Origin of the sequence: Saccharomonospora sp. NB11 (assembly GCF_015910535.1) — a bacterium.
Taxonomy (GTDB): domain Bacteria; phylum Actinomycetota; class Actinomycetes; order Mycobacteriales; family Pseudonocardiaceae; genus Saccharomonospora.
Window position 1 is genome coordinate 227394 of sequence record NZ_JACBJG010000005.1, and the last position, 55961, is coordinate 283354.

At 71.0% G+C, this 55961-nt stretch carries 57 protein-coding genes (2 of these 57 cut by a window edge); 27 read left to right on the top strand and 30 right to left on the bottom strand.

Annotation, left to right across the window (positions count from 1 at the left end; all coding sequences use genetic code 11):
• A protein-coding gene (locus tag JAV51_RS09650) for an SRPBCC family protein (RefSeq protein WP_197320333.1) crosses the window boundary here: on the top strand, positions 1 to 115 show its 3' end. It extends 320 nt beyond the left edge of the window; the window shows 115 of its 435 coding nt (coding positions 321–435); its start codon lies beyond the left edge, outside the window; its stop codon occupies positions 113 to 115.
• A gap of 5 nt (positions 116 to 120) precedes the next feature.
• Positions 121 to 1176 (top strand): NAD-dependent epimerase/dehydratase family protein, encoded by a 1056-nt coding sequence (locus JAV51_RS09655; RefSeq protein ID WP_197320488.1) that lies wholly within the window; start codon positions 121 to 123, stop codon positions 1174 to 1176.
• Positions 1177 to 1201: 25 nt separating this feature from the next.
• Here JAV51_RS09655 and JAV51_RS09660 read toward each other — a convergent pair whose 3' ends face one another.
• Positions 1202 to 2365: a site-2 protease family protein gene (locus tag JAV51_RS09660; RefSeq protein WP_197320334.1), complete on the bottom strand. Its 1164-nt coding sequence runs from the start codon at positions 2363 to 2365 to the stop codon at positions 1202 to 1204.
• Positions 2366 to 2451: 86 nt separating this feature from the next.
• On the opposite strand from JAV51_RS09660, the gene JAV51_RS09665 reads away from it, so the two are divergent.
• Positions 2452 to 2658 (top strand): Rho termination factor, encoded by a 207-nt coding sequence (locus JAV51_RS09665; protein ID WP_197320335.1) that lies wholly within the window; start codon positions 2452 to 2454, stop codon positions 2656 to 2658.
• Between the two features lie 63 nt (positions 2659 to 2721).
• On the opposite strand, the gene JAV51_RS09670 is transcribed toward JAV51_RS09665, so the two are convergent.
• The 3 genes from JAV51_RS09670 to JAV51_RS09680 all read right to left on the bottom strand — a co-directional run bounded on the left by JAV51_RS09670 (position 2722) and on the right by JAV51_RS09680 (position 4892).
• Positions 2722 to 3114 (bottom strand): hypothetical protein, encoded by a 393-nt coding sequence (locus JAV51_RS09670; RefSeq protein WP_197320336.1) that lies wholly within the window; start codon positions 3112 to 3114, stop codon positions 2722 to 2724.
• 65 nt (positions 3115 to 3179) lie between these two features.
• Positions 3180 to 3494 carry a DUF2795 domain-containing protein gene (locus JAV51_RS09675; RefSeq protein WP_197320337.1) on the bottom strand — a complete coding sequence of 105 codons (315 nt, stop codon included), beginning with the start codon at positions 3492 to 3494 and terminating at the stop codon, positions 3180 to 3182.
• A gap of 66 nt (positions 3495 to 3560) precedes the next feature.
• Entirely contained in the window at positions 3561 to 4892 is a 1332-nt protein-coding gene (locus JAV51_RS09680; protein ID WP_197320338.1) for a PLP-dependent aminotransferase family protein, read from the bottom strand.
• A gap of 69 nt (positions 4893 to 4961) precedes the next feature.
• Here JAV51_RS09680 and JAV51_RS09685 point away from each other — a divergent pair, with 69 nt between their 5' ends.
• The 3 genes from JAV51_RS09685 to JAV51_RS09695 all read left to right on the top strand — a co-directional run bounded on the left by JAV51_RS09685 (position 4962) and on the right by JAV51_RS09695 (position 7726).
• Positions 4962 to 5780, top strand: coding sequence for an alpha/beta fold hydrolase (locus JAV51_RS09685; RefSeq protein WP_197320339.1), 819 nt, complete (start codon positions 4962 to 4964; stop codon positions 5778 to 5780).
• Between the two features lie 229 nt (positions 5781 to 6009).
• Positions 6010 to 6606 (top strand): hypothetical protein, encoded by a 597-nt coding sequence (locus JAV51_RS09690; protein WP_197320340.1) that lies wholly within the window; start codon positions 6010 to 6012, stop codon positions 6604 to 6606.
• A 70-nt stretch (positions 6607 to 6676) separates the two neighbouring features.
• Positions 6677 to 7726: an iron-containing redox enzyme family protein gene (locus tag JAV51_RS09695; protein ID WP_307845821.1), complete on the top strand. Its 1050-nt coding sequence runs from the start codon at positions 6677 to 6679 to the stop codon at positions 7724 to 7726.
• A gap of 18 nt (positions 7727 to 7744) precedes the next feature.
• Here JAV51_RS09695 and JAV51_RS09700 read toward each other — a convergent pair whose 3' ends face one another.
• Genes JAV51_RS09700 through JAV51_RS09720 form a run of 5 tightly spaced genes read right to left on the bottom strand, consistent with a single transcriptional unit; the run spans position 7745 to position 9577 of the window.
• Positions 7745 to 8002, bottom strand: coding sequence for a CDGSH iron-sulfur domain-containing protein (locus JAV51_RS09700; protein WP_374059004.1), 258 nt, complete (start codon positions 8000 to 8002; stop codon positions 7745 to 7747).
• A complete protein-coding gene (locus tag JAV51_RS09705) occupies positions 7974 to 8630 on the bottom strand; it encodes a HemK2/MTQ2 family protein methyltransferase (RefSeq protein ID WP_197320341.1) in 657 nt (218 codons plus the stop codon). The genes JAV51_RS09700 and JAV51_RS09705 overlap by 29 nt, the downstream gene beginning before the upstream one ends.
• Before the next feature lie 4 nt (positions 8631 to 8634).
• Positions 8635 to 8898, bottom strand: a complete 264-nt coding sequence (locus JAV51_RS09710; protein WP_197320342.1) for a DUF4235 domain-containing protein — start codon at positions 8896 to 8898, stop codon at positions 8635 to 8637.
• Positions 8895 to 9167 carry a DUF3618 domain-containing protein gene (locus JAV51_RS09715; RefSeq protein WP_197320343.1) on the bottom strand — a complete coding sequence of 91 codons (273 nt, stop codon included), beginning with the start codon at positions 9165 to 9167 and terminating at the stop codon, positions 8895 to 8897. The genes JAV51_RS09710 and JAV51_RS09715 overlap by 4 nt, the downstream gene beginning before the upstream one ends.
• A complete protein-coding gene (locus tag JAV51_RS09720; RefSeq protein WP_197320344.1) occupies positions 9164 to 9577 on the bottom strand; it encodes a phage holin family protein in 414 nt (137 codons plus the stop codon). Before JAV51_RS09720 ends, JAV51_RS09715 begins: the two co-directional genes overlap by 4 nt.
• Before the next feature lie 188 nt (positions 9578 to 9765).
• On the opposite strand from JAV51_RS09720, the gene JAV51_RS09725 reads away from it, so the two are divergent.
• From JAV51_RS09725 to JAV51_RS09740, 4 genes are all read left to right on the top strand, one after another.
• Complete coding sequence (locus JAV51_RS09725; protein ID WP_197320345.1) at positions 9766 to 10209, top strand: ATP-binding protein; 444 nt, start codon at positions 9766 to 9768, stop codon at positions 10207 to 10209.
• A gap of 56 nt (positions 10210 to 10265) precedes the next feature.
• Positions 10266 to 10694 (top strand): DUF4383 domain-containing protein, encoded by a 429-nt coding sequence (locus JAV51_RS09730; protein ID WP_197320346.1) that lies wholly within the window; start codon positions 10266 to 10268, stop codon positions 10692 to 10694.
• A gap of 96 nt (positions 10695 to 10790) precedes the next feature.
• On the top strand, positions 10791 to 11735 hold the full coding sequence (locus JAV51_RS09735; RefSeq protein ID WP_197320347.1) for a glycosyltransferase: 945 nt from the start codon (positions 10791 to 10793) through the stop codon (positions 11733 to 11735).
• A 14-nt stretch (positions 11736 to 11749) separates the two neighbouring features.
• Positions 11750 to 12961, top strand: coding sequence for a glycosyltransferase (locus JAV51_RS09740; protein ID WP_197320348.1), 1212 nt, complete (start codon positions 11750 to 11752; stop codon positions 12959 to 12961).
• Positions 12962 to 13003: 42 nt separating this feature from the next.
• On the opposite strand, the gene JAV51_RS09745 is transcribed toward JAV51_RS09740, so the two are convergent.
• The 4 genes from JAV51_RS09745 to JAV51_RS09760 form a co-directional block, all read right to left on the bottom strand.
• Positions 13004 to 15532, bottom strand: coding sequence for an ATP-dependent Clp protease ATP-binding subunit (locus tag JAV51_RS09745; RefSeq protein ID WP_197320349.1), 2529 nt, complete (start codon positions 15530 to 15532; stop codon positions 13004 to 13006).
• 67 nt (positions 15533 to 15599) lie between these two features.
• On the bottom strand, positions 15600 to 16490 hold the full coding sequence (locus JAV51_RS09750) for a glycosyltransferase family 2 protein (protein WP_197320350.1): 891 nt from the start codon (positions 16488 to 16490) through the stop codon (positions 15600 to 15602).
• Positions 16487 to 17317, bottom strand: coding sequence for a glycosyltransferase family 2 protein (locus tag JAV51_RS09755; RefSeq protein WP_197320351.1), 831 nt, complete (start codon positions 17315 to 17317; stop codon positions 16487 to 16489). Before JAV51_RS09755 ends, JAV51_RS09750 begins: the two co-directional genes overlap by 4 nt.
• Positions 17314 to 18171, bottom strand: coding sequence for a polysaccharide pyruvyl transferase family protein (locus JAV51_RS09760; RefSeq protein ID WP_197320352.1), 858 nt, complete (start codon positions 18169 to 18171; stop codon positions 17314 to 17316). The genes JAV51_RS09755 and JAV51_RS09760 overlap by 4 nt, the downstream gene beginning before the upstream one ends.
• Positions 18172 to 18233: 62 nt before the next feature.
• On the opposite strand from JAV51_RS09760, the gene JAV51_RS09765 reads away from it, so the two are divergent.
• The 9 genes from JAV51_RS09765 (at position 18234) to JAV51_RS09805 (ending at position 28434) form a co-directional block, all read left to right on the top strand.
• On the top strand, positions 18234 to 19250 hold the full coding sequence (locus tag JAV51_RS09765; protein WP_197320353.1) for a UDP-glucuronic acid decarboxylase family protein: 1017 nt from the start codon (positions 18234 to 18236) through the stop codon (positions 19248 to 19250).
• A gap of 110 nt (positions 19251 to 19360) precedes the next feature.
• Complete coding sequence (locus JAV51_RS09770; RefSeq protein WP_197320354.1) at positions 19361 to 21001, top strand: carbamoyltransferase C-terminal domain-containing protein; 1641 nt, start codon at positions 19361 to 19363, stop codon at positions 20999 to 21001.
• Complete coding sequence (locus tag JAV51_RS09775; RefSeq protein ID WP_197320355.1) at positions 20998 to 22476, top strand: HAD-IIIA family hydrolase; 1479 nt, start codon at positions 20998 to 21000, stop codon at positions 22474 to 22476. The genes JAV51_RS09770 and JAV51_RS09775 overlap by 4 nt, the downstream gene beginning before the upstream one ends.
• Entirely contained in the window at positions 22473 to 23582 is a 1110-nt protein-coding gene (locus JAV51_RS09780; protein WP_197320356.1) for a glycosyltransferase family 9 protein, read from the top strand. Before JAV51_RS09775 ends, JAV51_RS09780 begins: the two co-directional genes overlap by 4 nt.
• Entirely contained in the window at positions 23579 to 24142 is a 564-nt protein-coding gene (locus tag JAV51_RS09785; RefSeq protein ID WP_197320357.1) for an SIS domain-containing protein, read from the top strand. The genes JAV51_RS09780 and JAV51_RS09785 overlap by 4 nt, the downstream gene beginning before the upstream one ends.
• On the top strand, positions 24139 to 25506 hold the full coding sequence (rfaE2, locus tag JAV51_RS09790; protein WP_197320358.1) for a D-glycero-beta-D-manno-heptose 1-phosphate adenylyltransferase: 1368 nt from the start codon (positions 24139 to 24141) through the stop codon (positions 25504 to 25506). The genes JAV51_RS09785 and rfaE2 overlap by 4 nt, the downstream gene beginning before the upstream one ends.
• A gap of 17 nt (positions 25507 to 25523) precedes the next feature.
• A complete protein-coding gene (locus JAV51_RS09795) occupies positions 25524 to 26201 on the top strand; it encodes an SDR family oxidoreductase (RefSeq protein WP_197320359.1) in 678 nt (225 codons plus the stop codon).
• Positions 26192 to 27193: a glycosyltransferase family 9 protein gene (locus tag JAV51_RS09800; RefSeq protein WP_197320360.1), complete on the top strand. Its 1002-nt coding sequence runs from the start codon at positions 26192 to 26194 to the stop codon at positions 27191 to 27193. Before JAV51_RS09795 ends, JAV51_RS09800 begins: the two co-directional genes overlap by 10 nt.
• Positions 27130 to 28434, top strand: a complete 1305-nt coding sequence (locus JAV51_RS09805; RefSeq protein ID WP_197320361.1) for a UDP-glucose/GDP-mannose dehydrogenase family protein — start codon at positions 27130 to 27132, stop codon at positions 28432 to 28434. The genes JAV51_RS09800 and JAV51_RS09805 overlap by 64 nt, the downstream gene beginning before the upstream one ends.
• 136 nt (positions 28435 to 28570) lie before the next feature.
• Here the strand turns inward: JAV51_RS09805 and JAV51_RS09810 are convergent, their stop codons facing one another.
• The gene (locus JAV51_RS09810; RefSeq protein WP_197320362.1) at positions 28571 to 28987 is read right to left on the bottom strand and encodes a CBS domain-containing protein; all 417 of its coding nucleotides are present in this window, start codon (positions 28985 to 28987) and stop codon (positions 28571 to 28573) included.
• Between the two features lie 217 nt (positions 28988 to 29204).
• Here JAV51_RS09810 and JAV51_RS09815 point away from each other — a divergent pair, with 217 nt between their 5' ends.
• From JAV51_RS09815 to JAV51_RS09825, 3 genes are all read left to right on the top strand, one after another.
• On the top strand, positions 29205 to 29636 hold the full coding sequence (locus tag JAV51_RS09815; protein WP_307845828.1) for an anti-sigma factor antagonist: 432 nt from the start codon (positions 29205 to 29207) through the stop codon (positions 29634 to 29636).
• A 106-nt stretch (positions 29637 to 29742) separates the two neighbouring features.
• Positions 29743 to 30642: a hypothetical protein gene (locus JAV51_RS09820; RefSeq protein ID WP_197320364.1), complete on the top strand. Its 900-nt coding sequence runs from the start codon at positions 29743 to 29745 to the stop codon at positions 30640 to 30642.
• Between the two features lie 116 nt (positions 30643 to 30758).
• Positions 30759 to 31283 carry a helix-turn-helix domain-containing protein gene (locus JAV51_RS09825; protein ID WP_197320365.1) on the top strand — a complete coding sequence of 175 codons (525 nt, stop codon included), beginning with the start codon at positions 30759 to 30761 and terminating at the stop codon, positions 31281 to 31283.
• A gap of 194 nt (positions 31284 to 31477) precedes the next feature.
• Here JAV51_RS09825 and JAV51_RS09830 read toward each other — a convergent pair whose 3' ends face one another.
• The 15 genes from JAV51_RS09830 to JAV51_RS09900 all read right to left on the bottom strand — a co-directional run bounded on the left by JAV51_RS09830 (position 31478) and on the right by JAV51_RS09900 (position 50895).
• Positions 31478 to 32335: a sugar phosphate isomerase/epimerase gene (locus tag JAV51_RS09830; RefSeq protein ID WP_197320366.1), complete on the bottom strand. Its 858-nt coding sequence runs from the start codon at positions 32333 to 32335 to the stop codon at positions 31478 to 31480.
• On the bottom strand, positions 32332 to 33354 hold the full coding sequence (locus JAV51_RS09835) for a sugar phosphate isomerase/epimerase (RefSeq protein WP_197320367.1): 1023 nt from the start codon (positions 33352 to 33354) through the stop codon (positions 32332 to 32334). Before JAV51_RS09835 ends, JAV51_RS09830 begins: the two co-directional genes overlap by 4 nt.
• Positions 33351 to 34751, bottom strand: a complete 1401-nt coding sequence (locus tag JAV51_RS09840; protein ID WP_197320368.1) for an alkaline phosphatase family protein — start codon at positions 34749 to 34751, stop codon at positions 33351 to 33353. Before JAV51_RS09840 ends, JAV51_RS09835 begins: the two co-directional genes overlap by 4 nt.
• The gene (gene eboE, locus JAV51_RS09845; RefSeq protein WP_197320369.1) at positions 34748 to 35848 is read right to left on the bottom strand and encodes a metabolite traffic protein EboE; all 1101 of its coding nucleotides are present in this window, start codon (positions 35846 to 35848) and stop codon (positions 34748 to 34750) included. Before eboE ends, JAV51_RS09840 begins: the two co-directional genes overlap by 4 nt.
• 3 nt (positions 35849 to 35851) lie before the next feature.
• A complete protein-coding gene (locus tag JAV51_RS09850; protein WP_197320370.1) occupies positions 35852 to 36715 on the bottom strand; it encodes a TatD family hydrolase in 864 nt (287 codons plus the stop codon).
• Positions 36712 to 38139: an EboA domain-containing protein gene (locus JAV51_RS09855; protein WP_197320371.1), complete on the bottom strand. Its 1428-nt coding sequence runs from the start codon at positions 38137 to 38139 to the stop codon at positions 36712 to 36714. The genes JAV51_RS09850 and JAV51_RS09855 overlap by 4 nt, the downstream gene beginning before the upstream one ends.
• Entirely contained in the window at positions 38136 to 38999 is an 864-nt protein-coding gene (locus tag JAV51_RS09860; protein WP_197320372.1) for an SCO3242 family prenyltransferase, read from the bottom strand. Before JAV51_RS09860 ends, JAV51_RS09855 begins: the two co-directional genes overlap by 4 nt.
• On the bottom strand, positions 38996 to 40144 hold the full coding sequence (locus JAV51_RS09865; RefSeq protein ID WP_197320373.1) for an inositol-3-phosphate synthase: 1149 nt from the start codon (positions 40142 to 40144) through the stop codon (positions 38996 to 38998). Before JAV51_RS09865 ends, JAV51_RS09860 begins: the two co-directional genes overlap by 4 nt.
• Before the next feature lie 159 nt (positions 40145 to 40303).
• Positions 40304 to 44275 carry a ThuA domain-containing protein gene (locus JAV51_RS09870; protein WP_197320374.1) on the bottom strand — a complete coding sequence of 1324 codons (3972 nt, stop codon included), beginning with the start codon at positions 44273 to 44275 and terminating at the stop codon, positions 40304 to 40306.
• 43 nt (positions 44276 to 44318) lie between these two features.
• Positions 44319 to 45431 carry a Gfo/Idh/MocA family protein gene (locus tag JAV51_RS09875; RefSeq protein WP_197320491.1) on the bottom strand — a complete coding sequence of 371 codons (1113 nt, stop codon included), beginning with the start codon at positions 45429 to 45431 and terminating at the stop codon, positions 44319 to 44321.
• A 265-nt stretch (positions 45432 to 45696) separates the two neighbouring features.
• Positions 45697 to 47175 (bottom strand): glycosyltransferase family 39 protein, encoded by a 1479-nt coding sequence (locus JAV51_RS09880; protein WP_197320375.1) that lies wholly within the window; start codon positions 47173 to 47175, stop codon positions 45697 to 45699.
• A gap of 169 nt (positions 47176 to 47344) precedes the next feature.
• Positions 47345 to 48742, bottom strand: a complete 1398-nt coding sequence (gene lpdA / locus JAV51_RS09885) for a dihydrolipoyl dehydrogenase (protein WP_197320376.1) — start codon at positions 48740 to 48742, stop codon at positions 47345 to 47347.
• 8 nt (positions 48743 to 48750) lie between these two features.
• Positions 48751 to 49413 (bottom strand): 1-acyl-sn-glycerol-3-phosphate acyltransferase, encoded by a 663-nt coding sequence (locus JAV51_RS09890; protein WP_197320377.1) that lies wholly within the window; start codon positions 49411 to 49413, stop codon positions 48751 to 48753.
• 98 nt (positions 49414 to 49511) lie between these two features.
• Positions 49512 to 49919, bottom strand: coding sequence for a nitroreductase family deazaflavin-dependent oxidoreductase (locus JAV51_RS09895; protein ID WP_197320378.1), 408 nt, complete (start codon positions 49917 to 49919; stop codon positions 49512 to 49514).
• A 4-nt stretch (positions 49920 to 49923) separates the two neighbouring features.
• The gene (locus tag JAV51_RS09900) at positions 49924 to 50895 is read right to left on the bottom strand and encodes a threonine/serine dehydratase (protein ID WP_197320379.1); all 972 of its coding nucleotides are present in this window, start codon (positions 50893 to 50895) and stop codon (positions 49924 to 49926) included.
• 317 nt (positions 50896 to 51212) lie between these two features.
• Between JAV51_RS09900 and JAV51_RS09905 the strand changes: the two genes are divergently transcribed.
• The 4 genes from JAV51_RS09905 to soxR all read left to right on the top strand — a co-directional run bounded on the left by JAV51_RS09905 (position 51213) and on the right by soxR (position 53185).
• Positions 51213 to 51527 carry a YbaB/EbfC family nucleoid-associated protein gene (locus JAV51_RS09905; protein WP_197320492.1) on the top strand — a complete coding sequence of 105 codons (315 nt, stop codon included), beginning with the start codon at positions 51213 to 51215 and terminating at the stop codon, positions 51525 to 51527.
• A 57-nt stretch (positions 51528 to 51584) separates the two neighbouring features.
• Positions 51585 to 52034: a type VII secretion target gene (locus JAV51_RS09910; protein ID WP_197320380.1), complete on the top strand. Its 450-nt coding sequence runs from the start codon at positions 51585 to 51587 to the stop codon at positions 52032 to 52034.
• A 21-nt stretch (positions 52035 to 52055) separates the two neighbouring features.
• Positions 52056 to 52613: a hypothetical protein gene (locus tag JAV51_RS09915; protein WP_197320381.1), complete on the top strand. Its 558-nt coding sequence runs from the start codon at positions 52056 to 52058 to the stop codon at positions 52611 to 52613.
• A gap of 110 nt (positions 52614 to 52723) precedes the next feature.
• Complete coding sequence (gene soxR / locus JAV51_RS09920; protein WP_197320382.1) at positions 52724 to 53185, top strand: redox-sensitive transcriptional activator SoxR; 462 nt, start codon at positions 52724 to 52726, stop codon at positions 53183 to 53185.
• A gap of 27 nt (positions 53186 to 53212) precedes the next feature.
• On the opposite strand, the gene JAV51_RS09925 is transcribed toward soxR, so the two are convergent.
• Positions 53213 to 53794 carry a TetR/AcrR family transcriptional regulator gene (locus tag JAV51_RS09925; RefSeq protein WP_197320383.1) on the bottom strand — a complete coding sequence of 194 codons (582 nt, stop codon included), beginning with the start codon at positions 53792 to 53794 and terminating at the stop codon, positions 53213 to 53215.
• 185 nt (positions 53795 to 53979) lie between these two features.
• Between JAV51_RS09925 and JAV51_RS09930 the strand changes: the two genes are divergently transcribed.
• Positions 53980 to 55961: the 5' portion of an MMPL family transporter gene (locus tag JAV51_RS09930; protein WP_197320384.1), read on the top strand. 202 nt of this gene lie beyond the right edge of the window; 1982 of the gene's 2184 nt are visible here — the first part of the coding sequence; the start codon lies at positions 53980 to 53982; the stop codon falls past the right edge of the window.

The following is a 55961-nucleotide window of genomic DNA, read 5'->3' on the forward strand; positions in this document are numbered from 1 at the left end:
ACCGGCACCGGAGACGTTGGGCGGGGAGCGCAGCGCCGACGTCGACAGCCGGATCGAGCAGGCACTCGACCGGTTGGCCTCGCTCGTGCAGGACCGCACCGAGCCGACCCCGTGACCGGTATGCGCGTCGTGGTGACCGGCGCGACCGGCAACCTCGGCACCAGCGTGGTGGAGGCGCTCGGAGCCGTCCCGGAGGTCGACTCGATCGTCGGTGTCGCCCGGCGCAAGCCCCGCTGGTCGCACCCGACGTTGACGATCGAGCAGCTCGACCTCGGCACCGCCGACGACGCCGAACTCGACTCGGCGTTCGCCGACGCCGACGCGGTCGTGCACCTCGCGTGGCTCTTCCAGCCCACCCGGGACCCGGCGACCACCTGGCGCGCCAACGTCCTCGGCAGTCTCCGGGTCTTCGAGGCCGTCGCCCGGTGCGCGGTGCCCGCACTCGTGCACTCGTCGTCGGTCGGGGCCTACTCGCCGGGGCCGAAGGACCACGCGGTCACGGAGGACTGGCCCACCCACGGCTGGCCCGGCGCGGCCTATCCGAGGGAGAAGGCGTACCTGGAGCGGGCGCTCGACGCTTTCGAGGCCGAGCACCCGTCGATCCGCGTGGTGCGGTTGCGACCGGGTTTCGTCTTCCGGCGAGAGACGGCGTCGCAACAACGACGGTTGTTCCTCGGGCCGTTCGTGCCGACGTCCCTGGTGCGCCCCGGGGTGATCCCGGTCGTGCCGACCACGCCGTCGTTGCGCATGCAGGTGGTGCACTCCGCCGACGCCGGGCGCGCGTTCGCGCTCGCCGCGACCCGAGACGTGCGGGGCGCGTTCAACATCGCCGCCGACGAGGTCGTGGACGGTGCCACCGTGGCGCGGTTGCTCGACGCCCGCCCGGTCACCGTGCCGTCCCGCCTGCTGCGAGCGGTCGTGGCGGCGGCCTGGACCCTGCGCTTGGTGCCCGCCTCACCGGGGCTGCTCGACGCGGTGCTGCGGTTGCCGTTGATGGACACCACGCGGGCGCGCACGGAACTCGGCTGGACGCCACGGCACACGGCCGACGAGGCACTCACCGAGTTCCTCACCGGGCTGCGCGAGCGAGCCGGTGAGGCCACGCCGCCGCTCGCCCCGTCGGTCCCCGGTGGCCGACTCGGCGAGCTGGCCACCGGGGTCGGCCGACGTCCCTGACGCCGGTCACCTCCCGGGCGGCACGTCACTTCCCGGGCGGCGGGACGGAGCGGGCCTCGCCTCTCCCGGCGACGAGGCTGCGCAGCGCCACGGCTCGGCTCACGTCGGTGGGCGTCACGATCCCGGCGAGGCGATCACCGTCGAACACCAGCGCGCGGCCGTCCGGCGCCTGCCCCAGCTCGGGCAGCAGGTCGACGAGCGGCGTGTCCGGGGTGACCGTCGGGACCTCGCGCACCGGACAGGCCACGTCGTGGACACGCGTGGTGCCCCGCTCGGAGAGCGGCACCGAGCGCAGGCGGTTCAGCGTGACGAGGCCCTCCACGTGTCCGCGCGCGTCGACCACAGGAAACGCCGAGTGTCGCCGCACGAGCACGACGTCGTGGAGGAAGTCGTCGACGGTGAGCGTCGCGTCGGTGGTGTCGGGGTCGGCGGTCATCACGTCGGCCACCGGCACGTCCTCCAGGGTGCTGCCGAGGCGTGCCTGACGTTCCTCGGCCCCGGCGACGGTGACGACGAACAGGCCGACCAGTACCCACCACAGGCCACCGCCGATGCCCACGAACAGCAACTGCCACACGCCCGCCAGGATCAGCAGCACGCCGAAGCCCCGTCCGGCGCGAGCACTCCACAGCGAGGCCACGTGACGGTCGCCCTTCCATGCCCACAATCCCGCCCGCAGGATTCGGCCCCCGTCCAACGGAGCGGCGGGGATGAGGTTGAACACGGCGAGCACCCCGTTGAACAGCGCGAGGTAGAGCGCCACCATCACCATGAGGAACGGCGCGTCCACGGTCACGAGCAGCCAGGCCAGCGCGCCGAAGAGCGCGCCGCACAGCACGCTCACCAACGGCCCCGCCGCCGCGACCCGCAGGTCCGCCCCCGGCGTGCGGGCCTCGCCACGAAGGCGGGCGATTCCGCCCAGCAACCACAGGGTGATGTCGTCGACGTCGATGCCCTGCCGCCGCGCCACGACGGCGTGCGCGAGTTCGTGCGCCAACAGCGACGCCAGGAACAGCAACGCCGCCACCACGGCCGCCAGCACGTAGACGCCGTCGGGGTAGCCGGGTGCCAGAACCGGCCAGTTCCGGAAGCCGAGTGCCACCACGAGGACGAGCAGGATGCCGAGCACGCTCCAGTGCGCGCCGACGCGGATACCGGCGATCGTGCCGAGCCGCAACGTCGAGGACATGTGACACCTCCACCAGCCTCCGAATGGGTTAACGCCGTCCCCGGTGGGCTACCCGCATGCCGTAGCCGGCAGACCGGAGGAAGACCATGCCGCAGCGGAACGACCTGCACGACCGAACCTGGGGTGAGCTGACCGAGACGGCCCACGAGGAGGGCATCCCGTTCGTCGCGCACATGAGCCAGGGCGAGCTGATCGAGGCGATCGAGCAGCAACGCGAGGCGAACTCTCACCAGCCACCGTCGCCGCGGCAGCCGAGCGACGAGGTGGACACCGACGGTGAGCCGACGAGGTGAGCCGATCACACGCGTGGGCGGTCCGGATCGACCGCCCGCGCCGCCGTGTGCGGGGCGTGCCGCTCAGTCGCTGACCATGAGGTCACTGCTGGCGGACTGCGCCGCCTGGATCTCCCGGCTCAGGGCCGTCCCCATCCGGTGCGCCCGAGCCAGCGCGGACGCGACCTCGAAGATCGACTCGGCGACCTCCCCGTACGCACGCGGGTCCTGTCCCCCGACACGACCGCACCAGAGGCACTGTTCGAGCCAGGTGGCCATCTCGGGAAGACAGCGGGAGAGGTTGTCGACGAGCAGCTTCAACGAGCCCAGCACCTCGTGCATCTCCCCGGGACTCGCGAGGATGTCGCCGTCGACGGGGTTCGAGGTACGCAGCGACAATGCCCTGACCGCGTCCTCCGCGCGGGCGGCGAGCCGTGCGGGCGAGTTCTCCGCTTCGCCACTGCCGGATAGCTCCATGATCGCCTTACTCTCGTCGAGTCGTTCGCTGAACAGCTACCCGTGGGCCGACCCGGACAAACGGCTCAACTGCCCCGGTTCTCGCCGAGTTCCTCGACGATCGGATGGGGCTCGACCTCCGTGGCCTGCTCGGACAGGCCGGGCTTGGTGTGCTGACGCCGACGCTGCACGCGATCACGGATGTCCGCCGGCGTCACGAACGACACGGCTCGCTCGACCTCGCCCAGTCCGGCGTACGTCTCGTCGGGCATCCCCTTCAGTTCCCGCAGGGTGTCGGCGTCGGCCCCGGCCCGCTCCGCGCAGCGCACCAGCTCCGCGCGGTCGGCGGGGAAGTCAGCCTCGGCGAGCGCCGCGTGCAGGCGTCGTGTGGTCGTTGGCATGTCGTCACCTCCACGGCGCGGCTACCCCCGGGCCGGGGAGGTGAAACGGTCACACGGACCGGCGGGTCAGTCGCCGAGCTCGTCCTCCGGGGCCGCACGCGCGAGCCGCGCCAGCACACCCACCGCGCTTTCCACTGTAGACGGATCGGGTCCCGCGAAGGCCAGCCGCACCGCGCAGGGGGCGTACGCGGTTCCCACGGCGAAGGAACCCGAGGGACTCACCGCGATGCCCCGGCGCGCTGCCGCGGCGACGAACGTGTCGGCGCGCCACGGCTGCGGCAGTTCCCACCAGCAGTGGTAGGCGGCGGGATCACCCCGCAGAGCGAACCCTTCGAGTCCACTGCGGACGATCTGTGACTTGTGCGCGGCGTCGAGACGTTTGCGTTGCTGCACCGTGGCCACGGTGCCGTCCTCGATCCAGTGGGTGGCGGCGACGAGGGCGAAACCGGGCGCAGTCCACCCTCCGGAGCGCAGCGCACACGCCACCGGTCCCGACAACTCCCGGGGAGCGACGAGGAACCCGAGCGTCAAGCCCGGCGAGAATCGCTTCGACAGACTGTCCACAAGGATCGTGCGGTCCGGCGCGTAGGCGGCCAGCGGCACCTCGTCGCGAAGGAAGGCGTAGATGGTGTCCTCCACCGCGCTGATGCCGAGCGCGTTCATCACCTCGGCCAGCTCCTGCCGACGTGACTCCGGCATCGTCGTCCCGAGCGGGTTGTGCAGCGTCGGTTGGACGTAGAGCGCACCGGGGCGGGCCTCGCGGACGGCCTCGGGTACGAGCCCGTGCTCGTCGACGGGCAAGGGCACGAGCGTCACGCCGAGTCTCGCGGCGATGCTCTTCACCACGGGATACGTGAGGGTCTCGACGCCGAGTCGCCCGCCGACGTCGACGAGGGCGGACACCGCCGCCGCGATGGCCTGCCGACCGTTGCCCGCGAACATCACCGCGTCCGGGTCGGGCGTCCAGCCCTCACGGGCGAGCACCGTTGCCGCGGCGGAGCGCGCCGCCGCGGTTCCGGCCACCCCCGTGGGCCGCAGGGCCTCGGTGAGCACGTCGGGCCGCGACAGCCGGTCGAACCCCGCACGCAACTCGTCCGCCGAGTCCGGCAGGCCAGGAGGCAGCGCGATGTTCAGTTCGAGGTCCACCCGGGCCGCTCCCGGCTCGGCGAGCGCGGGTTCGGGGCGGGTCCGCATCGCGCGCACGTAGGTTCCTCGGCCGACCTCGCCGATGACGAGTCCCCGGCGAGTGAGCTCCTGGTAGACCCGCGCTGCCGTGGACACCGCGATGCCGTGGTCGCGAGCGAAGCGGCGTTGGGTGGGAAGGCGTTCACCGGAACGCAGGCGGCCGGCACGGATGTCGGCGGCCACGCGGTCGGCGAGCGCACGGTAGTCACGCATGGCGGGCATTATTGCACCGAGGTCAATGTTTTCATTGAACCGAGGCAATGCACTCGATAGCGTCGGGGCGTGACCTCGATATCACTCCCCGGACTGGCACTCGACTACGACGATGTCGGCCACGGTGACGTCGTGGTCCTCCTGCACGGCCACCCCTTCGATCGCTCGCTGTGGCGCCCCCAGGTGCAGCGACTCGCCGCCGAGGGTTTCCGCGTGGTGGCACCGGATCTCCGCGGCTACGGAGGCAGTCGACTCGACACCGCCACGCCCGACCTCACCACCCCGTTCGCGCAGCACGCCCTCGACGTGGCCGTCCTCCTCGACCACCTCGGCATCGACACGTTCGTCCTCGGTGGACTGTCGATGGGGGGCCAACTCGCCCTGGAGTGCCACCGCCAGTTCGGCGAACGGATCGACGCGCTCGTGCTCGCCGCCACCTCGGCACGCGCCGACACGCCGGCCCAACGACGCGAACGACTGGAGACAGCCGAACGACTGTCCCGCAGCGGGGGGATGGGCTCCCTCCCCGACGAGTTACTCCCCCGCATGCTCGGCGAACACAGCAGGCGGACGCTGCCCGCCACCGTGAAGCACGTGAGCCGGATGATGCACGCGGCCCCACCGTTGGGGGCGGCGGCCGCGATGCGGGGCCGGGCCGCGAGGCCCGACTACGTCGACCACCTCGACGACGTCACGGTGCCCACGCTCGTCGTCGTCGGCACCGAGGACACGTACACGCCCGTCGCGGAGGCCGAACTGCTCGCCCAGCGCATCCGGCATTCCCGGCTCGTGGTCCTCGACAGGGTCGGACACCTGCCGAACCTCGAACGGGAGACCGAGTTCAACGACCACCTCGTCACGTTCCTGCGGTCGACGCGCTCGGAGTGACGAGCCGGACGACCACGCCCAGACCGGACACTGTGGACAGGAGACCGACACGGCGACGACGCGGACGGTGACCACCGTCGTCGCCGACGGTAACCAGGCGTGTCGGGAACGGGCCATTGTGCCACAGGACCGGGGGCCGGACGGGCAATCCCTACCCGTGACGACCCACCGTCATGATCTACGGTAAGACAGCTCAGCTCGGCTGTTCCTGGTCCGGAGGGCTCAGTACGTGGACAACGATGTGTCGGTGGCCCGGCTCCCCGACGACGACTGGAACGATCGGAATCCGCCGGGGCCGGGCTCGCGGATCCGCATGCTCGCGGTCATGGGTGCCGTGGTGGTGGGGTGCGGAGTCGCGGCCATCGTCGTGAACCTCGCACCGAGCAACCGTGACGACCGGGCGGACGACGGCGGCGAGCGGATCGTGGTCATCGACCCCGAACGCACCGACCTCTACCCCACCCAGACCGTCGCTCCCACGTCGAGCCACGAGATCGTCTCCGAGACCACGAACCCCACTCGGCAGATCTCGTCGTCCCCGCTGGAGGAACTCCCCGACGGCGGCGGCGAACCTCCGGGCGACACCGGCCCGGGCGACTCCGACGACGTCGGTGATCCCGGCGATCCCACCGATCCCGACGACGGCGACGAAGACCCCGACGAGGCCACGACCACTCCGTCGACACCGCCGTCGGGCCCGACCAGCACTCCCCCGCCGTCCACGCCGCCCACCACCACGCCGTCCGACGACCCCGACGACGGTGAGGACGAGGAGGAAGAAGAGGAGGAGTGCACTCCCAAGTGGTGGATCGGCTGCTGGTTCTGACCCACCTCGACCGCACCGTCCACACCGCCGACGCGGTGTACCGCGAGCGCACCTCGGGTAGCCCGCTCGTGTGAGTACGAGTGTGAGAGCCCCCGCCCCGTCGACCCCCGCCGAGGTGGCACCGCTGCCGCTTCCCCGCGGCCCGGTGTCGGCGGCCGTGGTGTCAGCGCTACGGGACGAACCCGGCCGCACCACGCTTCCCTCCGACGTCGCACCACTCGACCCCTACGGCGACGATCTCCAGCTCACCCTGCAAGTCTGCTACGAACTGCACTACCGAGGGTTTTCCGACGCCGCACCCGACTGGGAGTGGGACCCCGAGCTGTTGCGCCTGCGGTCGGAACTGGAGGCCCGATTCCTCACGGCGTTGCGAGCCGACGTGCCCGGTCGGGGGCGCGACACCGACGTCGAGGGCACGCTCGACGAACTGCTGGTGGAGCCCGTCCACGGCTCCGGGCCGAGCCACTGGTTGCGCGACGAAGGCACGTGGGAACAGCTACGGGAGTACTTCGCCCTGCGCTCGATCTACCACCTCAAGGAGGCCGACCCCCACGCGTGGGCGATCCCCCGACTCCGCGGGCAGGCGAAGGCCGCGCTCGTGGCCGTCGAGTTCGACGAGTACGGCGGAGGTCGCCACGACCGCATGCACTCCCGGCTCTACGCCGATCTGCTCGACGCCGCCGGACTGCGCAGCGACTACCTCGGCTACCTCGACCAGGCCCCGCCGCAGGCGCTCGCCACCGTGAACCTGATGTCGCTGTTCGGTCTGCATCGGACGTTGCGTGCGGCCCTCGTGGGTCACTTCGCGGCAGCCGAGATCAGCACGGCACCCAGCGCGAGCCGGATGGTGCAGGCGATCGACCGGCTCGGCGCGCCCGAGGCTTGCCGTTTCTTCTTCTCCGAGCACGTCGAGGCCGACGCGGTGCACGAGCAGGTGATGCGTCACGAGGTGATCGGCGACCTGCTGCGCCACGAACCCGACCTCGCCGCCGACGTGGTGTTCGGCATCCAGGCCACCGAGCTGCTCGAAGCCCACCTCGCCGACCACCTGATGAGCCACTGGCGGCGGGGCCTGCCCACGATCCCGCTGGAGACCGAGGTCACCGATCCTGCGCGCTGAGCCCGACGGCGACGCCGGTCAACGCCGCTTGCGGCGGTGGCTGGCGTCGCAGAACGGGTAGTTGCGGCTGCGACGGCACGCGCAGACGGCGACCTGGAACCGGTCCGACACCACGGTCGAGCCGTCGGGGAGCTGGAACTCCACCGGGCCCTCGACCAGCACGGGCCCCCCGGGCACCACGGTGACCCGGCGCGGCTGCCGCGCGATGCCAGGCGCCCGCGCGTCGCGGTGTGCGGAGACGGGACGGTCAGGCCGTCCGTTCGGTGCGGTCGGCACGGATCACCACCAACTCCTCCTCGCGCTGGCCGTCGGCGATCAGGCCGCGCTGTTCGAGATACCGTGCCCGTCCTCGCAGCACCGGACCGAACGGCACCGGCTGGCGCGCCACGACCGACGTCTTCAGCCCGGCCTCCGCCAACGCCGACACCGTCGCCTCGACCCCGGACAACGACGACTGCACGAGCAGGAAGCACCCACCCTCGCACAGCAGAGTGGGGACGACGGCACACAGCGGATCGATCACCGAGCGACCGTCGTCGCCCGCGTCCCACCGACGTGAGCGCTTCGGCGACTCCGACGACCACGGCACGTACGGCGGGTTGGCGAGCACCAAGTCGAACGGCCCGGGCGGTGGCGCGGTGACCACGTCCGTCCGGCACACCCGCACGGGCAGCCTCCGCACCCGCGCGTTGAGCCACGCGGCGGCGAGCGCCCGGCGCGACACGTCCACGGCGAGGACCTCGGCCGCCCCGGCGCGCGCCGCCGTGAGAGCCAGTGCACCCGTGCCGGTGCCGACGTCGAGCACCCGCGCGTCCTCCGGCAGGGTCACCCCGCGGAACGCCTCCGTCAGCAGCTCGGTGTCGTCCTGAGGCCGATACACCCCGGGAGGTCGCAGCAACAGCATTCGTCTACTCATTCCCCGGCCAGGCACCGGTCGCCTTCTCGTAACCCGCGGCACCGGCCCGGTCGACCGCCGCCCTCACCGCGCCCGCGATCGCCCCCTGCGCGGCGGCGGCAGCGACGACCTGCCATGCGGTGAATCGTCGGTCGGTGGGTTTCGGGGCCTTCGAATCGCCCGTCACCCGCTTCCACACCTGCCTGAACATCGCGCTGGACAGCAGTGCTCCCCCGAAGCTCACGATCAGGCTGAGCGGCCGGTAGAGCGCCTTCATCGCTTGATCCTCCAGGTGAGCAGCCCCCCGAAGGCCAGTGCGAGCACGGAGCCGCAGGCCGCGACGAGCACGGGATTCGCGCGCATCGTGTCGAGCACGACCCGGGACCGATCCTGGAACTGCTCCTTGGCCCGTTCACCCACGTTCAACCGCTGCATGAGTTCCCTGGCCGTCTCGCGCAGCTCCTGGCGGGTCAGCTCGATGTCGGTGCGGGCCTGCTCCACCGTCTGCGGGAACTCGTCGGATTCGCTCGGTGTCGAGGCACTCATCGCCGCATCGACTCCTTCACCACGGCGATGTCCTTGCGCACGCTCTCGATCGACTCCCGTGGCACGGGCGGTGACGCCTTCTGCATCTGACGTCTGCCCAGCAGCGCGAGCAGACCCGCCAGCAGCAACAGCGCGCCGCCCACCACGAGCGCCGCCGCCCAGGCGGGCAAGACGAGCGCGAGCGCCAGGATGGCCGCGGTGACGAGCACCGCGAGTCCGAACAGCGCGACGAGCCCCCCGGCCCCGGCCATTCCGGCGCCCACCCCGACCCGCTTGCCTTTGGCCTGCAGCTCCGCCTTGGCGATCATCATCTCGTCCCGGACGAGCCTGCTCACCTGCGCGGACAGGTCGTTGACGAGTTCCGCCACCGAGCGCTGTTCCATGGCGTCACGCTGTTGGTCGTACACCACGGTTTCCTCCCGAGTTCGTCGTGCACAGGCGGCACCGAGTGGGCACCCGGCAGTGGTCACCGTGTGCCCCGCAGCGACCTGGCACAAACCTTCGCGACAGCCCGGCGAAACGCCCGCGAACGGCGGAATCCGCGGACTTGCACCCGGGTGAGTGTGGACATCGGACCTGGGGGTATCCCGGCGGCATCATGGGAAGACACGAATTGGTGGACTGGTTCGGCCCGAGGTGCCACGGGCCGATGGAGCTGCGGGTCCCGGCCGACCCGCGGCACCTGTCCGCGATCCGACTGCTGGCTCAGGCAGTGGCGCAACGCGAGGGGTTCGGGCCCGACGAGGTCACCGACATCGTCCTCGCCGTCGACGAGGCGTGCGCGAGCCTGATCCGCGCCTCCGTCCCCGGCGCGCTGCTCACCTGCCGGCTGTCGGTCACGTTCGGGACGCTGCGCGCAGAGGTGTTCGCCACGACCGTCTCCGGCGGCGTACCGAGTTCACAGTCCCTCGGGTGGCAGGTGCTGGGCACGGTCACCGACTCCGTGTCGGCGTGGCGGTACGAGAACGACCCGCACCGGGACACCGACCGCGTCGTGCACATCGACTTCGCGAAGCAGGGGGCGGGACGCATGGCTCGCTAGGCCGCTCGACCGCGCCGAGCGCGGCGGTCACGGTCCACGACGTCGGAAGGGGCACGATGAATCCTTCGACACCGTCACCGTCCCCGACGCTGCGCATCGGGGTCGGGGTGATCGGGTTGGCCTACCTGGTGCTCGGCATCGCCGGGTTCGCCGTGGCCGGGTCGGACATGGGCTACGACCCGTCGCGCACGGTGTGGGTGTTCGGGGTCAGCGGCCTGTTGAACATCGGCCACACCGCGGTCGGGGCATTGGGGTTGGCCGCCACCCACAACGAGGGTAACCTGCGCGCCTTCGGGTGGTTGAGTTTCTTCGCGTTCACCGGGCTCTCGGCATACAGCATCCTCGCCGTCACCGTCTCGCCGCTCGGCAATCTGGCGAACGTCCACGTGGCCAACGCGTGCCTGTACGGGGTGACGGCGGTGCTCGGACTGCTGGCCACCGTGGTTCCCACCCGAGGCGGGACGGCCACCGGACACGCCACGTGACGAGCCCGCCGTCGCTCGCCACCGGGTGTCACCGACCGGCGACCCGCCGCGTCGTGCGCGGTTTAACACGCTGAACCGGCGGGCAACTTCGGTGACATGGAACTGCTCGTGTGGCACGTCCACGGCTCGTGGACAACCGCGTTCGTCCAAGGGAAGCACACGTATCTGCTGCCTACTGTGGACGATCGCGGTCCGTGGGGCAGGGGCCGATGCGGACGACCTTGGCCGGAGTCGGCGATCGAGGTCACCCCCGACGAGCTGCGCGAGCGGACCGTGGACGCCGTCGTCCTCCAGCGCCCCGAGGAGATCGCGCTGACCCGGCGCTGGCTCGGCCACGAACCCGGGATCGACGTGCCCGCCGTCTACGTCGAGCACAACACGCCCCGCGAACACGCCGCGACCAGCCGACACCCGCTGGCCGCGCGACGCGACATCCCCCTCGTGCACGTCACGCACTACAACGAGCTGATGTGGGACAACGGCGTCGCCCCCACCGTGGTGATCGACCACGGCATCGTCGACCCGGGCCACCGCTACACCGGTGAACTCGCCCGTGCGGCCGTGCTCATCAACGAACCCGTCCGCCGCGGGCGGGTGGTGGGCACCGACCTGTTGCCCGCGATCGCGAAGGCCGCCCCGGTCGACCTGTACGGGATCGGCGTCACCGACGTCGCCGTCGCCGGCGTGACCCCCGTCGGCGACCTGCCCAGCGACGAGCTGCACGACGCGATGGCGGCCCGGCGCGTCTACGTGCACACCGCACGGTGGACGTCGCTCGGCCTGTCGCTGTTGGAGGCGATGCACCTCGGGATGCCCGTGGTCGCCGTGGCCTCCACCGAGGCCGCCACGGCCGTCCCCGCCGAGGCGGGTCTGGTGTCCACCGACGTCGACGACCTCGCCTCCGCGGTCTCGACCCTCTGCTCCGACGCCGAACTGGCCACGCGCATGGGCAAGTCGGCCCGCGAGTACGCCCTCGCGCACTTCGGTCTTCCCGCGTTCCTGTCCCGCTGGGACGCGTTGCTCGACTCGCTCACACCGTGACAAGCGGAGGCACGATGAAGATCTCGATGGTGTCCGAGCACGCGAGCCCGCTGGCGGCCCTGGGCGAGGTCGACGCGGGCGGTCAGAACGTCCACGTCGCCGAGCTGTCCGCAGGGCTCGTCCGAGCCGGGCACGAGGTGACGGTCTACACCCGACGAGACGACGAGGACCTCCCCGACGAGGTCACCACCCCCGCCGGGTACCGCGTCGTCCACGTACCCGCCGGTCCCGCCCGGTACCTGCCGAAGGACGAGCTGCTGCCCCACATGGGCGAGTTCACACGGTTCCTGTCGTCGCGGTGGGAGGTCGACCGCCCGGACATCGTCCACGCCCATTTCTGGATGTCGGGTCTGGCGGCGTTGATGGCCGCCCGCCCGCTGTCCGTCCCGGTGGTGCAGACGTTCCACGCGCTCGGTGTGGTCAAGCGCAGGCATCAGGGCGCCCACGACACCAGCCCCGCCGAGCGGATCGGCCTCGAACGACTCATCGGCAAGCACGCGGCGCGGGTCGCGACGACCTGTTCGGACGAGGTGTTCGAGCTGGTCCGCCTCGGGTTGCCACGCTCACGCATGTCGATCGTGCCGTGCGGCGTGGATCTGGAGCGGTTCTCCCCGTCGGGCCCGGCCGAGCAGCGACGCAACCGCTACCGGCTCGTGTCCGTGGGCAGACTGGTGCCGCGCAAGGGATTCGACGTCGCCATCGCAGCTCTGCGGTCGCTGCCGGAGACCGAACTGATCATCGCGGGCGGTCCGCAGGAGGGCAGGTTGACCGAGGACGCGGAGGCCACTCGACTGCTGCGCCTGGCCCGGCAGCTCGGGGTCGCCGACCGCGTGCACCTGCGCGGTCGGGTCGCCCGCGCCGACGTCCCCGCGCTGTTGCGGTCCGCCGACGTGGTCGTGTGCACCCCCTGGTACGAACCGTTCGGCATCGTGCCGCTGGAGGCCATGGCGTGCGGCGTACCGGTGGTGGCCTCGGCCGTGGGCGGACTCACCGACACCGTCGTCGACGGGGTCACCGGGCTGCACGTGCCACCGAAGCGCCCCGACGCGCTGGCCGCCGCCGTGCGCCGACTGCTGTCCGACGCCGCGCTGCGCGACGCGTACGGCATCGCGGGCGCCGACCGGGCTCGGTGCCGCTACTCGTGGGACCGCATCGCCTCCGACACGATGCGCGTCTACGAGCGGGTGGTCCCCGCGGCGGCGCTCAGCGGCGAGGAGACGGGCTGACCCCCGCCGCCCGGCGACGGGAATCAGCCCGGTGTCAGCAGCTCAGGTGCCCACCGGCGCGGTCACGTCGAAGGTCAGAGCACCGTCGCGCACCGTCACCCTCACGGTGGTGCCCGACCGAAGATCGCCCTTCAACAGCATGCGCGAGAGCACGTTGTCCACCTCGCGCTGGATGGTGCGGCGCAACGGCCGGGCCCCGAACTCCGGCTGGTAACCGGCCTCCGACAACCACCGCACCGCCTCCGGAGCGAACTCGACGTCCACTCCCTGCGCATGGGCCTTGCGACGGGTCTCCTCCAGCAGCAGCGTGGTGATCTGCTGGAGCTGCTCGGCCGAGAGCTTGCGGAACACGATGATCTCGTCGATCCGGTTGAGGAACTCGGGGCGGAAGTTGTCCCGCAACCGCCGCATCAACCGTTCGCGCAACGGCTCGTCGACCTGCTCCTCGTCCTTCGGCGAGAACCCGATCGCGCCCTGCGTCCCGCTCAGCACCAGCTCCGACCCGATGTTGCTCGTCATGATCAGGACGGTGTTGGTGAAGTTGACCGTGCGACCCCGGCCGTCGGTGAGCCGACCGTCCTCCAGCACCTGCAACAGCAGGTTGAACACGTCGTGGTGGGCCTTCTCGATCTCGTCGAGCAACACCACCGAGTAGGGCCGCCTCCGCACGGCCTCGGTGAGCTGTCCGGCGTCCTCGTAGCCGACGTACCCGGGTGGGGCGCCGATGAGCCTGCTGACCGTGTGCCGCTCGCCGTACTCCGACATGTCGAGCCGGATCATGCTGTCCTCGCTGCCGAAAAGCGCCTCGGCGAGCGCGCGGGCCAGCTCGGTCTTGCCCACCCCGGTCGGCCCGAGGAACAGGAAGCTCCCCGACGGCCGGTTCGGCTCGGACAGGCCCGCCCTCGCCCGGCGCACCGCCTCGGCGACGGCCTCCACCGCCTCGTCCTGGCCGACGACCCGGCCGTGGAGGTGTTCCTCCAGGTTCAGCAGCCGCTCCCGTTCCTCCTGCGTCAGTTGCGACACCGGGATGCCGGTGCTGCGGGAGACGACCTCGGCGATGTCGGTGGCCGTCACGTCGGGGGCCTCGGCGGGCCGGTCCTGCAAGCGTTGCTGCTCGATGCGTCCGCGCAGGTCGTGGATCTCGTCGCGCAAGGCGGACGCGCGTTCGTAGTGTTCCTCGCTCACCGCCTGGTCGCGGTCCCGGCAGAGCTGTTCCAGCCGCGACTCCATGTCGCGCAACCGTTCCGGCCACCGCCCCGACCGCATCCGCACCCGCGCGCCGGCCTGATCCATGAGGTCGATGGCCTTGTCCGGCAGGTACCGGTCGGTGATGTAACGGTCGGACAGCGTCGCGGCGGCGCTGAGCGCCTCGTCGGTGAACCGCACCTGGTGGTGGGCCTCGTACTGGTCGCGCACGCCGTGCAGGATGGCGAGCGTGTCCTCGACGTTCGGCTCGGGCACCAGGATGGGCTGGAACCGCCGCTCGAACGCCGGGTCGTTCTCGATGTTCTGCCGGTACTCGTCGAGCGTCGTCGCGCCGACGATGTGCAGCTCGCCGCGGGCGAGAGCGGGCTTCAACATGTTGCCCGCGCCCATCGACCCCTCCGACGACCCCGCGCCGACCACGGTGTGCAGCTCGTCGATGAAGACGATCAACTTCCCCTGGTTGCGCCGCAGCTCGTCGAGCAGCTTCGTCATCCGTTCCTCGAAGTCACCGCGATACCGCGTGCCCGCGACCATGGCGGCGACGTCGAGCATCACCACCCGCCGGTCCACCATCGGCTCGGGCACGGTGCCGTCCACGACACGCTGGGCGAGCCCCTCGACGATCGCCGTCTTGCCGACCCCCGCCTCACCGATGAGCACCGGATTGTTCTTGGTGCGCCGCGACAACACCTCGATGGTCTGCTCGATCTCGTCGTCGCGCCCCACCACCGGGTCGATCTCCCCGTTGCGGGCCATGTCGGTGAGGTCCTGCCCGTAGGTGTCGAGCGTGGGCGTGTCACTGGGCTGCTCCTGCGCCTGCGTGGTCTCACGCGCGTGCGTCGAGCCGGTGGGTCCCGAGATCGCCCGCTGCATGGCCTCCGGGGTCACGCCCGCCTCGGCCAGGATCAGACCGGCCCGCGAATCCGGGTTGGCCACCAGCGCCAGCAGGATGTGCTCGGGCCCGATGTACGACGAGCGCAGGCCCCGCGAGATCTGGTGCGCGTCGAGCAGGGTCCGCTTGGCGCCGGGCGTCAGCACCGGAGTGTCGTGCGGTGCCCGCCGGTCGGCCGCCTCCCGCTCGACCCGCTCGGCGAGCGCATCGGGATCGGCACCCGCCCGCTGGAGCAGCTCCCGGCTCCCCGGAACCCGCGTCGCCGCCCACAGCAGGTGGGTCGAGTCGAGCTCGTTCTGCCCCCACTCCCCGACCTGACGCACCGCCGCGGACACCAGGGCGAGCGCCTGCTCGCTCATCAGGCGGGTGATCCCCACGGCATGCGGACGCCGTCCCGGCATGGCGTTGCCGAAGAACTGGGCGAGCAACTGGTCGAACGGACTGGGGCTCGGTTCCCCGAAGAAGCCGGTCATCGACACACTCCCTCTCGGCGGTTCCTCCTCCTCCCGGCCTACCCGGTGTGGCCGGAGGTCAACCCCGTCACCCGACGTAGCGCCGGGCGGTCGAGTGCCGCTGCGACTCCTCCAACGAACGCAGGCCCTCCTCCACCGACGGCGGCACCACCCGACGTTCGGCCAGCACCCACGGCAGTCCCCGCAGCGCCTCCGCCACCGCCGCGACCGTGGCGAGATCGCGGGGCGCGGAGCGCAGCACGTCGACGGTGCGGCGGGCCGCGGACCGCACGGGTCGGCGCAACCACATCGTCCACAGCGTGTTGCGGATACCGAGTTGCCGACGGCGGCGGGCGTCGCGCGCCTGCGAGGGAGCGTGGTGGATCACGATGTCGGGGTCCCAGCACATCCACCACCCGTGCGCGGCGAGGTCGAGGGCGAGCAGTTCCTCCTCCCCACCGAGCCACATCCGCGGCGAGAACCCGCCGACCTGCACGAACGCCGACACGCGGAACGTCGTCAGCCCGGCCAGCACCCCGAGCAGGGCGGGGCCGGGCAACCAGTCGGGGCCGCGCACCGGCGAGTCCCGCAGTTCGGGCGTGATCGGGTCCTCCCGCAGGTCCGGCTCCACGAGACAGCGTCCGGTGACCGACGCCAGGCCGGGGTAGGTGTCGAGCAGCTCCACCGCGCGGGTCAACGCACCCGGCTGCCAGCGGGTGTCGTCGTCGCAGAACGCGACGTAGGGGGTCTGGATCTGCCGGACGGCGAGGTTGCGGGCCAACGCCCCGAGATTGCGGTCGCAGCGCAGCAGCGACACGTTCGGGAAGAGGTCGGCGACGGCGTCGGCGGTGCCGTCGGTGGAGGCGTTGTCGGCGACCACGATCGGCGCCGCGTCCGGCAGCGACGTCATCGCCTCCAGGGTCCGCAGAGCCTCGTCCCGACGATTGTGGGTGATCATGACGACGCTGACCCGACTCATGCCAGCTCCCGGATCTGCTGTTCGACGTGGGCGGGCAACGGACGACGGGACCGCAACGCCTTCGGCAGTCTGCGCAGCGCACCCGCCGCCGCGAGCGGATCACGCAACACGATCCCGGCCGTGCGCGCGCAGTCGGAGAGGGGACGGCGCATCCACGTGATCAGGACGTTGTTGCGTCGTTCGATCCGCCGCCGCCAGCTCGCCGGAGGCCGGACAGTGGACGGGTGGTGGTGCGCCCGTACCCGGTCGACGTAGCAGAGTTCCCAGCCCCGCGCGGCGAGGTCGTAGGCGAGCAGCTTCTCCTCGGCTCCGAAGTGCAGCAGTGGATCGAACCCACCCGCGTCGAGGAACGCGCTGCGGCGCACCACGGCCGAGCACGCGAGAAAGCCCAGCACGCGCGGTCCGGGCAGGTCGGGCGCGGTGCCGAGTGGGCTCGTGGCCATCGCGTCGCACACCGGGTCGCGGCGGCGCTCGGGCCCCACCAGGGTCGTGGCCGCGACGAGCCCGAGCCGTGGGTAGGCGTCGAACAGCACCTCGGCCCGGGTCAGTGCTCCCTGCTCCCACCACGAGTCGTCGTCGCAGAACGCCACGTATGGGGTGTTCGCCGCCTCCACACCGAGGTTGCGCGCCGCCATCCCCACGTTCTCCGGCAGTCTGATGACCCGCACGCCCGGGAAGCGATGCCGCACCCGGCTGGTGGTGTCGTCGCGCGAGCCGTTGTCCACCACGATGACCGGCGGTGTCGGCGACAGCTCACGCAGCCGCGTGAGCGTGCGGGTGAGGTCGTCCACCCGGTTCCGCGTCGCGATCACCACGGTGGTCCTCATCGGAGCACCTCCGCCACGAGGTCGTCAGCGAGCGTGCCGCGGCCTCCGGGACGCACGTCCTTGCCGACCGTGAGGCACCAGTCCCACCAGTGGTCGAGCGTCTCGGTGTCGAGCTCGTCGGCGCCGATCACCGCGGGCCAGCCGAGCGCCTCGGCCTGAGCGGTCACCTTGCCTCCGCCCGCGACCGGGTCCACCGCGATCGCGGGGACGCCCGCCCGGAGGGCGAGGACGAGCCCGTGCAGCCGCGTGGTCACCACGACGTCGAGGCGGGCGAGCACCGAACAGAACGCGTCGGGGGTGGCGCAGTGTCGCCAGTCCGTCGTGTCCAGCCGCGTGTCGAGCCCGAGTCGCGCGCACTCCCGCCCGGTGATCCAGTGCAGCAGCGTCTTGTGCACCTGCTCGTGCCTGCGGCGTCGGCCGTACTCGTACTGCCCCGGTGCGAGCATGATCCCGACCACGGGCACGTCCCGTGCGGCGGCGTCGTAGGAGAGGTCGGGACGCGGCTCGCCGAGCCCGTCCCGCGCGAGGATGCGGTGGAAACCGGCCGCCGCGGCGTTGCGTGGATCGATCACCGACACCCCGACCGCGATACGACGGCACGACGTGTACCGCCGGTGCAGCCACTCGACCTGTTCCCCGTGCGCGGGCCCGCACACGAACACCACGTGGGAGTACCGGCCCGGCTCCGCGTCGTCCAGGTGCAGGGCGTCGGGACACAGGACGGGACTCCACGCGGTGTCCACCGCGATGCCCGCCCCGGAGAGTGCGTCGGCGACCCGGAGCATGCTCAGCACGTCACCCGCGGTCGCCTCCCCTCGGAGGAAACTCGGCCATCCGGTCACCAGCACGCGCATGAGGCGATCTGTACCCGTTGCCGGAGCGTTTCACACCGGAGCCCGAGGGTAATCGGATCGACATGATCTCGGGCGCGGAACACGTGGTGGTGCTGGGCGGTGCGGGCTTCCTCGGAAGCCATGTGTGTGAACGACTTCTGGCCGACGGACACCGAGTGACCTGTGTGGACAGTCTGCTCACCGGAAGCCTCGACAACGTCGCCGCACTGCTGGAGCAGCCCGGGTTCCGGTTCGTGGAGCACGACGTCACCCGCCCGTTGGCGGAGTGGCCGGACCTTCCCGCCCCGGACTCGATCCTGCACCTCGCTTCCCCTGCCTCACCCCCGGACTACCTGCGGCTGCCGCTCCAGACGCTGCGGGCCGGCGCGATCGGCACCGAGAACGCCCTCGACCTCGCCACCCGGCACGGCGCCCGGTTCCTGCTCACCTCCACGAGCGAGGTGTACGGCGACCCGCTGGAGCACCCGCAGTCGGAGAGCTACTGGGGCAACGTCAACCCGATCGGTCCCCGCAGCGTGTACGACGAGGCGAAACGCTACGCCGAGGCGCTGACCCTGGCCTACCACCGGGAACATGGCACCGACGTCGCCGTCGCCCGGGTCTTCAACACCTACGGCCCGCGCATGCGGGTCGACGACGGACGCATGATCCCCACCTTCGTCAGCCAGGCGCTGACGAACGCTCCCCTCACCGTCGCGGGAGACGGTGGACAGACCCGTTCGGTGTGCTACGTGGACGACACCGTGTCGGGACTGCTCGCCCTGTGGCGCAGCGATCTCGTCGGCCCCGTCAACATCGGCAACCCGACCGAGCTGACGGTGCTCGCGCTGGCCGAACGCATTCGCGCCGCGACACATTCGACGTCGGAGATCACCTTCGTGCCGGGAGCGGTCGACGATCCCCGTCGCCGCTGCCCCGACATCACGCTGGCGCGCACGGCACTCGGGTGGGAGCCACGGACGGACCTGACCGAGGGACTGCGCCGCACCCTCGAATGGTTCACCCGCGTCGTCCCGACCACCCCTTCGACGTCCGCTCCCGAGCGACGCCGGCTCACCGAGAACGCTCACGGTCAGTAGCGACGTCCTGGGGCTTTGCCCTCCACTCGTTTAGGCGTCGCTTCGGGGGGTAGCGACATAGTGCGGGTCGCGACGGCCGACTCCACCCGATCCGAGAGGGGTGCAAGCCAGTGCGGATACTCGGAATCAACGCGGTTTTCCACGATCCCGCCGCCGCGATCGTCGTGGACGGCCGGGTCGTGGCCGCCGCCGAGGAGGAGCGCTTCAGCCGCCGCAAGCACGGCAAGTCGCCGGTCCCCTTCTCCGCCTGGGAGCTGCCGGAGCAGGCGGCGGCCTGGTGTCTGGACCGAGCGGGACTCGATGTGTCCGAATTGGACGCCGTCGCCTACTCGTACGACCCCGCTCTGGTGGACGAGACCCTCGACGGCGTGGACGCAGGCGGCTGGGAGAAGCTGCGCACGCTCTACGCCCGCCGCGCACCCGCCTTTCTGAGGACCGCCCTGCCGGGCCTGGACCCCGGCATCGTCCGCTTCGTCCGCCATCACGTCGCCCACGCGGCATCGGCGGCGTTGGCCGCCCCCTTCGGCGACTGCGCGGTGCTGACCTCCGACGGTCGTGGCGAGGCCGAGTCGGCCGTGCTCGGCGAGTACCGCGACGGCAAGTTCGTCGAACTCGCCCACCAGCGGCTTCCGCACTCGCTCGGACTCACCTACGAGGCGGCGACCGCGCATCTGGGTTTCCAACGCTCAAGCGACGAGTACAAGGTCATGGCGTTGGCCTCCTACGGCACTCCACGGTTCCTGCCCGAGCTGCGCGAGTCGGTGTTCTCCACCGGCGACGGCGGGTTCCGCACGGCGCGGATCGACTGGTCGCGCTTCGCTCCGGCCCGGCCCCGCGACGGCGCACTCCTGCCCGAGCACGCCGACCTGGCCGCCAGCGTGCAGCGGGTCACCGAGGAGGTGCTGCTCGACCTGGCGCGGTGGCTGCACCAGCGCACCGGGCACACCGACCTCGCGCTGGCCGGAGGCACGGCGTTGAACTGCGTCGCCAACACCCGACTCCACGCCGAGGGGCCATTCGAGCGGATCTGGGTGCAGCCCGCCGCAGGCGACGCGGGCACCGCGCTCGGGGCCGCCCTGCAACTGGCGGCCGACTTCGGTGAGGCGATCGAGCCGATGAGCGGAGCCGACCTCGGCCGAGGCTGGAGCGACAACGAGCTGGAGGACTGGCTCCGGCGAGCCAGGGTGCCGTACGAACGCTGTGACGACATCGCCGAGACCGTCGCGGCGGCCCTCGCCGACGACGCGATCGTGGCGTGGTTCCAGGGTCGGGCGGAGTTCGGTCCCCGCGCCCTGGGCCACCGCTCGCTGCTCGCTCATCCGGGTCGGGCCGAGAACCTGGAGCGGCTCAACGACGTGAAGGGCCGGGAGCAGTTCCGTCCGGTGGCGCCGATGGTGCTTGCCGACCGCGCACCCGAGTTGTTCTCGCGAGGACCGTTGCCCAGCCCGTACATGCTGTTCGTGCACGACGTCGCTCCACAGTGGCGTGATCGCATCCCCGCGGTGACGCATGTGGACGGTACCGCGCGCATCCAGACGGTGGCCGCCGACGACGAGCCGTTGCTGGCGCGGATGCTCACGGCGTTCGAGCGACGCACCGGGCTGCCCACCGTGGTCAACACCAGTCTGAACACGGCGGGTCGGCCGATGGTGGACGACCCCCGCGACGCCCTGGAGTGCTTCGGGGCGGCCCCGATCGACCTGCTTGCCCTCGGCCCGTTCGCGGTGTGGCGCCGGGAGGCCACGGCATGAGCGGACGGCCCGACTACACGGTCGTCGTGCCCACCACGGGACGCGACGCCCTCTCCGCCCTGCTGCGCGGCCTCGCGCTCGGCGACGGTCCCGCCCCCGCCGAGATCGTGGTGGTCGACGACCGCCCCGGTGCGCCCCCGCCGTTGGCGGTGCCCGATCTCGCGCCCGTACGTGTGCTGACCTCGGGCGGTCGAGGGCCTGCGGCGGCGCGCAACATCGGCTGGCGCGCGGCCTCCACCGAGTGGATCGCCTTCCTCGACGACGACGTGCTGACCTCCCGCGACTGGCCCGCCCGGCTGGCCGACGACCTCGCCGGGCTGGGCGAGAACGTGGCCGCCTCCGTCGCCCGCATCGAGGTCCCGCTCCCCGACACCCGTCGACCGACCGACGACGAACGCGACACACTCGCACTGACTCGCGCCCGATGGATCACCGCCGACATGGCGTACCGGAGAGCGGCGCTCGTGGAGGTCGGCGGCTTCGACGAACGGTTCCCGCGCGCCTATCGGGAGGACGCCGACCTCGCGCTGCGCGTACGGCGGCTGGGATGGCGCATCGTGCAGGGCGACCGGGTGACGACCCACCCGCCCAAGTCCGGCGGGTTCCTCGCCAGCGTGCGTCGGCAGCGCGGCAACGCCGACAACGCGCTGATGCGCGCCAAGCACGGTCCCCGGTGGCGGGACGAGGCGGGCGAGGGCCCCGGACGGCTCGGCAGACACGCGCTGACGAGCGTCGCCGGGCTCGCCGCCGCCGGGCTCGCCGCCGCACGCCTGCCCCGTCCCGCAGCCCTCGCCGCGGGCCTGTGGACGGGGTTGACCGCCGAGTTCGCGACCCGGCGGATCGCGCCGGGACCGCGCACCCCGCGCGAGGTGGCGCGGATGCTCGTCACGAGTGCGGTGATCCCGCCGGTGGCCTGTGCCCACCGGCTCGCCGGTGAGTGGCGCGTCCGGCGGGGACGAGCGGTGCTGTTCGACCGGGACGACACGCTCATCGAGGACGTGCCCTACCTGTCGGACCCGGAGAAGGTCCGGCCCATGCCGGGCGCCGCCGAGGCGCTCGCCCTGCTGCGGGCCGAGGGAGTGCCGGTGGGCGTGGTGAGCAACCAGTCCGGCATCGCGCGTGGTGACATCACACCCGAGGAACTGCGCGCCGTCACACATCGCGTGGACGAATTGCTGGGACCGTTCTCCACCTGGCAGTTCTGCCCGCACGCCCCCGACGACGGCTGCGCGTGCCGCAAGCCGCGACCGGCGATGGTGCTGCGGGCGGCCGACGAACTCGGCGTGGACGTGCGTCGCTGCGTCGTCGTCGGTGACATCGGCTCCGACGTGGAGGCCGCGCTGACCGCGGGGGCGCGGGCGATCCTCGTGCCCACCGCGCGCACCCTGCCCGACGAGGTGGATCTCGCGCGCCGACACGCCGTCGTGGCTCCCGACATCCTGACGGCGGCGAGACTCGCGCTGGAGCTCCCATGACGGGCCGGGTCCTCGTCGCGCGCCTGGACAACCTCGGCGACGTGCTCCTGGCCGGTCCCGCCGTGCGGGCCGTGGCGGCACACGCCGACCACGTGGTCCTGCTCGCCGGTCCTCGCGGCCGGGCCGCGGCCGAGCTCCTCCCCGGCGTGGACGAGGTCCTGGAGTGGTGCGCGCCGTGGATCGACCCCGAGCCGCCCGCGCTCACGGAGACGTCCGTGGCCGCCCTCGTCAAACAGGTGCGGGAGCTGCGACTGGACGCCGCATTCGTCCTGACCTCGTTCCACCAGTCCGCGCTGCCGCTCGCGCTGCTCCTGCGTCTCGCCGGGGTGCCGTGGATCGGCGCGATCAGCGACGACTACCCCGGCTCGCTGCTCGACCTGCGCCACCGGGTCACCGGTGACCCACCGGAGTCCGAGCGGGCGCTGTCGCTCGTCGCGGCGGGCGGATTCCCGTTGCCCGAGGGCGACGACGGGACACTCGCCGTCCGCCGTCCGCTTCCGGACACCACGACGATGACCGGTCCGGACCCGTTCGTCGTCGTCCACCCGGCAGCCTCGGTCCCGGCCCGACAACCGACGGTGGAGACCACGGCCTCCGTCGTGGCGGCCCTCATTCGCGGCGGCCATCGGGTGGTGCTCACGGGGGGTCCCTCCGAGCGCGACCTCACCGCGCGCATCGCGGGCACCGTGGGCTCCGTAGGCACCGTCGGCTCGGAGCGCCTCGTCGACCTCGGCGGCGCCACGACACTGCCCGAACTCGCCTCCGTGCTGGCCGCCGCCCGCGTGGTGGTGGCTCCCAACACGGGCCCGGCGCACCTCGCCGCGGCCGTGGGCACCCCCGTGGTGTCCCTGTTCGCGCCCGTGGTCCCGGCAGCGCGGTGGGCGCCCCACGGCGTGCCCCGCGTGGTGCTCGGCGACCAGGGCGCACCATGCAAGAACACCAGGGCCCGGACCTGCCCCGTCCCGGGACACCCGTGTCTGGCGATCGACGCGGCGGAGGTCGTCGCGGCCGTCCAGGCCATGGAACTCCTGACGGCGACCGCGACGGCACCCGGCAGGGACACCGCTCCCCGCGTCGGCACGAGATCCCCTGGAGGTGTGTCGTGATCGAAGAGCATTTCCGCGCGTTGGAGGGTGCTCTGCGCCGGATGCGGTCGGCGGCGCCGACCATCGAGGCGTGGGCCGTGCACCTCACCGGGGTGCTGACGGGCGGGGGACGACTGCTCGCGTGCGGCAACGGCGGGAGCGCGGCCGAGGCCCAGCACCTCACGGGCGAGCTGGTGGGCAGGTTCCGGCACGACCGGCAACCGTTGTCGGCCATCGCGCTGCACGCCGACACTTCCGCGACCACCGCGATCGTCAACGACTACGGCGAGCACGAGCTGTTCGCCCGGCAGGTGCGGGCACACGGCAGGCCGGGCGACGTCCTGATCGCGCTGTCCACGAGCGGGCGCAGCCAGAACGTCGTCACGGCCGCGAAGGTGGCACACGAGATCGGCATGGTGACGTGGGCGTTGACGGGGCCCGACCCGAACCCGCTGACGGCCCTGTGCGACGACGCGATCGCCGTCGACGCCGACCACGTCGCGACGGTGCAGGAGATGCACCTCGCCATCGTGCACGCCCTGTGCGCCCACCTGGACCGCACGCTGGGAGTGGCCGCGTGACGTCGCTCGTGGTGGTCGGCGACGCACTGCTCGACGTCGACGTGGAGGGCACCGCGACCCGGCTGTGCCCGGAGGCGCCGGTACCGGTCGTGGACGTCGACGGCGAGTGGGTGCGTCCGGGCGGCGCGGGACTCGCGGCGACCCTGCTGGCCAACCACGCCGCCGCGGAGGTGTCGTTCGTGACCGCGCTGGGCACCGACGACACCGGCCACCGGCTCGCCACGCTGCTCGCCCGCGACGTCGAGGTGTTGCGGCTGCCCCTGTCGGGCAGCACCGTCCGCAAGACGCGAGTCAGGGTGTCCGGTCAGTCGGTGACCCGGCTGGACGCCGGGGACGGCAGGGCCGCGGACGCCCCGCTGCCGGAGCGGGTACGACACACGTTGCGCGGGGCGGGCGCGATCCTCGTCTCCGACTACGGCCGGGGAGTCGCCGCCCACCCGGAACTGCGTCGGCTGCTCACCGAGACGGCGCGAACGGTGCCGGTGGTGTGGGACCCGCACCCTCGGGGTCCCGCCCCCGTCCCGGGGGTCACGCTCGCCACGCCCAACGAGGCGGAGGCCAGGGCGCTGCTGTCGGCCGAGCACGGCGACGTCGGCGACATCGCGGCGGCGGTCCGGCGGCGGTGGGACTGCCGCAACACGGCGGTCACGGTCGGGGCGCGGGGCGCGGTGCTCGCGACCGAGGACGACAGGACACTCTCGATACCCGTGCCCACCGGCGTCGGGTGGCAGAAGCTCGACACGTGCGGTGCGGGCGACCGCTTCGCCTCCGCCGCGCTGACCGCGCTCGCCGAGGGCTCCGGCCCCGTCGACGCGGTGACCGCCGCCGTGTCCTCGGCCTCCCGCTTCGTCGCCGCGGGTGGGGCCGCCGCGCTGTCGGTGCGCGACGGTGCACCCGACGGCGGCACGGACGACTCCCCGTCGCCGTTCGCGTTCGCCGATGCCGTGCGCCGACGGGGCGGACGGCTCGTGGCCACCGGTGGGTGCTTCGACCTGCTGCACACCGGGCACGTGAGTCTGCTGCGACACGCGCGGTCGCTGGGTGACGCGCTCGTGGTCTGTCTCAACTCCGACGACTCGGTACGGCGGCTGAAGGGCCCGGGACGCCCCGTCGTGGCGGCGCAGGACCGTGCTCGCCTGCTGACCGAACTGTCCTGTGTGGATCACGTGGTCGTGTTCGACGAGTCGTCGCCGTCCGCCGTGCTCGACCGGTTGCGGCCCGACGTGTGGGTCAAGGGCGGCGACTACGAGGGCACCGAACTTCCCGAGGCCGAGGTCGTCCGGCGACACGGCGGCGAGATCGTCCTCGTGCCCACGGTCGAGGGCTACTCCACCACCCGCTTGCTCCAGACGGTCATCCGGTGAATCAGCGAGGAGACACGATGAAGGTTCTGATCAGTGGCGGCTCGTCGGGGCTCGGCGCCGCGACGGTGCAGGAGGTCCTCGACGCGGGTGGCACCCCGCTCGTGCTCGACCGCAAGCCACCCGAGGCCGGGGGCGTGGACTACGTGCTCGCCGACCTCGCCGACACCCCGGCCACCGAGGCCGCCGTCCGCGAGCTGGCCGACCGCGCAGGAGGGCTCGACGCCGTGTTCACCGCGGCGGGCATCGACGTCCCGGGACGGCTGGACACGGTGTCCACGCAGGACTGGGAACGCGTCGTCCGCGTGAACCTGCTCGGCACGGCGGCGGTGGTCCGGGCCGCGCTGCCCTACCTCGAACGCTCCCGGGGCACCGTCGTCACCTGCTCGTCCACGCTCGGGGTGCGCTCGGTGTCGGACGCCACGGCCTACTGCGCGTCGAAGGCGGGCGTCGTCGCGTTCACCCGCGCGCTGGCCGCCGAGACAGCCGGGCGCGTCGGGGTGACGCTGCTCGTTCCCGGCGGCATGCACACCGCGTTCTTCGACGACCGGGACGAGCAGTACAAGCCGCCGCCGGACGCCAAGCTCAACGACCCGCGCAACGTCGCCAGGGCCGTCCTGCACGCGCTGCGGCAGCCTGCGGGATGCGAGATCCGGGAGCTCGTCGTCTGCCACTCGGAAGAGGGCTCATGGCCGTGATCCTGGTGTTGCGCGCGCTCGGGCTCGGCGACCTGCTCACCGCCGTGCCCGCGTTGCGCGCGCTGCGCCGGGCGCGACCGGCGGACCGGCTGCTGCTGGCCGCGCCCGAGGCCCTGGCTCCGCTCGTGCCGCTGGTCGACGCCGACGTCGAGCTGGTGCCCACCCCGGGGCTGGCGGCCCTGCCCACGGTGCCCGGCATGCCCGCCGTGGACCTCGCCGTGAACCTCCACGGCAGCGGCCCCGAGAGCATCGACGACCTGCGGGCCCTTCGGCCTCGACGGCTGCTCACCCACCGGCATCCGGCCCACCCGGACCTCGACGGACCCGAGTGGACGGCCGACTCCCACGAGGTCGAACGCTGGTGTGACCTGCTCGCCTGGTACGGCGTCCCGGCCGACCCGCGTGACCTCACGCTGGCCGTCCCGACCGTGCCGAATCCCGTCCCCGACGCGGTGGTCGTCCATCCCGGGGCCGCCTCGGCCGCGCGCCGATGGCCGCCCGACCGGTTCGCCGCCGTCGCCCGGACGCTCGCCGCGGAGACGTCGTCGCGTGTGATCGTCACCGGCGGCGCCGCCGAGCGGGAGCTGGCCACCACGGTGGCCACCGACGCCGGTCTGGGTTCCGACGCCGTGTTCGTCGGCCACGACCTCGCCGACCTGGCGGCCCTGGTGGCCGGGGCGCCCCTCGTCGTCTGCGGCGACACGGGCGTCGGCCACCTCGCCACGGCCTTCGGAACGCCGTCGGTCCTGCTGTTCGGCCCCACGCCGCCCAACCGGTGGGGACCGCCTGCCGACCGGCCCCACCACGTCGTGCTGTGGGCGGGCACGACGGGCGACCCGCACGCCTCGACCCCGGACGCAGGACTGCTGCGCATCACCACGTCCAGCGTCCTCGACGCCGCGCGGACGCTGCTCGCCGGAGGTGACCCATGTCGGATCACGACCGAGACCGCTGCACGGTCGGTGTCGTCGGCACCGGCTACGTCGGACTGACCACGGCCGCCTGCCTGGCGCACCTGGGCCACCGGGTGACCGGTGTGGACATCGACGCACGGAAGGTCGCCGTGCTGCGCCGCGGTGACGTGCCCATCGCGGAACCGGGCCTCGACACGCTGGTCGCCGACGGACTCGCCACGCGCCGCCTCACCTTCACCACCGACCTCACCGCCCTCGCCGAGGCCGACGTGGTGGTGCTGTGCGTCCCGACACCCACCGGACCGGACGGCACGGCTGACCTGCGCGCGTACGACGCCGCCGTCGACGCGGCCGCCCCCGTCCTCGCCGCACACTGCGTCGTCGCGGTGAAGTCCACTGTCCCGGTCGGCACGACCACACGCACGGCGCGGCGGCTCGGTCGCCCCGCGGTGAGCAACCCGGAGTTCCTCCGCGAGGGCCACGCCGCCCACGACTTCCTGCACCCCGACCGCATCGTGGTCGGCGGCAGCGACCCCGACGCGGCCAGTCGCGTCGCCTCGCTCTACGACGGCCTGACCGCTCCGGTGGTGCACACCGACCCGGTGAGTTCCGAGCTGGCGAAGTACGCGAGCAACGCCTTCCTCGCGCTCAAGGTGTCCTACGTCAACGTGCTCGCCGACCTGTGCGAGCGCCTCGGCGCCGACGTCGTCGACGTCACCGACGTCATGCGCCTCGACCCGCGCATCGGGTCGACGTTCCTCTCCCCCGGACCCGGGTGGGGCGGCTCGTGCCTGCCCAAGGACACCCGCGCCCTGCTGCACACCGCCACGGAGGCGGGAGCCGACGTCGCGCTCCTCGCCGACGCCGTCGCAGCCAACGAGCGCCAGCACGAGCGCATGGCGCGCAAGGTGCGCCAGGCCGTCACCGGCTCGCCGGAGGGCTCACTGCACGGCGTACGACTGGGTCTGCTCGGGGTGACGTTCAAAGCAGGCACGGACGACGTCCGCGACTCCCCCGCGCTCGCCGTGGCGCAGCGGCTGGCGGCGGCCGGGGCGGTGCTCACCGGCTACGACCCGGGTGTCGACCGCGACGGCTGTCCCGGCACGCACGGCCTCGTCCAGCTCGTCGACGACGTCACGCTCGTCGCGAAGGACGCGGCCGGGCTCGTCCTGCTCACCGAGTGGCCGCAATTCCGCGACCTCGATTGGGCCCACCTGGCCGAGCTGACCGACCGGGCCACGATCGTGGACACCCGGAACCTGCTCGATCCTCCGACGTTGACGCGAGCGGGGTTCACCTATTTCGGGTTGGGCCGTTGAACCACGCGCGGTAACTATTCCCGCATTCCGGTCACCCTCGGCAAAACTGTCCGGTGGCTACATTCCCCGATTTCGTGAACTAGCCGACGGCACTTTTCTTCGACCGACGACGGCGACGCCGGTGAATTCCACTCGATCAGTCGTGTGAGATACCTTTCACCACACCGGCGACGTCGGCGTCGGAAAGCTCCCTCGCGACGTCGGCCTGCGCCACGATCCCCACCAGTTCGTCGCCGTCCACGACGGGCAGTCGCCGCACTTGATGACGCGCCATCAGCCGCAGCGCCTCGGCCGCGTCGTCGCCGGGCCGCACCGCCACGACCTCGCCCTGAGCCAGCTCCCCGACGTGCACGGCCATGGGGTCCTTGCCCTCGGCCAGCACTTTCACCACCACGTCCCGGTCGGTGAGCATGCCCTTGAGCTTGTGGTCCTCACCCTGGATGGGCAACGCACCGACCTCGTCGGCGGCCATGGTGCGCGCCGCGCGCGTGACGGTCTCGCTGGTCTCCACGTAGGTCGGGTCGGTCGTCATGACGTCGCGAACACGAGTCATCAAAAGTCACTCCTTCTCCATCGGAAAAATCCTCCGAATGGGGAGTGTCCAACGAATCCGCCCTTTGCACGTTGGGCCGTCCGGGCTAGTCTTTGGGGCAGTCGGGCGGTTGAGCCGACAGCAGACAGAGAGGGCCCAGCGCGGGCCGGACAAAGCCAGACACTGGCCAGACGTGAATTCGACCTATTTGGTTGACGTGGACACCGCTGGAGGTGCCGTGTCCGAGCTAGCAATACCCACTTCCTTGTTGGAAGTAACCACCGATTGTCACGAGACGGGAGTCGTGGTCACCGTGAGTGGCGAGGTGGACCTCAGCACGAGGGACATCCTCGCCGAGAACTTGGACGCAGCGATCGAGCTCGTGTCGCCGCCCCAGCACCTGATCGTCGACCTGGAACAGGTGACGTTCTTGGGCTCGGCGGGGCTGGCACTCCTGCTCGACACACAGGACGTCGCCGTCCGACGCGGAGTCACTCTGCGCATCGTGGCGACACAACGCGCGGTCACCAGGCCCGTCGAGGCGGTCGGCCTCGCCGAGGCGCTGCCGTTGCACACGACGGTGGACTCGGCGCTGTCGGCGCTGCCCACGCCGCGCCGAGGTGACGAGCCGATCGAACTGCCCTTCCAGGCGGGCTCGACGGTTCACTGAGACCGAGGGCCGCATCCGGCGCAGCGTGGTCGGCGGATGCGGCCCTCACCCTTGCCCACCCCTCAATCACTCGAACAGGTGTTCGATCGAGTGGTAGGCTTCCGCCATGCCGTCTGAGACCGTCGCCGCATCCGCTTCGTCGTTCCTCACCGGACACGCCCGCCTGCTCGACCGACAGCGGTACCGACTGCTGACAAGCCACGGTGACCCACAGGCGACGTTGTCCGCGCTCGCCGCGTACCGCAATCCCGACGGCGGCTACGGCCACGGACTCGAACCCGATCTGCGCTCGCCGGAGAGCCAACCAGCCGCCGCGCTGCACGCCTTCGAGGTGCTCGCCGAGGTCGCGCCGGTGACGAGCGCGCAGGCCGAACGACTCTGCGATTGGCTGCTCACGGTCACGCTGCCCGACGGGGGACTTCCCTTCGCGCTGCCGGTCACCGAGCCGGAGCATTGCGCACCGTTCTGGGTGCAGGCCGATTCGACGACGTCGTCCCTGCAGATCACGGCGGTCGTGGCGCTGCACGCCCACCGCGTCGCCGAACACGACCGCGCGGTGGCCACGCATCCCTGGCTGGGCCGGGCCACCGAGTACTGCGTCACCGCCATCCACCGACTGCGCGACGAGCAACGCACTCCCCATGCCATCGAGTTGGCCTTCGCCGTGCGTTTCGCCGACACGCTGAGCGCCGATCATCCCGAGACCGGTCGCGAACTGCTCGACGTGCTGCGCGCCTTCGTACCCGCCGACGGCATGGTCCACGTCCAAGGCGGCGCCGACGACGAGTACATGCGACCGCTCGACTTCGCGCCCCAGCCGGGACCGGCGCAGGCGCTGCTGTCGCCCGACGCCGTCGAGGCCGACCTCCGCCGCCTGAGGTCGGACCAGGCGGCGGACGGCGGCTGGACCGTCGACTTCGCCAGCTACTCCCCCGCCGCCGCACTGGAGTGGCGCGGCTACACCACGGTCAACGCCCTGCGCACGCTGCGCGCGTACGGCGACTGATGGAGAACGGCGTCGCCTCCTGGCAGAGGACCACATCATCGGGCTGAACTGCTACGACTCCCGATAGACGAACAAAACGAAAGGTGTTATGTTGCGTTCGTCTGAGGGGAGGGGCCATGAACGCGGCGTTGCACCAGGAGACCTACCTACCCGAAGGTGCCGGCGACAAGCAGTTGGCAGAGGTGCACGACTTCCTGCGTGCGCTGGAGGCGGGACGGGAGCGTCCCGAACCAGCCTACTTCCTCAGTGGGGCCGAACCGGGCGAACGTGTGGAGCTTCCCGAAGAGCTGTACCGGGTGCTTCGACAGGTGGTCGATGCGCTCCGCAATGGTCTGGCCGTGACCGTCGCCCCGCAGACGCAGACCCTGACGACCCAGCAAGCCGCGGACCTTCTGGGAGTCAGCCGACCCACCGTGATCAGGCTGCTCGACAGCGGCGAGATCCCGTTCGAGCGCGTGAACACCCACCGCAGGATCGAACTGCGCGAGCTGCTGGCGTATCGCGAGCGACGCCGGGCCGCCCAGTACGCCGCGCTCGCCGCCACCGCCATCGACGAGGACGAGGACGTGGACGACGTCTTGCCTCGTCTCAAGCGGGCTCGCAAAGAATTGGCCGAGCGGAGACGCCGACGCACCGATTGAGTGAGCAGGGCCTGGCATGATGATCTCGTGTTCACGGCCCTGCTCGACACGTGCGTTCTCTGGCCGAACCGGCAACGTGACTTCCTGCTGTCCTTGGCCGCCGAAGGGGCCTATCGGCCGGTGTGGAGCGCAGCGCCGTCGTCCCGGTCGTGAGCGGTGCGGGCACCACCCACGACCGGACGACTACTCGAACCTCAGAACCGCAGGTCCACCAAGTAGTCGTATCCCACCTTGGCGGTGTCGAGCGGGTCGGCCGGGTCGTCGTGTTCGACGATGTACTGCTTCATCGGTCCGGCCCACGTGCGGCGGAACAGGCTGGCCCAGTCGATGGTTCCGGTGCCGACATCGGCCCAGGCGCCGTCCTCCCCACGGTCCTTGACGTGGAACTGCTGCACCCGACCGAATCGGCGGTAGTACTCCTCCACCGGGTCGGCTCCGCCTTCCACCACCCAGTACAGGTCGTACTCCAGGTGCACGTTGCGGGGGCTGGTGTGCTCGGCGATGACGTCGATCGGGCGCACTCCGTCGACGGCCCGGAACTCGTGGTCGTGGTTGTGGTAGCCGTAGGAGATCCCGGCTCTGCGGAACGCCGCCGCGGCCTTGTCGAGACGGTCCGCGAACGCCCGCCACTCCGCCAGCGTCGAATAGTTGGCGTAGGCGCAGGCGGCCTTGCGGTAGCCGAGGATCTTCGCGTCCTCGATGAGCGCGTCGACGTCCTCACCGTCGAAGGAGACGTGCGCGGACGTCGCCCGCAGGTGGTAGCGGTCGAGCAGCCTGCGGAACTCCGCCGCCGAACGCCCATACGTGCCCGCGAGCTCCACCGACCGGTACCCGATGTCGGCGAGCGCCTCCAGCGTGCCTTCCAGGTCGGCTTCGAACAGGTTCCGGAGCGTGTAGAGCTGGATGCTGAGCTGCTGTCGGGGAATCCGTCTGCCTCGCCGGCCCCAATCGGCGTGCGCGGTACCGCTCATCGCGCCCGCGAGCCCGACGGCGGCCACGGCACCCGCCGCAGTGCGGAACATCGCTCTCCGGGAAAGCTTCGTGTCACTCATGGCGTGTACGTGTCGTCCTTCCCTGTGCTGAACGCGGCGTCGAAAGCCGCCTCGGGCTTGTCGAACAACTGGCTGCGGATGTAGGTGACGGCCTCGGCGGCACCGCGCAGGCGGTCCATGCCCGCGTCCTCCCACTCCACTGAGATGGGCCCGGTGTAGCCGATGGCGTTCAGCGCCCGGAATGCGCTCTCCCAGTCCACGTCGCCGTGTCCGGTGGAGACGAAGTCCCAGCCCCGGCGAGGATCGGCCCACGGCAGGTGCGAACCGAGCCTGCCGTTGCGGCCGTCGAACCGCTTCTTCGTGTCCTTGCAGTCCACGTGGTAGATGCGGTCGGCGAAGTCGAGGATGAAACCCACCGGGTCGAGGTCCTGCCACACGAAGTGCGACGGGTCCCAGTTCAGGCCGAAGGCGGGCCGGTTGTCCACGGCCTCCAGAGCCCGCTTGGTGGTCCAGTAGTCGTAGGCGATCTCGCTGGGGTGCACCTCGTGTGCGAACCGCACGCCCACCTCGTCGAAGACGTCGAGGATCGGGTTCCAGCGGCGGGCGAAGTCGGCGTAGCCGTCCTCGATCAGCTCGGCGGGCACCGGCGGGAACATCGCGACGTACTTCCAGATCTTCGACCCGGTGAAGCCGATGACGGTGTCGACACCGAGTTTCGCGGCGGCCCTCGCGGTGTCGGCCATCTCCGCCGCGGCCCGCTGCCGGACGCCCTCCGGCTCGCCGTCGCCCCAGATGCGGGCGGGCAGGATGTTGCGGTGTCGCTGGTCGATCGGGTCGTCGCACACCGCCTGGCCGACGAGGTGGTTGGAGATCGCCCACACCTTCAGCCCGTGGGAGTCGAGCAGCTCCAACCGGTCGGCGACGTAGTTTTCCTCGGACAGCGCCCGGTCCACTTCGAAATGGTCGCCCGAACAGGCGATCTCCAGGCCGTCGTATCCCCAACTCGATGCGAGCCGGCAGACCTCCTCGAACGGCAGGTCGGCCCACTGGCCCGTGAACAGCGTTACCGGTCGACTCATCGGTGAGCGTCCTCTCGGATTCCGTGGAGTTGCAGGAGCAGATGACGGACGTCGGTGGCGGCGAGGCGACCTCCGGACTCCACCACCGCCGGCACGGCGGGGTCGGAGCAGAGGAGCATCGGGCCGTGGTCGGGCGAGTCGGGCAACCGCCCGTGTGAACCGCGGACCCATCGCGGGTCGGTGGGCACCACGTTCATGGCGTATCGCAGCCCGAACTTCTTGCGGACGAGGTTGAGCCCGGCCTTGGCCTTGGCGAACCGGTCGGTCGGGTCGAAGAACAGCTCCGCCGGGTCGTAGCCGGGCTTGCGGTGGATCTCGACACCGCGCGCGAAGTCGGGTGCGAGGTCGTCGTCGAACCAGTAGTAGTAGGTGAACCACGCGCGGGGCTCGGCCACCGCGACGAACTCGCCGGCGCGCTCGTGGTCGAGCCCGTACCGGGACTGGGCCTCGCGGTCGAGCACCTCGTCGACGCCCGGCAGCGTCTCGACGATCTTGCGGACCCGGGGCAGGTCGGCGTCGTCGGCGACGTAGACGTGCGCGACCTGGTGGTCGGCCACCGCGAACGCCCGGGACGTCCACGGGTCCAGGTACTCCATGCCGTCCTGGGTGTAGACCTCCAGCAACCCCTCCCGGCGCAACGCCCGGTTGACGTCCACCGGTGTGTCGACCGACGTGATGCCGTACTCCGACAACGCGACCACCGTGATCCCCGACCGCTCGGCGTCGGCGAGCAGCGGGCCCAGCACCGCGTCGACCTCCCGGGCGGCGTGGGCGGCTCGTGGCGAGTCGGGGCCGTACCGCTGGAGGTCGTAGTCGAGGTGCGGCACGTAGGCCATCGTCAGGTCGGGGTTGTCCGTACGCAGGATGCGCCGCGTCGCCTCCACGATCCACCGCGACGACGTGATCGACGCCGTGGGTCCCCAGTACTGGAAGAGCGGGAACGGGCCGAGTTCGGCCGTCAGCGCGTCGTGCAGGTGTGGCGGTCGCACGTAGCAGTCGGGGGACTTCCGCCCGTCGGCGTGATAGATGGGGCGCGGGGTGACCGTGATGTCGGTGGTCATGCCCATCGCGTACCACCAGCAGACGTTCGCGGCGGTGTAGTCGGGATGCGCCGCCCGCGCGGTCTCCCACACCTTCGGCCGTTGCACGAGGCGGTTGTGCTGCCGCCACAGGTAGATCTCCCCGAGGTCGCGGAAGTACCACCCGTTGCCGACGATGCCATGCTCGACCGGCATCGTCCCGGTCAGCAGGGTCGACTGCACGCTGCACGTGACCGCGGGCAGCACGGTGCCCAGTTCGGCCCGCCAACCCCGGTCGGCGACCTTCGACAGGTTCGGCATGTGCCGCAGCAGCGCCGGGGTCATCCCCACGACGTCGAGCATCAGCACTTTCCTCATGCGGCGACCTCCGTCCGTGCCCAGCGCAGTTCGTCGGCGATTCCGTCGGCGAGGTCGACGTGGTCGGCGTCGGGCAGCACCGTCCACGTGTACGTCTCGACCTCGACGTGGGGCAGCGGCCGACCGCTCGTCGCGAGCGCGGCCACGGCGTCGGTGAGGACGTCCGTCGTCGACGTCAACGGCGCGCGGGGCCGGGCGTGCAGCGGCACGTGGAAGTGCACGCGCCACGGCCCCTCCCCCGGCAGTTCCGCGAGGGCGTCGTCCAGGTCGTCGGCGGCCAGCACCTCTCCCGTCGCCGAGCGCTCACGCACCTGGTGCAGGTACCGGGGTTCACAGAAGTCGGCCAGCGCCCGGCGCGCGTCGGGGTCGCGCGGCTGGTCCACGTGCAGCGCGGCCGACGCCTGCACCTTGACGACGTCGAGCCCGGCGGCATGAATGCGTCGGACCTCCGCGCCGGGGTCGGCGAACGACACGGCGAGGTGGCAGGTGTCCAGGCACACGCCCACGTGCTCGGCGTCCACGCGGCCCGAGAGCCACGACACCGCGTCGGCGACCGTGTCGAGCACGCAGCCGGGTTCGGGTTCCACCGCGAGCCGCAACGGCCGCCCGCCGTGGTCGGAGAGCCGTCGCGCGTGCACGACCACCTCGTCGAACGCGGCGACGGCACGGTCGTCGTCGGCACGGCTCCACGGCTCGCGCCACGCCAGCGGCAGCGTCGAGATGCTGCCGTACTCGGCGTCGGGGTGCAGCAGGTCGGCGAGCACCGTCAGACAGTCGCGCGTGTACGCGACCCGACGCGGATCGGTCCATTGTGGAACGTAGACCGCGTGTTTGACCACCGCGTCGTGGAACCCGCCGTAGGGAAAGGCGTTGAGCGTCTGCACGCCCAGGCCCCGGGCCGACAGCTCACGGGCGAGCCGGGACCGGGCACCGGCGTCCGTCGCCAACGCCGAGGCCACGTCCGCCGCGAGCCACAGCCCCACTCCGAGGAGGTCGACGTCGAGCCGCTTGCGGATCACGGCCGCGTAGGTGTCGAGCTGCGCCACGATCCCGTCGAGATCCTGGGCCGGGTGCACGTTGGTGCAGTAGGAGAGCACGGGTCACTTCCTCGCGCCACGGAGCACGGAGTTGCCCTCGAACGTCTCCGCCGTCGGTGCCGACCCCGGCACGGGATCGAGCATCAGCTTGCCGCTCTGCCCGTAGAAGGCCACCGGGTTGTCCCACAACACCTTGTCCACATCAGACTGAGTGAATCCCGCGTCGAGCATCGCGGTTCCGGTGTGCAGTGTCTTCAGCGGATCGGAGCGACCCCAGTCGGCGGCGGAGTTCACCAGCATCCGGTCGGTGCCGTACTCCTTCAGGATCGCCACCATGCGGTGCTCGTCCATTTTCGTGTCGGGGTAGACGGAGAAGCCCATCCAACACCCGGAGTCGGCTACGAAACCGACCGTGACCTCGTTGAGGTGGTCCACCACCACGCGTGCCGGGTCGATACCGGACTCGCGGACGACGTCGAGGGTGCGCCGGGTCCCCGACAGCTTGTCGCGGTGCGGGGTGTGGACGAGCACGGGAAGGTCGTGCTCGATCGCGAGGCCGAGCTGGTGGGTGAACGCCTTCTCCTCGGCCTCCGTCATCGAGTCGTAGCCCACCTCGCCGACGGCCACCACGCCGTCCTTGGCGAGGTAGCGCGGGAGGACATCGAGCACCTCGACGCACCGCGGGTCGTTGGCCTCCTTCGGATTCAGCGCGATCGTGCAGTGGTGGCGGATGCCGAACTGGGAGGCCCGGAACCGCTCCCACCCGATCAGGGAGTCGAAGTAGTCGGTGAACGAACCGACGTTCGTGCGCGGCTGGCCGAGCCAGAACGCCGGCTCGACGAGCGCGCGGACCCCGGCCGCGTACATGGCCTCGTAGTCGTCGGTGGTGCGCGACGTCATGTGGATGTGCGGGTCGAAGATCTTCATCGGGCGACCTCCTCGTCGGTGGTGCCGAGGGCCAGGATCGCCTCGGCGTCGGGCGGCACGGGGCGGCCTGCGGCTCGGCGTTCGGCCGCGAAATCGGAGACCATGCGGACCAGTTCCGCGTCGCGACGTCGGTCCAGGTCGACGACGGCGGCCGTGGGCACGCCGGTGAACAGGCACTTCAGCACGCCGTGCCGCCAGGCGTGGTCGTCGAGGTGGTCCGCCGCGAACCGACCGAGCGCGGCGGCCACGAGGCCGGTGTCGTTGGCCCGCAGCGCGTCGGTGACCAGGCGGACTCCCAGTTCGACGACGTGAGGGTCGTCGGTGGGAAGAACGTGGAGGTTGCGCAGGACACCGCGTCGCTCGGCGCCGTCGCCGTAGCGGTAGAGCTCCTCCACCTCCTTGACGAGCGTGTCGGTGTCCAGGGCGGACGCGAGCGCCGCGAGCAGTCGGCCGCGCGCGCGGTCGTCGAGCGTGCCGTGCACGAGCCCGTCCGGGTCGACGTCGGGGCGGACCGCGGTGCGGCCGACCTTGCGGCCCACGGCGGGGAAGGACGTGCGGACGCGCGACGGCTCCGACCGGATGGCGGTCTCGGTGTCGACCACCCACTCCGCCGCCGCCAGTGCCGCCCTCGCCCGCCGCGCGACGTCGGGAGCGGCGTGGCTGTGCCGGGGCAGCTCCACCGCCGCCAGCCCCGCGTACCCGACGTCGGCCAGCGCGGCCAGGGTGTCGGCGAGGTCGAGCTGTCCCTCCCCGAACTCCAGGTGTTCGTGCACCCCGGGACGCATGTCGTCGAGCTGGACGTTGAGCAGCAGCGGAGCGGCCCGCCTGACGCACTCGGCGGCGCTGACCGGCTCCACCGCCACACAGTGGCCGACGTCGAGGGTGATGCCGAGGTTGTCGGGACGCCCCAGCTCCTCGTACAGGCGCAGTGCTTGATCGAGGTGCTGCACGTGGTGACCCGGCTCGGGTTCCAGCGCGAAGCGGGCCTCGGTGTGCTCCAGCACCGTCGCCACCCCCGCACTCAGCCGCCGCCACGCCGTCTCGTCGTCCACCCCCGGATCGGCGACGCCCGACCAGAACGACACGCACTCGGCCCCGAGGTCGACGGCGATGTCGGCCGCGCGGCGGAGGAAGTCGAGCCGCAGCGCGGGGTCGTCGGAGAGCAGCGTCGGCTGGTGCTTGCGCCAGGGGTCCAGCAGGAAGCGCGCCCCGGTCTCGACCACAACCCCGAGTCCCAGCTCGGCCAGGCGGGCGGCGACCCGCTCGGTCTGCGCGACCACGTCGTCGGCGAACGGGTCGAGGTGGGCGTGGTCCAGTGTCAGCGCCACCCCGGAGTAGCCGAGGTCGGCGATGATGGCCAACGCGTCGTCGAGCCGGTGGTTGGCGAATCCGTTGGTGCCGTAGCCGAATCGCAGTGTGCTCACGTGGGGCTCACCTTCCTCGCGAGTCGCCGCGCCAGGGGCAGCGCGGTCACCAGCACGCTCGCCGCACGCACGGCGCCGTGGCGGGCCGCGAGCGTGGCCTGCAGCGGGACCATGCCGTGGATTCCGGCCTTCGTCGCCTCCCGCACCCGCCGCGCCGTCGGTTCCCGCAACGCCGCGCACTGGGCTCGGCCCACCGACGAGACGTACGTGCCGGAGAACACCGCCGTGGCAGCCCTGCGGAGTCGACCACCACCGCGCACCGCCGGACGCTGCCTCGTCGCGAGGACGGCGGAGCCCGCCGTCGCGGCGAGGGCACCGCCCGCAATCCGGGTCGACGTGCCGTGCACCTCGCCGGTCGACAACGCGGTGACCCCGAGCGTGTGCAGTCCCAGTGCCGACGCGGCGGGCAGTGCCGCTCGCTCCCGGCCGGGCGCGCCGAGCAGCACGTCGAGTGCGCGGCAGGCCGCCATGCCCACCGGGCCGAACGCCGTGCCCTTGACCGTGGTGTCGTAGGCCCACACGCAGGCCGCGAGGGACAGCGCCGTGCGCCACGCCCGGCGTCCGCCGCCCACCCTGGCGAGCCCGAGGCCCACCGCCGTGAGCCCGACCCCCGTGGCGAGCGCGGCGGACGCGCTCACCCGACCCGACGGGATCGGTCGTTCGGGCCGCTCCACCGCGTCGAGTTCCCGGTCTGCCCAGTCGTTCAGGGCCATGCCCGCCCAGTAGAACGCCGCCGACGCCAACGGGAGCAGCCGTGCCCGGCCCCGCAGCCGAGTACCCGCCGCCGCGGCCCCGGCCACCGTGTCGCCGACGACGGTCAGCGCGGCGGGAGCCCGCACGAGTTCGACGTAGGCGCTCACAGCGTGGCCGCCCAGTCGACGAGCGCCGAGAACTGCTGGGCGAGCCGATGTTCGTCACTGCCCAACGGGTCCTTGAAGAAGAACCCGAGTTCCCCGAGCGGGCCCGTGCTACCCGCCGCGTGGGCCGCGGCCGTGAACCGCGCCAGGTCCAGCACCAACGGAGCAGCGAGCGAGGAGTCGTAGCCCGACCACGTGAACTGCAGGCTCATGCGCGCCCCGAGGAAACCTTCGAACGACACGTGGTCCCACGCGATCTTCTGCTCGCCGAGGTCGGGCACGTTGTCGATGTGCAGGGGCGCGGTGACCTCCCTGCCGAGCAGCGTGGCCAGCCCGCGTCCCTTCGACGCGAGTTTGCTGCCCGCGTGCTCGGCGTCGGCCAACGTCATCCCGTCGCCACCACCGAGCAGGTTCGTCCCCGCCCACGACCGCACGGTGAGAGCCCGGGTGGTGAACATGGGAGCGAGCGTGGTCCGGACCAGGGTCTCGCCGGTCTTGCCGTCGGAGCCCGCGTAGGGAATGCCACGCCGGTCGGCCAACGCCGTCAACGCGGGCAGGCGCACCCCGGTCGACGGCGTGAAGTCGACGAACGGACAGTCCGCGCGCAACGCCGCGTAGGCCGCCACCGAACTGGGCGGCAGGACCGTGCGCCCCGGCACGGCCATGGCCGCCTCCAGCGCTTCGAGACTCTCGTGTTCGGGCAGGGCGGGGAAGACGGGTTCGGTGGACGACACGTTGACCACCACGACGCGGGCGAGGTCGTGCCGCCTCGCGAACGCGGTGATGTCGGACGCCAATGCTCGGGCCGCGTCGGCCTGGGTGCCCGAGTGGGTCGCGGGGTGGTAACCCGACCGCAGTTCACCATCCACATCGGACAAGGAAGGGCGAACCGCTTCGAGGACCCGGTGCGGGATCACACCCGCGTCCGCGAGCAGTTCGGCCCGCTTCTCCAGACTCGTGTCGGTGATGTCGTGCCCGCCGACGTGGAGCTCGTCCCAGTCCGGCAACGGCACGTCCGCGAACTCCGGCAGCGCGCTGACGCAGCCGACGGCCGGAACGACCCCCGCCCGCAACGCGAGCAGGCCCGTGATCGCCGTGGTGGCGACCGACCCCCGAGCACCGATCAACCACAACCCTGTGGGCGCCATGCTGAACCAACCCCAGTCCGTGTCGTTCGCGGTGGACTCGAACCACCGCGCCTTGCCCGACCCTTTCACGCCGTTTCGCCTGATGAGCGCATCGACGCGCTCGTCGTGGCGGCTCCCGGGCGGGTGATCGTGCCGCGCCGTCACCCGCCCGGGAGAGGTTCACGACTCGACGGGCAACGGTGTGCTTCCGTCGACGTGGCCGGCGAGAGCGCGACCGTCTCGCACCAGCGCGTCACGTGCTCCCGCGTCGGAAGCCCGATCCGCTCGCTCCCCGAAGGCGGCGGGCGCCGGCTCCGCCTGCTGTGGCCTGTCACGGTCGAGAGCCCGCTCCGGCGCGGTCGTGTCGAGCTCGGCGATCCGGACGTTGCGGAACCAGACGTCGTCACCGTCGCCGTGGTTCTGAAGGCCCACGAACCCACTGGTGAGGTCGCGGTTCTCGTCGGCGTTGACGAACTCGTTGATCACCGTCCCGTTGAGGGACACCGTGATCGTCTGGTCGCGGACCACGATCTCGTAGGAGTTCCACTCCCCCGGCGGCTTCAGCGCTGCGTCGCGCGCCTCGATGTCCGCCGACTGGAAGTCGTAGATCGCGCCCGTGGTCTTGTCCGGGTCGTCGGTGGGGTCGATCTGGATCTCGTAGCCCTCGTTCACCGCGACCCACGGGTCGTCCCCCGGGTCGGGGAAGCCGACGAACACCCCGGAGTTGTCGTCGTCGGCCATCTTCCAGTCGAGCTTGAGGCTGTAGGCGCCGAACTCCTCGCCGAACCACAGCAGCCCCATCCCGCCGACCGACCTGATCGAGCAGTCATCCTCCAGCTCGAACGAGCCAGGTCCGGCCTGGTTCCAGGCGTCGAGCGAGGACGCGGTGCCGTCGAACAGCATCCGGTAGCCCTCCTCGGGCTGGGCGGGTTCGCATTCCGAGGGCGAGGTACCGGGCGCGGCGACTCCCTCGCCGTCGACGTGCAGGACGTCCACGTCGAACAATCCTCCGCTGCCCTCTCCGCGGAACACCAGGTACAGCGGCCCCTTCTCACCCGGATCGGTGACAGGCACGGGGCCGATCTCCGTGTACTCGTCGAATCCGCCCGTGTTGGGCACGTCCACGGTGTGGATCACCGGACCGTCGACCGCGCCGATCCGCGCCTCGATCGTGCCGCCGTCGCCGCCCGACGAGACGCGGTAGGTCACGCCGTCGACGCCGGTCAGATCGGCCGGGTCGAGCGCGATCCAGTCGCCGTCGTCGATGTGGCCGATGCGCTTGCCACCACTGGCGCCCTCGGCCTCGACGACCTCGACACCCTCGTGCTCGGTGAAGAACTCCGCCTGCTTGATCTTCGGCTGCAGGACGACCTCGTCCGACCCTTCGAGCGCGGGCACGTCACCGGCACCGGTGTCGGTGTAGCTCGCGTTGACGACCCCGAAGATGTCCGCGTCGAGCCCATGCCCCTCGTCGGCAGGGGTCTCGATGGTTCCGTCGCACCCGGTCGCCCTCGACAACGGGTGACCGTGGTTGTCGTGGCCGAGGATGTACTCAACGGTGACCTTCGAGCAGTCGATCTCGCCGTCCTCCGGGTCCGTGACGGTCACGCGGAACGGCACGCTGTCACCGAAGCCGAAGAACCCGCCGTTCACCGGCGCCTCGATCGTCACCGTCGGAGCGGTGTTGCCGACCGTCACCACCACGCTCGCGCTGCCGGTGAGACCGCCGGAGTCGGTCACCGCGAGCCGGGCGCTGTACTGCCCATCCTGCTCGTAGACGTGGGTCACCGGACCGGCCTCGGTCGAGTCGGTCTCCCCGTCACCGTCGAAGTCCCAGGCGTAGGAGAGTTCGTCACCGTCACCGTCCTCGGTCCCCGACGGGTCGAACGTCACCTCCAGGGGCGCCTGCCCCGACGTCACGTCGGCCGACAGCGACACCTGCGGCGTGCGGTTGCCCTTCGTGTAGTCGATGCGGTAGACCGCCGAGTCGGCCGCGCCACCGAAGTAGCCGCTGCCGTAGTCCAGCACGTACAACGAGCCGTCGGGCCCGAACTCGATGTTCATCGGCCGCGTCAACTGCATGGAGTCGAAGAACGGCTCGATCGCGCCCGGCTCGCCGTTCTCCCCGATCTCGATCGTCTTGATCCAGCCGCGGTCCCATTCGTAGGCGAAGTTCTTGCCGTCGTAGTACTCGGGGAACTTCGTGTCGACGTCGAGGTCGGCGTCGAAGCGGTACACCGGGCCGCCCATCGGCGACTCGCCGCCGGTGCCGAACTCGGGCACCGAACCACCGTCGTAGGGAATCCACGCGGGCTGCACGGGCGGCAGCTCCGTGAGACCGGTGTTGTTCGGGCTGTCGTTGACGGGAGCGTCGCAGTCGAACGCCTCGCCGGACGTGCCGGTCGCGAAGTCGTGGTCGACGTAGGGTTCGTTGTCGCCCACGCAGTACGGCCAGCCGAAGTTGCCGGGCTCCTTGACGAGGTTGAACTCCACCATGCCCGCCGGGCCGCGGTTCGGGTCCGCCGCGCCCGCGTCGGGACCGTAGTCACCGACGTAGAGCCACCCGGTCTCCTTGTCGACCGCGAACCGGAACGGGTTGCGGAAGCCCATCGCGTAGATCTCGGGCCGGGTCTTCTCCGTCCCCGGCGCGAACAGGTTGCCCTCGGGGATCGTGTAGCTGCCGTCCTCCTGCACCGTGATACGCAGGATCTTGCCGCGCAGGTCGTTGGTGTTGCCCGAGGTGCGCTGCGCGTCGAACGCGGGGTTGCGGTCGGCTCGCTCGTCGATGGGTGTGAAACCGTCCGAGGCGAACGGGTTCGTGTCGTCGCCGGTCGACAACAGAAGGTTGCCGTCGGCGTCGAAGTCGATCTCACCACCGGCGTGGCAGCAGATGCCACGGTTGGCGGGCACCCGCAGAATCTGCTGTTCGCTGGCGAGGTCCAGCGTGCCGTCGTCGGTGAACCGGAACCGCGAGAGCTGGTTGTAGCCGTCGTACGGCGCGAAGTCCTCCGGCGAGCCGGTCTCGGGCGCGTCCCCGTCCGGCGTGTCCAGCGGCGGTGCGTAGTACAGGTAGACCCAGTGGTTGTCCTCGAAGTCCGGGTCGATCGCGATGCCCTGCAGACCGTCCTCGTCGTGGTTGTAGACGTCCAGCGTCGCGGCCACGGTCGTGTTGCCCTCGGGCGTGGTCACGAAGACCCGGCCGTCGCGGGAGGTGTGCAGCACGCGGCGGTCGGGCAGCACCGCCAGCGCGATCGGCTCGCCGGTCACCTCCTGCCCCTTGGCGAGGGTGATCTGGTCGAAGTCGTCGTCGGCGGGCGCGTCCCCGCCCGGGTCGGCCGAGGTGGAGCAGTCGGCGTCGGCGAGGCCCGCCGCGTACCGGATGCCACCGGCGAGATGCGCGAGGAACTCCGGCTCGGCGAACGACTCGGCGGTGTGTCCGCCGCCGGTGTACCAGGCCCGTCCCCCGCTGTTCTCGTGGCACCAGGCGATCGGGTGGTCCTCACCCATCCCGCCGGAGCCCGCGTCGTAGCTGCTCTCGTCGAGCGTGGCGAGCACGCGGACGTGCTGCCGTGGGTTCTCGCGGTAGTTGTACCACTCGTCGGTGCGCACCCACTGTTCCGGAAGGTCCGCTGTGGACGGGTGATCGGCGTCCTCGACCGTCACCGTCGCCTCTTGGACGTGGGGGTGCGAGTCGAACCACGCACCCACGAGGTCGCCGTACCACGGCCAGTCGTACTCGGTGTCCGACGCGGCGTGCACACCCACGTACCCGCCGCCGCCCTGGACGTAGCGCTCGAAAGCAGCCTGCTGCTCGTCGTTCAGGACGTCCCCGGTGGTGGACAACCACACCACGGCGTCGTAGCCCGCCAGGTTCTCGTCGGTGAAGGCCTCCGCGTCCTCCGTGGCGTCCACCGAGAAGTGGTGTTGCTCGCCGAGCCGTTCGACGGCCTCGATCCCCGCCGGGATCGAGTCGTGCCGGAAGCCCGCGGTCTTCGAGAAGACGAGAACGCTCGCTTCCTCGTGCTGGGCCTGCTGTTCCGCGGCGGCGACGACACCGCCCGACGCCAGGCCCGTGGTCAACGCCAACGCCGCGACACCGACTCTCCAGCCGCGTCGCGTCGTGGTCCCGCTGGTACTACTGCTTCGTTGCACTGGTACCTACTCCTCGTCCCCCAACACGTGGGACCCGTGCCGACTACACCTTCACGAAACTCGATCCGTTCTCCGCACTGCGTTCGACCGCCGCCAGCACGCGCTGCACGCGCAGCCCGTCGGCGAAACTCGGCTCCGGTGGCGTGCCCGACTCGATCGCGGTGAGCAGGTCCGCGAGCTCGTGGGTGAACGTGTGCTCGTACCCGAGCACGTGTCCCGGCGGCCACCAGGCGCCGACGTAGGGATGGGTGGGTTCGGTGACGACGATGCGCCGGAATCCCTCGGTCTCCGGTGCGTCGGCGCCGTCGTGGAACCACAGCTCGTTCATGGACTCGAAGTCGAAGGCCAGGCTGCCTCGCGAGCCGTTGACCTCGATCCGCATCGCGTTCTTCCTGCCCAGCGCGTATCGGGTCGCCTCGAAGCTGCCCACCGCGCCGCCCGAGAACCGGGCCGTGAACAACGCGCAGTCGTCGACCGTGACGTCCTCCAGGCCGCCTGCGGTGTCGGACGGCCGCTGCCGCACGAACGTCTCCGTCAACCCCGACACACCCGTGATCGTCTGGCCGGTGACGAACTGTGAGGCGTCGATGATGTGCGCGCCGATGTCGCCCAGCGATCCGGACCCGGCCTGCTCCCTGCGCAGCCGCCACGTCATCGGTGCCGCGGCGTCGGCGAGCCAGTCCTGCAGGTAGGCCGCCCGCACGTGGCGGATCTCGCCCAACCGCCCCTCGGCGACCAACCGGCGGGCCAGCGCGAGCGCCGGGACCCTGCGGTAGTTGAAGGCGACCATCGAGAACACGCCGCGCTCACGAGCCTGCTCGGCGGCCCGCACCATGCGCTCGGCCTCGTCGACCGTGTTGGCCAGCGGCTTCTCGCACAACACGTGCTTGCCGGCCTCCAGCGCGGCGATCGCGATCTCGGCGTGCGTGTCGCCCGGCGTGCAGATGTCCACGAGGTCCACGTCGTCGCGTCGCACGAGCTCTCGCCAGTCGGTGCTGGACTCCGCCCAACCCATCCGCTGCGCCGCCTGCGCGGTCCGTTCCGGGTCCCGACCGCCGAGGACGACCATGGTCGGCGACCGGGGGACGTCGAAGAAGCGCGCCACGCTCCGCCACGCCTGCGAGTGCACGGCACCCATGAACGCGTGGCCCACCATGGCGACCCGCAGTTCGGGTCGCCTGCCGTCGTTGCTGTTCGTCTGTTCAGTCACGAGTCGAAACCCACCACGTTCGCTTGATCCGCGGCGGAGGCGAGTCGGGGCGACGCACTCACTTGGCCGCTCGCCGCGTGCAGACTTATATCCACATCAGCCCCACTTTCTTCTCTGGCATGCAAAAGTAGGGCGACGACGGTGCAAGCGTCAAGCGTCCAGTCGGGAAGTCAGGCGGGAGTGGTAGCCGAAACAGCCGGTGACCAGCAGGTCACCACCACTTGAAAGTCATGTGCCGGAACGAGGGCCACAGCTCGGCCCACGACGCGGTCCGGCCCTCACACAGCCAGATGGGCGCACCCTGGTTGTCGTTGTTCACCTCGTGGCCGTTGTCCACGGTGCCCAACAACGTCACGCGCTCGAAGAACGTCGCGAGCTTCTCCCGATCGCCGCCGACGAACAGCGTCAGCGGAGCGTCCTCGGGCGGGGCTCCGAAGTACCAGTAACCCCGACCCCCACTGTGCGCCTCGGGCAGCGACGGAGCGAACTTCTCGATCGCGGCCGCCTGCCAGTAGGTCTCGGTGACGATGGTGGTCGCCGCCTGCTGCTCGGGGTCGAGGCCCGCGTACGCCGACGCGACATTGGCCGCGACCTGCGGCCACCCGAACTCCTCCAGCTCCATGTTCATCGGGTCGTACGGTTCCCCCGCGTACGCCGAGATCGGTTTGACCGGCAACCAGCTCACCGCCACCAGGGCCGACACCGCGTAAGCCACCACCACGGCGGGCCGCCACCGCGCCGTGAGGACCCGGTCCAGCTCGACCGCCGACGCGGCGAAACACAGCGCGAACATCCCGCCGACGTAGTAGGGCCTGCCCGACGACAACCAGAACACGGCCGTCACCCCGAGCACGGTGAGGCCCAGGAAGCGGTACGACCGCAGCCTCGGCGAGCGCAGCAACCACCACACCCCGAGCACCACCAGCACGGCGCCGACGCCGTATCCGGCCTGTTCGAGCGCCATCGGCAGGAACGTCGCTCGCCCGCCCGCGTACGACACCTCGTCGGCGACGATGCGGTTCATCTCCAGTTGCGGCCAGCCGTTGGCGACCTGCCACAACAGCGTCGGCACGCACGAGGCCACGGCGATCGCCGCACCGACCCACAGCAGCGGTCGGCGCACGAGGTCCTTCGGCCCCACCAGCATGGACGCCAGCAGGGCGATCACCCAGAACACCGGGATGAGGAACTTGACCTGCAGGTCGACGGCCGTCACGAGGGTCGCGGCGAGCAGCACACGGTCGTCCCGCACCCGGACCCACCGCACCACCAGCCAGACGATGATCGTCCACAGGAACGCGTCGACCATGTGGGTGGCGAGAATGTGGCCCGCACCTGCCAGTAGGAACGGCGAGCACGCGTAGGCCCCGGCCGCCATCACCTGCGCCCGAGTGCCACCCCGGAGTTCCCGCGCCGTCAGGGCTGCCACGACGACCCCGACACCGGTGAACAGCACCGCGGGAAGCCGGAACCCCATCACGGAATCCGGGAAGAGACTGTCCATCAGCAACGCCAGCAGCGGCAACAGCGGCGGCTGATCGGCGTAACCCCAGTCGAGATGGCGGCCCGCGGCAATGAAGTACAACTCGTCGCCGTGGTAGCCGTACCGGTCACCGAAAGCCAGCAGCACCACCATGGCGGCGCAGGCCACGAGACACACCGGAAGCCGGGCGAAGCGCGGGACGGCCATAGACGCAAACCTTAAGGGACGAGACCACACGGATCAGTAGTGATCTTTACCCACCCGCGCGCGACGGTGACTAGCCCGTTCGGACGTTTCGACGTGCTCCACGCGGATACGCCACCCGCGTACACGTCGTCCCCCGCGGCCGGGACCACCGACCACGGGGGACACGACGTCACATGTTGATCATGTGGCCGGCGAGGCCGTGGATGGCCTCCTTCACGGCCTCACCCAGGGTCGGGTGCGCGTGCACGTTACGGGCGACCTCGTGCACGGTCAGGTCCCACTGCTGGGCCAGCGTCAGCTCGGGCAGCAGCTCGGTGACGTCCGGACCGATGAGGTGTCCACCCAACAGCTCGCCGTACTTGGCGTCGCTCACGATCTTGACGAACCCGACCGGCTCGGCCAGCCCGTGAGCCTTGCCGTTGGCCGTGAACGGGAACTTCGCGACCTGCACGTCATAACCCTCGGAGCGGGCCTGCTCCTCGGTGAGGCCGAAGCTCGCCACCTGCGGCTGGCAGTACGTCGCCCGCGGGATCATGCGGAAGTCCAGCTCCATGGTCTCCACGTCGGCGATCGTCTCGGCCGCCACCATGGCCATCGACTCCGCTGCGTGAGCGAGCATGAGCTTGGCCGTCACGTCGCCGATCGCGAAGATGTGCGGCACGTTCGTCCGGCAGCGACCGTCCACATCGATCGCACCACGCTCGGTGAGCGCGACGCCCGTGTTCTCGAGGCCGTAACCCTCCACATTGGGCGCGAAACCCATGGCCTGGAGCACCTTGTCGGCCTCCAGCACCTGCTGCTCGCCGTCCTTCGAGACGGTGACGCGCACCTTCTCGCCGGACTCGTCGATCGACTCCACGCGGGTGGAGGTGAGGACGTCGATGCCGAGCCTGCGGTAGCGCCGGGCCAGCTCGGCCGACACCTCCTCGTCCTCGGCGGGAACCATCCGGTCCATGAACTCGACGATGGTGACCTTGACGCCGTAGTTGTGCAGCACGTAGCCGAACTCGACACCGATGGCACCCGCACCGCAGATCACGATGCTCTCGGGCAGCTCGGACGACAGGATCTGCTGCTCGTACGTGACGACGCGATCGCTGACCGCCGTGCCCGGCAGCAGCTTCGGCGAGGCACCCGCGGCGATGATGCAGTGGTCGAACGTGACCGTCTCCACGCCGTCGGCCGTCTGCACCTGGATGGACTTGTCGCTCGTGAACGTGCCGCGACCGTTGAACTGGGTGATCGCGTTCTTCTTCATCAGGTAGTGGATGCCCTTGACCCGGCCGTCCGCGACCTTGCGGCTGCGCTGGTGGGCCGCGCCGTAGTCGAAGGTCACCTCACCGTCGACCTGGATGCCGAACGTGCGCGCCTCGTGGGTGAACAGGTGCGCGAGTTCCGCGTTACGCAGCAACGCCTTCGACGGAATACACCCGACGTTGAGGCACACCCCGCCCCAGTAGCGCTCCTCGATGACGGCGGTGTCGAACCCGAGCTGGGCCGCCCGGACAGCGGCGGTGTAACCGCCGGGACCGGCACCCAGCACCACAACGTCGAAGTGTTCGCTCATGGCCGCGATTATGCCCCCATCGCCTCGGCGGGTGGGGTGCGCCCACGGACCTCCACCAGCAAGTCCGTGATGGATCTCATGATGCGCTCCGTGGCTTCCCGCAACTGGCTCGCGCTGGGCCGCTCGCCCGCGAGGTCCGAGAGGTCCACGGGAGGACCCGCGACGACGTGCAGGGTGGGTCTGCGCCACACCCTGGGTAGCCAGGCACCCACGGGCAGCAGCTCGTGAGCGCCCCAACACGCCACGGGCACCACGGGCGCCCCGGTGGTCAATGCCATACGGGCGAGTCCGGTCTTCCCCTTGCTCGGCCAGCCGTCGGCACGGTCGGTGAACCCACCCTCGGGGAACACGACCACGCACTCGCCGTCCCGCACGGCGGCCACACCGTCCCGGAACGCGTGCACGGCGCTGGCCTTGCCCCGGTGCACCGGGATGTGCCTGCCCGACGCCATCACCCGCCGGATCACCGGGAGGTCCCACAACTCCGCCTTCGCGAAGAACCGCGGCACCCGACCCGCCGTCTGTGTGAACAACGTCACCGCGATGGGGTCGGCGAAGGACAGATGATTGCTGGCGAGCAGCGCGCCGCCCTCACGAGGCACGTGCTCCTGTCCGGACAGCCGCCAGCGGCTCGCCAGCGCCAGCAACGGCGCGATGACCTCGATGGCCACCGCGAACCAGGCACCACGGCCACGTCGGGGGAATCGACGGATCAGTGTCAGTGGATGCGGTCGGCGACCGAGGCCGCCGACTTGTACACGTGTGTCGCTCAGACCAGCCGCTCCAGGACGACGACGGGAATCTCCCGCTCGGTCTTGCGCTGGTAGTCCTCGTAGTCGGGCCACACCTCGACCATCCGCGACCACAGCCTCGCCCGCTCCTGCCCCGTGGCGGTGCGGGCGCGCGCGGCGAACCGGTCGGCCTTCACCTGTACCTTGACCTCGGGATTCGCGACCAGATTCTTGTACCAGTCGGGGTGGTCGGGCGCACCGCCCTTCGACGCCACGACGACGTACCGGCCGTCGTCCTCCCCGAAGATGAGCGGGGACTTGCGTTCCTTCCCGCTCTTCCGTCCTGTGGTGGTCAGGATGAGGATGGGCGCGTCGTTCCTCCAGACGTAGCCCTCCTCACCGTCGGTCTCCTCGTAACGACGCACGTGTTCGGCACCGAACAACACCGGGTCAGTCCTCCTCGTCGAGGGATCGGTCGAGCACGTCCGACAGTAGAGCCGGGTCGAGGTTGCCGCCGGACACGACCGCGACCGTGAGACCGGCGGGCAGCTCCGCCGCGTGGAAGAGGTACGCGGCGACCGACACGGCGCCGCTCGGCTCGGCGATCAATCGCGCCTTGCGCGCGAGTACCGCCATCGCGGACCGGATCTCGTCCTCGCTCACGGTGATGACGTCGTGGACCCGCGCCTTCAGGTGCGCGAACGTCAGCTCCGAGGGCTGCGACCGAAGCCCGTCGGCGATGGTGCGGTTGCGCTTCTCGACCGGCCAGTCGACCAGCGAGCCGGTCCGCAGGCTCTCCTTGGTGTCGGACGCCAGCTCGGGCTCCACGCCGATCACCTTGGCGTTCGGCACCAGCGCGGTGACGGCCGAGGCCACCCCGGAGGCGAGCCCGCCACCGCTGACCGGCACGAGGACGACCTCGACGTCCGGCAGGTCGTGGGCGATCTCCAACCCGAGAGTGCCCTGACCTGCGATGATGTCCGGGTGGTCGAACGGTGGCACCAGCACCGCTCCCCGCTCGGCGATGATCTGGTAGGCGACCTTCTCGCGCTCGCCCTCGCCGCAGAGCACGACCTCGGCACCGTGCGCCCGCGTGTTGTCGATTTTGATCTGCGGGGTCGACGCAGGCATGACGATGTGGGCCGTGATGCCCGCGCGCGCCGCCGCGTAGGCAACGGCCTGCGCGTGGTTGCCGCTGGAGTAGCTCACCACCCCGCGGCGACGCTCGTCCTCCCCGAGGCGGGAGATCGCGTTGAGCGCGCCGCGGATCTTGAAGGCCCCGATGGGCTGCAACGTCTCGGGTTTCACCCACAACGGGCGTGCGGGGTCCGCCCACAGGCACGGCACGAGAGGCGTACGAACGATCCCGTCGGAGATACGGTCGGCTGCGGCACGGATGTCGTCGAGAGTCACCAGATCCACGACGCCAGCGTATGCCGGTATCGACTCACCGCAGTAGGCGGCCACCCGCGCGGAACGGGTCGACCGAGCTCGCCGACCGACCCGGCTCCGCCTGCGACGACGGCGCCGGTCGCCCTGCCGCACCGACTCCGCCGCCTCGGGACCGCACCCAGCGGGGCTGGCACTTGCCCAGCGCGTTCGCCGAGGGCGGGTCCGCCCTGTTGCACAGTTCTTCCGCTCTCGCCCTGACCCACGCCATGTCTCTTGGATACCTGCCGGGCGCCGGACGTTCCACCGAATCCGTGGAACCGAGCGTGACCGGTCGACGTCGCACTGGAATGAGCGAGAAGAAGCTGCCGTCACTCGACGACCTCTTGGCACAGTCCGACCGTGTCGACAACCGTCTTCTCGCCGACCGCAGACAGAAGAGCGGCGCGGGAGCCACCGGGCGTGGCAGGGGGACGAACTCGGACCGGCGGGTGAAGGCCCAGGACGACTGGGGACTCGTGGAGGTGACCGTCGACGCGCGAGGGCGGGTGCAGGAAGTGGCGATCAACGCCGATCTCGCCGCTCGCACCAACCTCGCGGACCTCGCCGAAGCCATGTTGCAGGCGGCACGCGCCGCGCAGTCCCGAGCCGACGCTCTGTCGTAGCGGTCTTCGTCGCGAACCACAGCCGAAGTCGGCACTGCACTGGGGAGGAAGGGCAGGATGTCAGCACCGATCACGATCGACCCCGAGGTACTGCGCCAGGGGGCCGCGGAGCTGGAGGGTGTCTCGGAGGACACGCGGAACGCCGCCCAGACCGCTGAGGGGGCCGCCGGGGGCATGAGCGCGTTCGGCGCCTCCCCCGAGGCGCAGACGCTCGCCGAGGCGTGGATGGCCATGGCCAGGAACCGCGGCCAGGAGATGCAGGCACTGGCCGAGGGGGTCAAGCAGTTGGCGGACCGCGTCCACCAGGCTGCCGCCGCCTTCGAGCAGGAGGACACCGACAACGCCCACGACATGGAGCGACACGGCGAGGGCGCGGGCCGTCGCGGTGAACAGCCCAGCGAGGGCGCGGGCCGTCGCGGTGAACAGCCCGGCGAGGGCCGCGGAGCAGGTGAACAACCCGGCGAGGGCCGCGGGGCGGGCGAACCCGCCGAGTCCGAGGGCAACTGACGAGGGGAACGGAGAGAACCGATGAGCTTCCAGCATCCGGCACTCGCCCAGGCGGCGGACTCCGGCGAGGTCCGCCTGCTGTCCCAGGCCGCGAACACGCTCGGCGCGCCCGATCCGCTCCAGGCGATGCAATTCGTGGACTGCGACCCCGCCGGGGTGACCAAGCAGGTCGCACAGCTCGACCGGGCGACGCAGCAGTTGACCGACGCGGCGGAACGCTTCTCGTCGGTGATCGCGCGGATCGACGCAGGCTGGTCGGGCGGCGACGGACACGCCGCCTTCACCGAGGCCGCCGCCGACCTGACGAAGGGCTACGCCGACACCGCCCACCGGACCCAGGAGGGCGTGGACCTCGGCAAGGAGGTGGCGTCCACACTCGACTCGGTGGCGACCACGGTCGGCCACCAGGCGACGGCCATCGCCGGTGGCGTGACCGAGGCGAGTCAACGTGTCCTGGCGGGTGAGCAGGACGCAGCGGCCGAGGAGGTCAACAAGGCGTGCCGTGACATCCTGCTCGTCGTGCAGGAGAACCTCAGGATCGTTGGTGAGCTGGCCGACCACATGAAGAGCAAGGTCTGAGGAATCCCCGACGTTCGTCACGCCTCCTGCCGTCCCTCCCGGAGGGCGGGAGGCGTGGTGACACCCACAGAAGAGCTACACCTTACTTGAGCTTCCGGTACGGTGATCTCGTGACGAAGCTCGCCGACCATCTCACGATCGGGCAGGTGGCCCGCCGCAGCGGCGTCGCCCACACCGCGCTGCGGTTCTACGAGGACAAGGGACTCATCTTCGCGGAACGCACGTCGGGCAACCAGCGGCGGTACCCGAGGTCGGTGCTGCGCCGCATCGCCTTCATCCGCTCCGCCCAGCGCGTGGGCCTGACGCTGGAGCAGATCAGCGAGGCACTGGCGACCCTCCCCCGCGACCACGCGCCGACGAAGGCCGACTGGGCGCGGCTGTCGCGGAACTGGCAGTCCGAATTGGACGCTCGGATCGATGCACTCCAGCGGTTGCGCGACCAACTCACCAGTTGCGTCGGGTGCGGCTGCCTGTCCCTGCGCACCTGTGCCCTCAACAACCCGGACGACCGCGCCGCCACCCGTGGTCCCGGCGCACCCGGCCTGAAGCCGAAGTCCGAGGGCGGCTACTGACCTCGCCCCCTCCGGCCGTTCCCGCGCTCAGACCTTCACGGGCCGCCGCTTGGGCCGCCCCAGCATCCGCCGTCCGATGTCGAACAGGTGCTCACGCAGCGTCTCGTCGTCGAGACTCGCCTGTTCCGGGGCTCCCCCCGCCAGGGCGAGGCCGGCCAGGAGGACGTTGACCGTCAGCGCGGCGTCCAGGCTCGGGGACGGCCCCACGAGCAGCGTCCGCATGCGCGCGGCGAAGTTCTCGACGCCGTCGAGCGAGCGGTCGATGGCCCGCATGATGCCGGGGTCGCTGTTGAACAACGCGATCAGCGACCGGTACCGCACGATGAGGTCGACGAACCCGCTCAGCGCATGGTCGATCTGCGCGCCGCGAGTGCGTTGCCGTTCGGCCTCGTCCATCCGCTGGATCAGTTCCTGCAACGCGGGCGCGGCGACGGCCTCGGTGATCTCGTCCTTCGTCTTGAAGTGGTAGTAGACGGCCGCCTTCGTGACCCCGAGCTCGTCGGCGATCATCTGCAGCGACGTCGCTCCCACACCGTGCTTGCTGAACAGCCGCAGTGCCGTGGCGAGCAGACGGGTCCGGGTGTCCCCGGCAGCGGTGTGGCCACTCATCCTTCCTCCTCACGAGCACTGGAGACCCTACGCCGTGTCGATGCGGGCACGGCGGCTCCCCACCTCCGCCGTGCCGCCGGAGGTGCCGCGCATCACATACTTGCCGATCGGCTTAAAAGCAACTTGCCGATCGGCTAGCGTGGTCGCACACCTTCCCTGAATCTCTTTCGCGTTGGGAGTTCGTCTTGGCCACCTTCCTCGCCAGACTCGGCCGCGCGTCCTTCCGGCGGCGCGGCCTGGTCACCAGTCTGTGGCTCGTTCTGCTCGTGGTGTTCGGCGTCGGCGCCTTCACGATGTCCGGCGAGACGTCGAACTCGGTGACGATCCCCGGTACCGAGGCCCAGCAGGCCATCGACCGCCTGGAGGAGAAGTTCCCCGAAGCCGGCGTCGGCAAGGGCACGGTGAACGTCGCCGTCGCCCCACCCGAGGGCGAACAGCTCGACCCCAGGGTGGTGGCCGGGCTCGTCCAGGACCTCGGCGAGTCGCGCAACGTCGCGACCGTCGTCGATCCGTTCGAGGCGAAGTCGATCGCGCCGGACGGCTCGCTCGCCCTCGTCCAGGTCGTGTTCCAGCTTCCCTCGCCGGAGGTCACCGACGCCGACCGCGACGCGTTGCAGGCCGCCGCGCAGGCCACCCGCGACGCGGGCTGGACGGTCGAGTTCGGCGGTGACGCGATGCAGGGCATTCCGGTCACCCAACCCACCGAGGGCATCGGGGTCGTCGTCGCCGCGATCGTCCTCGTCATCACCTTCGGCTCGCTGCTCACGGCCGGGCTTCCGCTGCTCACGGCGTTGGTCGGCGTCGGCATCGGAATGGCGGGCATCACGGCGCTGTCCGGGGTCGTCGACCTCAACGCCAACACCCCCGTGCTCGCGCTCATGATCGGGCTCGCGGTCGGCATCGACTACGCGTTGTTCATCGTGTCGCGCCACCGCAGCGAGCTGGAGAACGGCGCGAAGCCCGAGGACGCCGCCGCCACGGCCGTCGGCACGGCGGGCTCGGCCGTCGTGTTCGCCGGGCTGACCGTCATCATCGCCCTGGCCGGACTCACGGTGGTCGGCATCCCGATCCTCGGCCAGATGGGCCTCGCGGCCTCCGCCACCGTCGCCGTCGCCGTGCTGATCGCGATCACCCTGCTCCCGGCCGTGCTCGGCTTCGTGGGCAGCAAGGTGCTCGGCGGGAAGATCCCCGGCCTTCGCCGCTCCACGTCGTCGAAGCCGACCGCGGGCGAGCGCTGGGCGTCCTTCGTGGCGAAGCGTCGCATCGTGGTCCTGCTCGTCGCCGTCGCCGGACTCGCCGTGCTCGCCGTACCCGCGGCGGACATGCGCATGGGCCTGCCCACCGACGCCACCGCGGCACCCGACTCGACCCAGCGCAAGGCGTACGAGCTGATCAGCGAGAAGTTCGGCCCCGGCCTGAACGGTCCGCTCGTGGTCGTCCTCGACGTCGACGAGGACCCGCAGGGCAGCGCGCAGACCGCGATGCAGCGCATCGGCGCTCTCGACGACGTCGCGATGGTCACGCCGCCGCAGTTCAACAGGGCGGGCGACACGGCACTGCTGACGGTCATCCCCAAGAGCGGCCCGGAGTCGCAGGAGACCGAGGATCTCGTCACCGAGATTCGCGAACTCGGCGACGAGATCGAGGCCCACACCGGGGCGACCACGTCGGTCACCGGCGCCACGGCCATGAACATCGACATCTCGGCGACCATGGCCGACGCGCTGCTGCCCTACCTGTCACTCGTCGTCGGGCTGGCGTTCATCCTGCTGATGCTCGTGTTCCGCTCGATCCTCGTGCCGCTGAAGGCGACCCTCGGGTTCCTCGGCTCGGTGGCGGCCACCTTCGGTGCGGTCGTGGCCGTGTTCCAGTGGGGCTGGCTCGCCGACGTGTTCGGCGTCGACGCCACGGGGCCGATCATGAGCGTGCTGCCGGTGCTGCTCATCGGTGTCCTCTTCGGACTCGCGATGGACTATCAGGTCTTCCTCGTGACGCGGATGCGCGAGGAGCACGTCCACGGCAGCACTCCCGACCGCGCGATGATCACCGGCTTCAGCCACGGCTCCCGTGTGGTCGTGGCCGCCGCGCTCATCATGATCAGCGTGTTCGCCGGGTTCGTGCTGGCGGAGGCGGTGCTCATCCAGTCGATCGGCTTCGCCCTGGCCGT

Bases quoted from the DNA above. Each gene is read 5' to 3' on its own strand.
- JAV51_RS09915 (WP_197320381.1), top strand. From the start codon at position 52,056: ATGAGCTTCCAGCATCCGGCACTCGCCCAGGCGGCGGACTCCGGCGAG.
- JAV51_RS09875 (WP_197320491.1), bottom strand. From the start codon at position 45,431: ATGGTGGGCCACGCGTTCATGGGTGCCGTGCACTCGCAGGCGTGGCGG.
- lpdA (WP_197320376.1), bottom strand. From the start codon at position 48,742: ATGAGCGAACACTTCGACGTTGTGGTGCTGGGTGCCGGTCCCGGCGGT.
- JAV51_RS09840 (WP_197320368.1), bottom strand. From the start codon at position 34,751: ATGAGGAAAGTGCTGATGCTCGACGTCGTGGGGATGACCCCGGCGCTG.
- JAV51_RS09710 (WP_197320342.1), bottom strand. From the start codon at position 8,898: ATGAAGGCGCTCTACCGGCCGCTCAGCCTGATCGTGAGCTTCGGGGGA.
- JAV51_RS09655 (WP_197320488.1), top strand. From the start codon at position 121: ATGCGCGTCGTGGTGACCGGCGCGACCGGCAACCTCGGCACCAGCGTG.
- JAV51_RS09660 (WP_197320334.1), bottom strand. From the start codon at position 2,365: ATGTCCTCGACGTTGCGGCTCGGCACGATCGCCGGTATCCGCGTCGGC.
- JAV51_RS09775 (WP_197320355.1), top strand. From the start codon at position 20,998: ATGAGCGGACGGCCCGACTACACGGTCGTCGTGCCCACCACGGGACGC.
- JAV51_RS09780 (WP_197320356.1), top strand. From the start codon at position 22,473: ATGACGGGCCGGGTCCTCGTCGCGCGCCTGGACAACCTCGGCGACGTG.
- JAV51_RS09910 (WP_197320380.1), top strand. From the start codon at position 51,585: ATGTCAGCACCGATCACGATCGACCCCGAGGTACTGCGCCAGGGGGCC.
- JAV51_RS09835 (WP_197320367.1), bottom strand. From the start codon at position 33,354: ATGAGTCGACCGGTAACGCTGTTCACGGGCCAGTGGGCCGACCTGCCG.
- JAV51_RS09730 (WP_197320346.1), top strand. From the start codon at position 10,266: ATGAATCCTTCGACACCGTCACCGTCCCCGACGCTGCGCATCGGGGTC.
- JAV51_RS09820 (WP_197320364.1), top strand. From the start codon at position 29,743: ATGCCGTCTGAGACCGTCGCCGCATCCGCTTCGTCGTTCCTCACCGGA.
- JAV51_RS09830 (WP_197320366.1), bottom strand. From the start codon at position 32,335: ATGAGTGACACGAAGCTTTCCCGGAGAGCGATGTTCCGCACTGCGGCG.
- JAV51_RS09750 (WP_197320350.1), bottom strand. From the start codon at position 16,490: ATGAGTCGGGTCAGCGTCGTCATGATCACCCACAATCGTCGGGACGAG.
- JAV51_RS09745 (WP_197320349.1), bottom strand. From the start codon at position 15,532: ATGACCGGCTTCTTCGGGGAACCGAGCCCCAGTCCGTTCGACCAGTTG.
- JAV51_RS09680 (WP_197320338.1), bottom strand. From the start codon at position 4,892: ATGCGTGACTACCGTGCGCTCGCCGACCGCGTGGCCGCCGACATCCGT.
- JAV51_RS09800 (WP_197320360.1), top strand. From the start codon at position 26,192: ATGGCCGTGATCCTGGTGTTGCGCGCGCTCGGGCTCGGCGACCTGCTC.
- JAV51_RS09865 (WP_197320373.1), bottom strand. From the start codon at position 40,144: ATGGCGCCCACAGGGTTGTGGTTGATCGGTGCTCGGGGGTCGGTCGCC.
- JAV51_RS09825 (WP_197320365.1), top strand. From the start codon at position 30,759: ATGAACGCGGCGTTGCACCAGGAGACCTACCTACCCGAAGGTGCCGGC.
- JAV51_RS09665 (WP_197320335.1), top strand. From the start codon at position 2,452: ATGCCGCAGCGGAACGACCTGCACGACCGAACCTGGGGTGAGCTGACC.
- JAV51_RS09880 (WP_197320375.1), bottom strand. From the start codon at position 47,175: ATGGCCGTCCCGCGCTTCGCCCGGCTTCCGGTGTGTCTCGTGGCCTGC.
- JAV51_RS09740 (WP_197320348.1), top strand. From the start codon at position 11,750: ATGAAGATCTCGATGGTGTCCGAGCACGCGAGCCCGCTGGCGGCCCTG.
- JAV51_RS09735 (WP_197320347.1), top strand. From the start codon at position 10,791: ATGGAACTGCTCGTGTGGCACGTCCACGGCTCGTGGACAACCGCGTTC.
- JAV51_RS09795 (WP_197320359.1), top strand. From the start codon at position 25,524: ATGAAGGTTCTGATCAGTGGCGGCTCGTCGGGGCTCGGCGCCGCGACG.
- JAV51_RS09705 (WP_197320341.1), bottom strand. From the start codon at position 8,630: ATGCTGTTGCTGCGACCTCCCGGGGTGTATCGGCCTCAGGACGACACC.
- JAV51_RS09850 (WP_197320370.1), bottom strand. From the start codon at position 36,715: ATGAAGATCTTCGACCCGCACATCCACATGACGTCGCGCACCACCGAC.
- JAV51_RS09805 (WP_197320361.1), top strand. From the start codon at position 27,130: ATGTCGGATCACGACCGAGACCGCTGCACGGTCGGTGTCGTCGGCACC.
- JAV51_RS09905 (WP_197320492.1), top strand. From the start codon at position 51,213: ATGAGCGAGAAGAAGCTGCCGTCACTCGACGACCTCTTGGCACAGTCC.
- JAV51_RS09725 (WP_197320345.1), top strand. From the start codon at position 9,766: ATGGGAAGACACGAATTGGTGGACTGGTTCGGCCCGAGGTGCCACGGG.
- JAV51_RS09760 (WP_197320352.1), bottom strand. From the start codon at position 18,171: ATGCGCGTGCTGGTGACCGGATGGCCGAGTTTCCTCCGAGGGGAGGCG.
- JAV51_RS09715 (WP_197320343.1), bottom strand. From the start codon at position 9,167: ATGAGTGCCTCGACACCGAGCGAATCCGACGAGTTCCCGCAGACGGTG.
- JAV51_RS09765 (WP_197320353.1), top strand. From the start codon at position 18,234: ATGATCTCGGGCGCGGAACACGTGGTGGTGCTGGGCGGTGCGGGCTTC.
- JAV51_RS09755 (WP_197320351.1), bottom strand. From the start codon at position 17,317: ATGAGGACCACCGTGGTGATCGCGACGCGGAACCGGGTGGACGACCTC.
- JAV51_RS09675 (WP_197320337.1), bottom strand. From the start codon at position 3,494: ATGCCAACGACCACACGACGCCTGCACGCGGCGCTCGCCGAGGCTGAC.
- JAV51_RS09925 (WP_197320383.1), bottom strand. From the start codon at position 53,794: ATGAGTGGCCACACCGCTGCCGGGGACACCCGGACCCGTCTGCTCGCC.
- JAV51_RS09670 (WP_197320336.1), bottom strand. From the start codon at position 3,114: ATGGAGCTATCCGGCAGTGGCGAAGCGGAGAACTCGCCCGCACGGCTC.
- JAV51_RS09810 (WP_197320362.1), bottom strand. From the start codon at position 28,987: ATGACTCGTGTTCGCGACGTCATGACGACCGACCCGACCTACGTGGAG.